Below are 56889 nucleotides of genomic sequence, written 5' to 3'. Positions count from 1 at the left end.
GGTAGCGACCGCCGCCGTAGGTTCCGCCGGGCTTGCCGGCCAGACCGTCGCGCACAGGCAGAAAGAGCCCGCCGCCGTAGTTGGAGAGCCGCCACAGGTCGATTGGTCCCAGGTAGGGCAAACGCACGGTGCCGACGAGGTCGAACTGCACCTTCCCGTCGGTGCCGGTGTCAACCGAGATGCGCATCGGATGTTCCGCGCGGTGCACTTCGGCCTCGAACCGCCAGTCGGGGTCGTAGGCGGCGACCGGCAGCCCGGTGAAGCCGGCCCGGTCGTCGGGCATCAACGGCGACGCCGAATGCCCGCCGAACAGGTCGTCCCTGCCGCTCCGCCACAGTTCGTGGCCGGCGGCCGGGTCGTGCGCGCTGAGCTGGCGCACGCCGCCGTACAGCCCGAACACGCGCCGACGCCAGTCGGCCACCTGCAGGGCGCCGAGGGTGGTGCTCACGAGCTTGCGCCGGACTCATCGACGCCGAGGTCGAGGCTCCAGTTCGGCGCGAGGCGCTTGAGCTGGTGCAGCCGCCACTGCCAGAGCGCCCAGAAAACGGGCCAGCTGGCCAGGGTGAGCGCGCCGGTGCGGAAGATCAGCTGGTCTCGAAAAAGCGTCTTGCCGGTGCCGGCCGGGTCGGGAGACACGGCCATCCGGTGGTCCCAGAGGGTGACCGAGGCGAGCGGCCCCGATACCCCGCGGCCGGTGTCACGCAGGATGCGCACGCCATCCTTCCGGGTGGTCGCCATGGTCAGGCGAATCACTTGGTCGCCCATCGGCACCAGGCCGAGCGCAGTCAAGCTGACCGGATGCTCACCCGGCTCCCAGATGGTGGGGAACCCATCCATCTCAAGCGATTCGACGCTCACCACGGGCGAACTTACCTCGCGGAACACGGCAGGACTCCGCAGGGCGCGCCAGGCGGCATCGGGGGAGCAGTCGAGGATCTCTTTCAGAAGAACACGCATGACCCCAGTCTGTGGTGCTGGGGCATGCAGTACAACTAAGAGGGTGGCAATTCGATACTGGCTGGGCGTTGCCTCACGCGAACACGTGCTGCGCGCCGTCGCGGTGGGGCTTGTGCAGGCCAGCCACGGGGCCCGGGTGGCGCTCGAGCAGATGGGCGAGTCCGACGGGGTGGTCTACTATTCCCCGAAGACGAACATCGACGGCGACACGCTGCGCGAGTTCACCGCGATCGGTCGCATCGCCCCCGGAATCGTGCATCAAGGCGAGTCCGCCGCCCCGAGCTCGTACCGCCCGTGGCGACGTCACATCGATTACGAAACGGATGTCGTGGCCGCCTCCATTCGCCCGCTCTTATCAGTGCTCGAGTTCACCCGCAGCAACCCCGACTGGGGCTACCAGCTGCGCCGGGGGCTGCTCGAGATCTCCCGGCACGACTTCGAGGTGATCCGGCGGCAGATGCGCCGGGAGTAGCGCTGGTACCAGCCGTTCTTTGCAGATGCTGCCGAGGCGACCCGTCTCCGCGGCGATTGTGGGTGGGATCGGCGATTTTCGAGGACGTGCCACCGGGTGCGGCGCCGGGGTGAGGCGCATCCTTTCGGTACACTGAAGGCATGACTGGCGAGTTCTGGTGGGTGCCCTCGGCCGTCGTTTTCGGTGGGGCGGCAGCGGTCGTCGTGGTGATCGTGATGATCATGCGGCGCCGGGTCCGGGCGCGCGCGCGCGTCGACCTCGCTCTGGCCGCGGAGCGCACCCGAGCCGCCGCAATCGCCCTCGTGCGTGCGGATGACCTGATCGAGGTCGCCACCGACGAGCTCGGTTTCGCGGTCGCCCAGTTCGGGGAGAACGCCACCAGCGACTTCGCCGCCGCGCTCGACGCCTCCCGGCGGCAGGTGCGTGACGCGTTCCTGCTGCAGCAGAAGCTCGACGACAGCGTGCCCGACTCCGAGGGTGAGCGTCGCCGCTGGACCGAGGAGATCATCGTGCTCGCCGACGAGGCCGTCAAGCGCCTCGGCGCGCAGACCCGCACTTTCGACTCCCGGCGCGGCGTCGAACGGGATGCCCCGCTGCTGCTTGAGAAGTTGCGTCGTCGCCTCGACCGGGTCGCCGACCGCGTCGCGGCCGGCACCGCCAGCCTCTCCCGGCTCAGCCGCACGTATGCCGCGCACGCCCTGGCCCCGATCAGCGGCAACGTCGCCCGCGCCGAAGAGGCCGTCGATGACGCCCGCCGGGCAGCGGATACCGCGGCCGCCCGTCTCTCCCGCGAAGCCACCGACCCCGTGGGTGACCAGTTGCTCGCGGCCGAGCAGGCCCTGCACCGCGCCGGCACCCTGCTCGACGCGATCGAACAGGGCGAAGACCAGTTGCACGTCGGATTCGCCTCCCTGGCTCGAGCGCTCGACGCGGCGGACGCCGAGCTGGCCGAGGTGCGCGCGCTGCGCGACACCCACGAGGAGACCACGGCCCGCGGCGAACTGAACCGCGTTATTGCGGAGGCCGACCGGGTGGTCGGCGAGCTGCGGCAGCCGTCGCGCTTGAGCGACCCTGCCGCTGACCAGTCCCGACTGCGCACGGCAATGGACGGTCTCGACCTGATCCGTTCCGAGGCCCGCAACCGCCAGTTGCGGCTCGACAACGCCCGCGGCGCGCTGACCGGCGCTCTGTTGGCCGCGCGCAGCCAGATCACCGTGACCCGCGACTTCATCACCGCGCATCCCGGCCGCGTGGGCGCTGTGGCGCGCACCCGCCTCGCGGAGGCCGAACGCAAGCTGAGCCTGGCGGCTTCGGAGGCCGACCCGGTGTCCGCACTGGACACCGCGCGCAGCTCGATGACCCATGCCACGGATGCCGACGCGCTCGCCCGCTTCGACGACCGGTAGCGCCGCCGCTACCCTTGGGGAGTGAACAAAGACGCGCCCCAACAGAAGTACCAGGTCCGTTTCGATGTCGGCCTGGCCGGGTTCCAGGCTCTGGCCGCCGAGGCCGACGTGGTCATCCTGGCCGACGCCTTGCCGTCGCCCGGCTCCGAGATCGTTCTCCCGACTGCCCTGCACGAGCACCAGGTCATCGCCGCGAACCTCGCCAATCGCGAGAGCGTGGCTGATTGGGTGCTCGCCCGCCAGGCGGAGAAGGGAGACCGGTTCTCCGTGGCCGTGATCGCCGTGGGCGAGCAACGCCAGGGCGGCACCCCCCGGTTCGCGGTGGAGGACTTCCTCGCCGCCGGCGCCGTGATCGACGCCCTCGCCGCCCGCGGCATCGACCACTGCTCGCCGGAGGCGGCCGCGGCCGCCGCGGGATTCGCGGGTCTCGCGCGGGCCGTGCGGCACCTGGTCACCGCGTCCGAAACCGCCCAGGCGCTCGTCGCCGAGGGGCGGTCGGCCGAGGTGCAGGCGACGGATGCCCCGGCGCGCTCCCCGGGAATCTCCCGATTGCGGGAATTCGCCTTTCCGGGCTGAGGTTGTTCCTGAAGCGGTCTCTGAGCCGAACCCCTCGTTTCACCCTCACCGTTTGAATCTCACTGAAGGAGCAACTCCCATGAAGGCAGTACTCAACGGCACCGTCATCGCCGAAGCACCGCAGGCAGATCTTCTCAAGATCGAGGGCAACTGGTACTTCCCACCGGCGAGCGTGAACTCCGAGTTCCTCGTCGAGAGCCCCACGCAGTACACCTGCTCCTGGAAGGGCGCGTGCCAGTACTTCAGCGTCAAGGACGGTGAGACTCTGCTGCAGGATCGCGCCTTCAGTTACCCGACTCCGCCCTCGGCCTCCTTCGACCGGGTCGGCCAGGACTACAGCAACTACGTCGCCTTCTGGAAAGAGGTCCAGGTCTCCGAGTAGACCGCTCCTGGCCGGACGGACGGCCCGAGTAATCGGTGGTCGAGCCTGTCGAGACCACAGGGCAGCGCTAGGGCTTCGCCGCCCCCGCAGCCTGTCGCCGGGCGGCGGCCGTGATCTCGCGCCGTGTCCACCGGATCAGGAACCGCTTGTCGAATCCGCGCACGCACAACCCGCAGGCGAACGCCCGGGTGGGTTGTCGGTAACGGTAGTGCGCGTGGCCGGCCGGGCAGGTGCCGACCCACGGCGCGAGCTCGTCGGCGATGTCGCCGTCGTGCGTGCTCTTGCCGTCATAGCCGAGGTTCCGCGCGATCACCTTCCACTTCGGCCCGTGGCCGGCGCGCGGTCCGGCCAGAGCGTGCGCGACCTCGTGCAGCAGGATCTGGTGCACGTCATCGTCTTCGTAGCGCGCCGCCAGGTAGCGGGATACGGTGATGCGCCGCACGGTGAAGTTGCAGAGCCCCGCTCGCTTCTTCGCGTTGTCGAAGGCGAAGGTCCAGCTGAGATCGAGGTGCAGCGTGATCAACGCGTCCGCCCAGTGCCGCACCCGGTCGAGGTCGGCCATCAGGGTGCGACCGCCACCTGGTAAAGCCGGTCGTCGCCAGCGGAAGGGGTGCCGCGGCCATCCGTATTATTGCTCACGAACCACAGTGTGCCATCGGGCCCCGACACTACATCGCGCAGCCGCCCGAAGCTGTTCCCGAACCAGTCATCGACCTCGCCTGTGGAGGGATCGATGCGCCACAGCCGCTCGCCGCGCAGGGTTGCCATGAAGATGGTGTCGTTCACGATGGCGAGCCCGCTCGGGCTGGCCTCACTGGTGGGCCACTGCTGCTCCGGGTCGAGGTAGCCGGAGTCCGCGCTCTGTCCCCGGCCCTCGACGATCGGCCAGCCATAGTTGCCGCCCGGGGTGATGAGGTTGAGCTCGTCCCAGGTGTTCTGTCCGAACTCGCTGGCCCAGAGTCGGCCGCTGGAGTCCCAGGCGATCCCCTGCGGGTTGCGGTGGCCGTAGGAGTAGACGAGCGTGCCGAACGGGTTGTCGTCCGGCACGGCGCCGGTCGGCGTCATCCGCAGGATCTTGCCGCCGAGGGAACCCAGGTCCTGGGCGTTCTCGGGGTTCCCGGCGTCGCCGACCGTGGCGTAGAGCAGGCCGTCCGGGCCGAAACCGAGCCGACCGCCGTTGTGGTTACCGGCCTTCGGGATGCCGCCCTGCACCGGTTCGGATGCGCCGAGGGTGTGGCTTCCGACCGTGCCGAGCAGCGGCATCCGTACGATCCTGTTGTCGTCGGCGGACGTGAAGTAGGCGTAGACCCACCCGGTTCCGCCCGGTGCGACCGGGTCGGCCAGTGCAGCGAGGCCGAGCAGCCCGCCTTCACCGCCCGGGCTCGCCTCGGCGACCCGGCCGGCGTCGCGCAGGCTGCCGTCGGGCAGGAGTTCGCGCATGAGGGTCGTGTCGCGTTCGCTGATCAGGGTGCCGTCGTTCGGCAGTCGCAGGATCGACCAGGGGGCATCCAGCCCGGATGCGATCACGACCGGGGCGTCGACCGGCCGCACCGATGGCCCGGCGGTGCCGGTCGGCCCGGGTGCAACGGTGTCGGACGGAACCGGCCGGGCGGGGGTCGAGGTTTCTGCCGCGGGCCCGGGCGCGGTCGCCGTGCACGCGCTGAGCAGCAGGAGCGCGCCCAGGGCCAGCACCCCGGCCGCGCCGCTGCGTGGTGGCATCCGCCCGCTCATCTTCCACCTCCTTCGCACCGGCACGCTCGCCGGCGCTGTGTCCAGCATGCCCCGAATTTCTGCTTCGTGGTGAGTGGCCCGTTCCGTGCGTAGCTCCTGCAAATCGATGTCTGGATGCAGCCGGCCGGTCAATCGCCGGCCGGCGCCCCGCGGTGCCGACGCGCTACTGCTGTAAGCGGGACTGTCGCCGCTCGGCAATGAATGACTCGACCACCGCAACGGCGACGAGCGCACTCTCGAGGAGGGCGGGTGTGGCGCCGGCCTGCTCCCGCAGCGTCACCGAGGCCGTGAAGTCTGCCAGGGCGGCGTCGAGGTCGCCCTGTTCGAAGTGAACCTTGCCGCGGCTTTCCCGGGCGAACGCCGCGACGGCGCCCCACTCGTGCGTCTCGGACTCGAGCACACAATGGGTCAGCTCGGTCACCGCCTCGTCGAGCTTGCCTCGGTACTGCTGTACCTGGGCGCGACGGATGCGACTGAACGCGAGTTCTTCCCGCGACCCGGTGAACCGGGACTGGCGCAGCGCAGTGTTCGCCATGTCCCAGGCCTCGTCGATCCGGCCGGTCAGCCGCAATAGCACGACCTTCTCGTTGAGGGCGGACAGGCTGCGAAGCTCGCCGAGTTCTTCGAGGCGCAGCTCAGCAGCAGAGAGGTCGACTTTCTCACGCAGGGTGACGGCGTCGTAGCCAATGATGATGGGCAGGGTGTGGTCCTGAGGCGAAGGCGGCACATGCCGCGGAGTAAACGTGGTCCCAACCAGCGTAGCCGGGCCGGGCCGGGCCGGTCCCCGATCCGGCCTGATCCACCGGCATCCGTCGCCGTCTGCCCCGAGCTGCCGGCATCCGTCGCCGTCTGCCCCGAGCTGCCGGCATCCGTCGCCCTCGTCCCCCCGCCGCGAGCCGCACACGTGGCCAACTCAGGAGATCCCAGCGCGTTAGCACATAAAGCCGCATGAACACGGATGCCCGCAGCACCTTGGCCCCGGATCTCCTGAGTTGGCCACACATCACCCGGCGCGCGACGCCCAACCCGTGACCCCCGGCGCGCGACGCCCAACCCGTGACCCCCGGCGCGTGACCCCCGGCGCGCGACGCCCAACCCGTGACCCCCGGCGCGCGACGCCCAACCCGTGACCCCCGGCGCGCGACGCCCAACCCGTGACCCCCGGCGTAACCGCGGCTCAGCTGCCGAGTTGGAACACCGTGCGGCCGGGCAGCGGGGACGGGGTGGCCGTCACATCCGTCGTCACCATCGCGGTCGCCATGAAGTGCGTGAGCTCAGCACCCTCGACCACTTTCGACGGATGCGGCCCGCCCGCCAGCAGCCGCGACACCCAGCTAATGTCGATGGGGGTGTGCGCGGCGACGAAGACGATATTGCCGAACCGGCGCCCCTTGAGCACCTGGGTCTCCGCGAGGGCGAGCACGTGTCCGAAGACGGCTGACAGCGTCGCGGCCTGTGAGCGGGCGAACGGCAGACCGGGCCCGTCGGCGACGTTCACGACGAGCACCCCGCGCGGCGACAGAAGGGGAGCGGCCAACTCGTAGAACTCGCGGCTGGTCACGTGGGCCGGGGTGCGGGCCCCGGAGAAGATGTCGACGACGACGAGGTCCACCGCGCCGTGCAGCCCGGCTGGCAGCTTGGCCAGAACCTCGCGGGCATCACCGTGCCGCACGCGCAGCTGCGCCCGCTTGTCCCAGGGCAGCTCGCCGCGAACGAAATCGATCAGGTCGCTCTCCAGCTCCACGACCTGCTGGCGGGAGCCCGGCCGGGTCGCCTCCACGTATCGGGGGAGGGTCAGCGCGCCGGCGCCGAGGTGCACGGCGGTGATCGGCTCGCCCACCTCGCCGATCAGGTCGATCACGTGACCGATCCGCTGCACGTATTCGAAGAACAGCTCGCCCGGATCGTCCAGGTTCACGTTCGACTGCGGCGTGCCGTCCACGATCAGGTTGAAGCTGCCCGGGGTGAATCGGTCGGGCTCGATGACGGCGTGGTGGCCGCTCAATTTCAAGGTGATCGACGGATGTTGCGCTACAGGCCTGCTCATCCCTCAAGTCTGCGCCCTCCGCAGTCTGCACCGGGGCGGCCCGAAACCGGGTTATACCTGAGAATTTATGGCACGTCAAGAATTGAGTGGACATGGTGAACTAACCGGCATATAGTTGTTCTTTGCGCTCCCAGACTAAACTCTGCCTTCATATTGCGGTCGGCTTTGCGTGCTCAAGCCACCTTGACGCATACCTCGTTCCAGGATTTCAGAACACCGGAATTTCAGAACGCGAGGGTCTGAGGAGTTCGTACTCGGTATTCCTTACTAACAGTGACTAGACCTGACGGGGTCCACGGAGGTTATTTCCTTGGCTGCTGCGCGCAACGCAACCACCAACTCACCCAAGAACGGACGCGCCGCCGGCCGTCTTTCGTTCGCGAAGATCACCGACAATCTGACTGTTCCGGATCTGCTTGCTTTGCAGACCGAGAGCTTCGATTGGCTCGTCGGTAACGACAACTGGAAACAGCGTGTCGCAGAAGGCCAGGCGGCCGGTCGACAGGACCTGCCGACTCGCACCGGGCTCGACGAGATCTTCGAAGAGATCTCACCCATCGAGGACCTCGGCGAAACGATGCAGCTGTCGTTCACCAACCCGGAACTCGAGCCGGAGAAGTACACCATTGACGAGTGCAAGGAAAAGGGTAAGACCTACTCCGCACCTCTCTATGTGAACGCTGAGTTCATGAACCACCTCACCGGTGAGATCAAGACCCAGACCGTGTTCATGGGTGACTTCCCGCTGATGACCCCCAAGGGCACCTTCGTGATCAACGGCACCGAGCGTGTCGTTGTCTCACAGCTGGTCCGCTCCCCGGGCGTCTACTTCGACCGCCAGCAGGAGAAGACGTCCGACAAGGACATCTACTCCGCTCGCGTCATCCCGAGCCGCGGTGCCTGGCTCGAATTCGAGATTGACAAGCGCGACCAGGTCGGCGTTCGCATCGACCGCAAGCGCAAGCAGTCCGTCACCGTCTTCCTCAAGGCCCTCGGCCTCACGAGCGAAGAGATCCTCGAGGAGTTCAAGGGCTTCGCGTCGATCGAACTCACCCTGGAGAAGGACAACATCCTCACCAAGGAAGAAGCCCTCAAGGACATCTACCGCAAGCTGCGTCCGGGCGAGCAGGTTGCCGCCGAGGCCGCGCGTGCGCTCCTCGACAACTTCTTCTTCAACTCCAAGCGCTACGACCTGGCCAAGGTCGGTCGTTACAAGATCAACCGCAAGCTCGGACTCGAAGCGCCGCTCAGCGACTCCGTGCTGACACTCAAGGACATCCTGGCCACGATCAAGTACCTGGTTGCGCTGCACGACAACCAGACCACGATCGCCGGCGTCCGCGACGGCAAGCAGACCGACATCCGCATCGACATCGACGACATCGACCACTTCGGCAACCGTCGCATCCGTGCCGTCGGCGAGCTCATCCAGAACCAGGTGCGCACCGGCCTGTCCCGCATGGAGCGCGTCGTTCGCGAGCGCATGACCACGCAGGACATCGAAGCGATCACCCCGCAGACCCTGATCAACGTGCGCCCCGTCGTCGCCGCGATCAAGGAGTTCTTCGGTACCAGCCAGCTGTCGCAGTTCATGGACCAGAACAACCCGCTCGCCGGACTGACGCACAAGCGTCGCCTGTCCGCGCTGGGTCCGGGTGGTCTGTCCCGTGACCGTGCCGGCGTCGAGGTGCGAGACGTTCACCCCTCGCACTACGGCCGCATGTGCCCCATCGAAACCCCGGAAGGCCCGAACATCGGCCTGATCGGTTCGCTCGCCTCGTTCGCGCGGATCAACGCCTTCGGTTTCATTGAGACCCCGTACCGCCGCGTCGTCGATGGCAAGGTCATGAACGACCAGATCGACTACCTCACCGCCAGCGAAGAAGACGAGTTCATCGTCGCCCAGGCGAACGCCCCGCTCACCAAGGACTGGCACTTCGCCGACGCCCGTGTTCTCGCCCGCAAGAAGGGTGGAGAGGTCGACCTCTTCCCCGCGGAAGACATTGGCTACATGGATGTTTCGCCTCGCCAGATGGTGTCCGTCGCCACCTCGCTCATCCCGTTCCTCGAGCACGACGATGCGAACCGCGCCCTCATGGGTGCCAACATGCAGCGTCAGGCCGTCCCGCTCCTGATGAGCGAGAGCCCGCTCGTCGGTACCGGCATGGAGGTTTTTGCGGCCATCGACGCCGGTGACGTGCTCACCGCCGACAAGGCCGGCGTGGTGATGGAGGTTTCGGCCGACGTCGTCACCATTCAGCTCGACGAGGGCGGCACGCAGGAGTACTACCTGCGCAAGTTCGCGCGCTCCAACCAGGGCACGAGCTACAACCACCGCGTCATCGTGCAGGCCGGCGAGCGGATCGAAGTCGGCGAAGTCATCGCCGATGGCCCCGCCACCGAAAACGGAGAACTCGCTCTCGGCAAGAACCTGCTCGTCGCGTTCATGCCATGGGAAGGCTACAACTTCGAGGACGCGATCATCCTGAGCCAGAACCTGGTCAAGGACGACACCCTCTCGTCGATTCACATCGAGGAATACGAGGTCGACGCTCGCGACACCAAGCTGGGCAAGGAAGAGATCACCCGCGACCTGCCCAACGTGTCGCCCGATCTGCTCGCCGACCTCGACGAACGCGGCATCATCCGGATCGGTGCCGAGGTTCGCCCCGGCGACATCCTTGTCGGCAAGGTCACGCCCAAGGGCGAGACCGAGCTGTCCGCCGAGGAGCGCCTGCTGCGTGCCATCTTCAACGAGAAGAGCCGCGAAGTTCGCGACACGAGCCTCAAGGTTCCCCACGGTGAGCGCGGCACCATCATCGGTGTCAAGGTCTTCGACTCGCAGGACGGCGACGACGAGCTCGGCTCGGGCGTCAACCAGCGCGTCGCGGTCTTCATCGCGCAGAAGCGCAAGATCACCGAGGGTGACAAGCTCGCCGGCCGTCACGGCAACAAGGGTGTCATCTCCCGCATCCTGCCGATCGAGGACATGCCGTTCCTCGCCGACGGAACCCCGGTCGACATCATCCTCAACCCGCTGGGCATCCCGGGCCGAATGAACTTCGGTCAGGTTCTGGAAACCCACCTGGGCTGGATCGCCAAGCAGGGCTGGCAGGTGGAAGGCAAGCCCAAGTGGGCCGGCCGTCTGCCCGAGGCCGCGCACAGCGCAGCTCCGAACACCAAGGTCGCGACCCCGGTATTCGACGGCGCGCTCGAGGTCGAGATCGAGGGTCTCCTCGACTCGACGACCCCGACTCGTGACGGCGACCGCCTGATCGACCGCACCGGTAAGACCCAGTTGTTCGACGGCCGCTCCGGCGAACCGTTCCCCAACCCGGTTTCCGTGGGCTACATGTACATCCTGAAGCTGCACCACCTTGTCGATGACAAGATCCACGCCCGTTCCACCGGCCCCTACTCCATGATCACGCAGCAGCCGCTGGGTGGTAAGGCGCAGTTCGGCGGACAGCGTTTCGGTGAGATGGAGGTGTGGGCGCTCGAAGCATACGGAGCCGCTTATGCCCTGCAGGAACTCCTGACCATCAAGAGCGATGACATCCTCGGCCGGGTGAAGGTCTACGAGGCCATCGTCAAGGGCGAGAACATTCAGGAGCCGGGTATCCCCGAGAGCTTCAAGGTTCTGATCAAGGAAATGCAGTCGCTGTGCCTGAACGTCGAGGTGCTGTCGAGCGACGGTACCGCCGTCAGCCTGCGCGACACGGATGACGAGGTGTTCCGCGCTGCGGAAGAACTCGGCATCAACATTTCCACCCGGTTTGAGTCGTCTTCGATCGACGACATCTAGGCCCGGCCGATGACGAACACTTCGAATACTTTCCAAGGAGAGAAATTGCTCGACGTAACCACATTTGACGAGCTTCGCATTGGCCTTGCGACCGCCGACGACATCCGTCGCTGGTCTCACGGTGAAGTCAAGAAGCCCGAAACAATCAACTACCGCACGCTCAAGCCGGAAAAAGACGGCCTGTTCGGCGAGCAGATCTTCGGCCCGTCCAGGGACTGGGAATGCTCATGCGGCAAGTACAAGCGAGTGCGCTTCAAAGGCATCGTCTGCGAGCGCTGCGGCGTCGAGGTCACGAAGTCGTCGGTGCGCCGTGAGCGCATGGGCCACATCGAGCTCGCCGCCCCGGTCACCCACATCTGGTACTTCAAGGGTGTCCCCTCGCGTCTCGGCTACCTGCTGGACATGGCTCCGAAGGACCTCGAAAAGGTCATCTACTTCGCCGCGTACATGGTCATCACGGTTGACGAAGACGGCCGCCACCAGGACATGCCCGGCCTTGAGAACGAGCTCCGCCTCGAGATCAAGACCATCGAGGGCCAGCGCGATTCCCGCATCGCTGACCGTCTGCAGCGCCTGGAAACCGACCTCGCAGCGCTGGAGGCCGAAGGTGCCAAGAGCGACCAGAAGAAGCGCACCAAGGACGCCGCCGAAAAGGAGATGAGCCAGGTCCGCAAGTCTCTCGACGAGCAGATCGCTCACCTCGAGCGCGTTTGGGAAGACTTCCGCACCCTCAAGGTCGGCGACCTGAAGCCCGAAGACTCCGTCTTCCACGAGCTGCAGGACCGTTTCGGCATGTATTTCGAGGCCTACATGGGCGCCGAAGCCATCAAGAAGCGCCTGCTGGCCTTCGACCTGGTCACCGAGAGCGAAAACCTGCACCTGCAGATCGCCGAGGGCAAGGGCCAGAAGAAGATCCGTGCGATCAAGCGCCTCCGCGTGGTCAACGCGTTCATCATCACCGGCAACTCGCCGGCCGCGATGGTGCTCGACGTCGTCCCCGTGATCCCGCCCGAACTGCGCCCGATGGTGCAGCTCGACGGTGGCCGCTTCGCGACCTCCGACCTCAACGACCTCTACCGTCGCGTGATCAACCGCAACAACCGCCTGCGTCGTCTGCTTGACCTCGGTGCCCCCGAGATCATTGTGAACAACGAGAAGCGGATGCTGCAGGAGGCCGTTGACGCGCTCTTCGACAACGGTCGTCGTGGCCGCCCCGTCACGGGTACCGGTAACCGCGCCCTCAAGTCACTGAGCGACATGCTCAAGGGCAAGCAGGGTCGTTTCCGTCAGAACCTGCTCGGCAAGCGCGTCGACTACTCCGGCCGTTCGGTCATCGTCGTCGGCCCGCAGCTTAAGCTGCACCAGTGTGGTCTGCCCAAGCAGATGGCACTCGAGCTGTTCAAGCCGTTCGTGATCAAGCGCCTGATCGACCTGAGCCACGCTCAGAACATCAAGGCCGCCAAGCGCATGGTCGAGCGTTCACGCCCGCAGGTCTGGGACGTGCTCGAGGAGATCATCCGCGAGCGCCCCGTGCTGCTGAACCGGGCGCCGACGCTCCACCGCCTCGGCATCCAGGCGTTCGAGCCTCAGCTCGTGGAGGGTAAGGCGATCCAGCTGCACCCTCTCGTCTGTGCCGCGTTCAACGCCGACTTCGACGGTGACCAGATGGCAGTCCACCTGCCGCTGTCGATGGAAGCCCAGGCCGAAGCGCGCATCCTGATGCTCGCCTCGAACAACATCCTGAAGCCGTCTGACGGTCGCCCGGTGACCCTGCCCACCCAGGACATGATCATCGGTCTGCACCACCTGACCACGCTCAAGGAAGGCGTCATCGGCGAGGGCCGGGCGTTCTCCTCGATCGCGGAAGCGATTCTCGCTTTCGACCAGAAGAAGGACGCGAACCAGGGCCTCGACCTGAACGCCAAGGTGCGCATCCGTTTGGCCGACAAGTACTTCGAGGAGGGCACGCAGCCCGAAGGCGTCGAACTCGTCAACGGCCAGGCCGTCGGAACCGTGTTGGTGACCACCACGCTCGGCCGCGCGATCTTCAACGAGGCCATGCCGGTTGACTACCCGTACTTCGAAAAGGTCGCCGACAAGGGCAGCCTCTCGGCGATCGTCAACGACCTCGCCGAACGGTACCCGAAGGTGGAAGTCGCCGCGACGCTTGACCGCGTCAAGGACGCCGGTTTCTACTGGGCCACCCGGTCCGGTGTGACCGTGGCGCTCAGCGACATCCTGACCCCGCCGAACAAGCCGCAGATCGTTGCCGGCTATGAGAAGCAGGCCGCCAAGGTGCAGTCGCAGTTCGAGAAGGGTCTCACGACCGACCTCGAGCGTCGCCAGGAGCTCATCCAGATCTGGACCAAGGCAACCGAAGACGTCGCCGCGGCCATGCAGGAGAACTTCCCGGCCGACAACACCATCAACCGCATGGTCACCTCCGGTGCCCGTGGTAACTGGCTGCAGGTGCGGAACATCGCTGGTATGCGAGGCCTGGTCAACAACCCGAAGGGTGAGATCATTCCTCGCCCGATCATCTCGAGCTACCGCGAAGGCCTGTCCGTCGCCGAGTACTTCATTGCTACTCACGGTGCTCGTAAGGGTCTGGCCGACACGGCTCTGCGTACCGCCGACTCCGGGTACCTCACGCGTCGTCTCGTGGACGTCTCGCAGGATGTCATCATCCGCGAAGACGACTGTGGCACGACCAAGGGTCTGGAACTGCCGATCGCCGAGGTCAACCCGATGGGCGATCTCGTCCGCCACCCCAACGTGGAGAACGCGGTCTACGCTCGCAGCCTGGCCACCCCGGCGGTCAACGCCAAGGGTGAGATCGTGGCTGACGCCGGCGACGACGTGGGTGACGTGCTCATCGACAAGCTGGTCGAGGCCGGTGTCGAGACCATCAAGGTGCGCTCCGTGCTGACCTGTGAGTCGGCCGTCGGAGTGTGTGCGGTCTGCTACGGCCGCTCGCTCGCCACCGGGCTGCTCGTCGACATCGGTGAGGCCGTCGGTATCATCGCCGCACAGTCCATCGGTGAACCGGGTACCCAGCTCACAATGCGTACTTTCCACACCGGTGGATCGGCATCCGCCGACGACATCACCCAGGGTCTGCCTCGTGTGCAGGAACTGTTTGAGGCGCGTACCCCCAAGGGTGCGTCGCCGATCGTCGACACCGCCGGTCGCATCACCATCGAGGACACCGACCGCAGCCGGAAGGTCATCCTGACCCCCGACAACGGCGATGAGCCGATTGCCTACCCGGTGCTCAAGCGCTCCACTCTCCTCGTCGAGGATGGCCAGCATGTCGAGCTCGGCACGCAGATCATCATCGGCGCCGTCGACCCGAAGGAAGTTCTTCGCGTCAAGGGTGTTCGCGCCGTGCAGAAGCACATCGTCGGTGGCGTGCAGGATGTCTACCGGTCGCAGGGTGTGCCGATTCACGACAAGCACATCGAGGTCATCGTTCGCCAGATGCTGCGCAAGGTGACCGTCGTCGAGCACGGCGACACCGGCCTGCTCCCCGGCGAGCTCGTTGACCGGTTGAAGTACAACGACCTCAACCGCACCGCGCTCACCGAGGGCAAGAAGACGGCGTCGGCTCGTCAAGAAGTCATGGGTATCACCAAGGCTTCGTTGGCGACCGAGTCCTGGCTGTCGGCCGCTTCCTTCCAGGAGACCACCCGGGTTCTGACCCAGGCGGCCATGGAAGGCAAGAGCGACCCGCTGATGGGCCTCAAGGAGAACGTGATCATCGGTAAGTTGATCCCGGCCGGCACCGGTCTTCCCCGCTACCGCGACGTCACCGTCGAGGCAACGGATGAAGCCAAGGCTGAGCGTTACCCGAACCGCATCTTCACCGATGATGCAGCGTTCAACGAGGGTGACCTGAGCTTCGTCGACTTCGACAGCTTTTCGTCGGATGACTTCACCCCCGGCACCTACAACTAGTCACTAGCGATAGGTTCCACGGACGGCCTCCTGCCTCGGCAGGGGGCCGTCCGTGGTTAAGCCCGTTCGCCCCCGCTGGTCGAGCCTGTCGAAACCCGAGCCTGTCGAGACCCGCGATAGGCTGGTCCAGAATCTTTCTGGGGGTATCGCATGGGTGCAGGTCCGGTGTCCGCTTCGGCAATGACGCGTCGACGGATGTGGGTGCTCCTCGGCGCCGTCGGCTCCATGCTGGTCATCGCCCTCATTGTCCTGCTCATTGTCTGGCGGGGCGGCGCGGGCGCGCCGGAGGGAGAGGCGGTCGGGCGGCCGCAGCCGCACTCGTCCCCTGCGCCCCTGGCCCTCGCCAGTGTGCCTGCTCCGACGGCCACGACGGATGGGCCGCATCCGTCGACCTGTGATGAGCTCTACAGCCCGGCGATCGTGGCCGCTTTCGATGACCTGGTGCTCAACCCGGCCTGGGTCGCTGAGGAGAACTCGGACGTCAACCGCGGGTCCGGGGACCCGGAGTTGATCGCCCTGATCGACGCTGCCGGGGAGCGCCTCACCTGCGTGTGGGCGAACGCCAACGGCGGGTCCGGCCTGGGACTGACCACGGAGCTGGTGTGGGTGACCCCGGAACAGTCGACCAAGATTCAAAGCCGGCTGACCGCCGCAGGTATGAACTGCTACGAGGAACTCGGCGGAATGCGTTGCCTCATCGAGACAACGAAGGATGGTGAACTCGTCGGTGAGTCGCACTTTCTGCGCGACGGCATCTGGCTGGCCACCAGATATGTCAATACCGGACCGGACGGCTACACGCACGACATCATCGCCAACGTGTGGGCCGACGAGTAGTCGCCGGGGAGATCCGCAATCCGCGCACAAAGTAGGGTAGAAGCAACGACCGGCAGACCTGCTTTTCGGAAGCAGAGGAACAGTATGCGGTTGGTCGGGCAGCTCGGTGGGGCGCTAGTCGGTGCCATGGGACTCCTGGTGCTGGTCAGTTGGTACGTCGGAGTCGACGCCCTGCCGCCCGTGCTCCGCGACCTGCTGGCGATGAAGCCGATGGCAGCCCTGGGGCTCGTGCTGGTGGCGGTTGCCGTGCTGGCCGTCGATCGTCGCAGGCTGACCGTGACCCTGGGTCTGCTGGCACTGATGATCGGCGCCCTCACGATCGCGGAGTTCGTCGTCGGCCGATCACTCGGCATCGATGTGCTCCTGCCGGGAATCGACTTCGGCGGGCGGTCGGAGCGGATGGCGCCGTCCACGTCGGTGGCGCTGGTCCTGCTCGGTGCGTCCGTCATCGCCAGCCGGGCCGCTCGATCCGCCGTGATGCTCGGCTTCGCATTCGCGGCTCTGGGCGTCAGCCTGGTCGCGATCCTGGGTTATGCCTATGGCGTCTCCTCGCTGTATTCGCTGGGCGGCTACACGAGTATGGCCTGGCAGACGGCCTTGGGCGTCGGAATCCTCGCCACGGCCCTGTTGATTCAGCGCCCCGATGCCGGTCTGATCGGCCTCTTCCGAGACGGTGGCAGTGCGGGTCGGCTCCTCCGCCAGGTCATTCCATTCCTAGTTCTGGGACCGTTCATCCTCGGTTGGCTGCGGCTGTGGGGACAGCGCCAGGGCTGGTACGACACGGCCTTCGGCGTCGCCATCCTGATCCTCGGCATGACAGTGCTCAGCTGCGTGCTGGCGTGGGTCGCTGCCCGCCGGCTGCGTGACCTCGATCGTCAGCGTGATGGCGCGATGCAGGCTCTCGCTGAGGCCAACCACACGTTGGAGGCGACGGTCGAGAACCGAACCCGCCAGCTCGCGGAGACGGCCGACACGCTGCACACCCTCATCAAGATCGCACCCGTTGGAATCGTGCAGATGGATGCCGCGGGCGGGCTCGTGTCCGCCAACGACCAGTGGCTGGCACTCAGCGGCCTCACGAAGAGTCAGTCGCGCCGCGACGGCTGGGCCACCGCGCTCCATCCGGATGACGCGGAACGGGTGCTCCTCGGTTGGGAAGCGAGCGCCGCAGCCGGCGAGCCCTTCGAAACCACCCTGCGGTTCCGCACCCCTGAGGGCCACATCAACTGGGTGCAGGTGAACACCGCTCCGATGCGTGATGAGAAGGGCATCATCGGGCACCTGGCCAGCGTCACCGATGTCACCGCGCAGCGTGAGGCCGAGAACGCGGCCACGGCCGCCGCGGCCCGGTTCGAGGCTGCCTTCGCTTCCTCGCCGTTGGGAACGGCCATCGTGACGCTCGACGGACAGGTAGTGGCCGCCAACAGGCGGCTCCTGGAACTGGCGGGTCACCAGAACCCGCTTGTCAGCGCCCATATCGAGACGATCTTCATGCCGGCTGAGGACGCTGACGATGAGGAGTCGGAGAGCGCTGGCCTGGAAGGTCCGTCGACCCGACAACGCATCGACCGGCGGATGCGCCACGAAGGCAATCAGGAAACCTGGGTCAAGGTCAGCATCGCCGAGATCTTCGAGGGCGACCAGGCCGGGGGACTGCTGTACCAGCTGGAGGACATCACCGCCCGACGCCTGGCCGAGGCGCGGGTTGAGCACCTGGCATTCCACGACCCGCTGACGAACCTGCCCAACCGTCTGCTCCTGCTCGACCGGTTGAAGCAGGCGCTTCTGCAGGCGTCGCGCCAGGGTCGCGGCGTTGCGGTGCTATTCATCGACCTCGACCGGTTCAAGTTCGTCAATGACAGCCTTGGGCACCACGCCGGTGACACAGTGCTGAACGAGGTTGCCATCCGCCTCCGGCAAAGCATCCGGGCCGGCGACACGGTGTCCCGGATCGGAGGCGACGAGTTCGTCGTGATCTGCCCGGATGTCGGTGGCAGCGAGGATGTGCACCGGATTGCCGATTCGATCCAGGCGGCCATCGCGCGGCCGATCACGATCGGCGACCAGTCGGCATCCGTCGACGCCAGCATCGGGATTGCTTTCGGCCTCGGGCACGACGATGCCGAACTGCTCCTGCGCAATGCGGATCAGGCCATGTACCTGGCGAAGGACCGCGGGCGCGCCCGCTACGAGGTCTTCGACGACGACCTGCGGTACCGCATCCATCAGCGGCTCGACAGCGAGTTGGCCCTGCGCGACGCGGTGGAACTGGGCCAGATCGAATCCTGGTATCAGCCGATCGTGGATCTGCAGGACCACAAGGTGGTGGCGACCGAGGCTTTGGCACGCTGGCGGAGGCCCGAGCGCGGGCTCGTGATGCCGGGTGACTTCATTGCTCTCGCCGAGGAAGTGGGTCTGATCAAGGGAATCGGATCGACGGTGCTCGGCCAGGCGTGCCGGGCGGCCAGGGGGCTGGCTCAGGGAGTGGCGGTCAGCGTCAACGTGTCCGCGCGGCAATTCGTGCAGGATGACTTCGGTGACGTCGTCAAGCGGGCCCTCGCCGAGTCGGGTCTGCCGCCGGAACAGCTCTGGCTGGAGCTGACCGAGAGCGCGGTGCTCGACGCCATCGATTCCGCGGCCCGGACCTTCCAGGAGCTGCGGAGCTTGGGCGTGCGGCTGGCCATCGACGACTTCGGCACGGGGTATTCATCTTTCACGCACCTGCGCGCGTTCACGGTTGACCTGCTCAAGATCGACCTGACGTTCATTCGCGACGTCGAGAGCTCCGATCACGATCGCGCGATCGTGGAGGGAATCCTGCGTCTGGCCGATTCCCTGAACCTGGATGTCGTCGCCGAGGGCATCGAGTCGACGAGCCAGCGGGACCTGCTGAGATCCATGGGCTGCCGCTTCGGCCAGGGCTATCTTTTCTCCAAGCCCACGCCGTCCGTGCATCCCGAAGTGCAGTTCGCCCACTAGCCCTGGCGCTCTGCGGTGCCCGGGGCGGAGGGTGATGTCGCAGCCGCCCTATGAGAGTGCCACTGCTCGGCCTTATCCCGTCGGGTTCGCCCGGTCGAATTGAAGGCCGGCCTCGTAGCCCACCCAGCGTCGTTTCACCCACCGCACCTCGGCCACCTCCGGTTGTGCCAGGCTTCCGGGGATCTCGACGATGACGAGCGCTCCCGGTTCCAGACGGTGGCGGAGCGATAGGCGGCACCCGCCGAAGCCGATGTCCTCGACCGCTGCCGTGAGCGCCCCGGGATCCCGATCCAGGGATTCCGCTTCCGGATGATCGACGACGTCGAGTGCCAGCCCTCCCGCCGCGGCGGTGGGCACGCGGTCGACGGCGAACGCGGCCTCACGTTCCCGGGCGAGTTCGAGAGCTGGGCCGCGCTCGAAGAGGGTGACGAGATGCAAAACAGCCGACGAGCTGGTAGCCATCCGAACCTGGGCGCGCCGCCAGGGAAGCGTGGGCGTTGTGGCCCCACGTACTGCACGCCAGCCGGCAGTGGCGAGGTAGGCCTTCTCCTCCTCGTCTCCCCGGACCCAGCTCGGTGATTCGGTGATCACCTGTACCAGGTCCACGGTCTGCTCTGGGGTGAGCGGATCGAAACGGAAGCCGATCGTCACACCGTCCGAGGAGTTCACGATCCAGCTGCCTATTCCGGGCAGTTCGCCGACCTCAGGGATCTGAAGAGCGGTGACCGACGATGCCTTGGAGGCGAAGCCCTTCGGGTCGAGCCGCTCCGACCAGGGAATGGATATGCGTGCCCCCACCAGGCTCAGGTCGACGAGTTCACCCGGGTGAGCGCCAAAATTCTGGAAGGCTGCGGTCACCGGTGTACTCATCGGCGTGCGCTCGGCTGACCGGAGGCGTGGACGCTCAACGCACAGAGTGACGGCCAGCACCAGGCCGACCACGAAGTACAGGCACCAGAAGACGTTGATGTACAGCGCGCTCGTGTTGGCGAGTTCCGGGCTGAGGAAGATTCCTCGCACCAGGCCGACGGCCGCCAGGGTCAGAAGCACCAGGTGGGGGAGCGCGATTCGCCAGTGGAAGACCTGTTCTTTCAGGCCAACGCCCTTGGGGGTGACGTTGAAGGCTTTGACTCGCAGGCCCAGCGTCTCAGCTGCCGCGGAGAGCGCGATGGCGGGGGTCAGAGCCAATTCGTAGATGTTGCTCCAGGAATGGCTCCGGCGACGTCCGACGATGATGGCAAAACACAGCATCACGCAGAGATAGGTGGGCAGCCAGAAGATAAGCAGGGCCTCCACGCTCGTGTCCAGGGCGACCACCCCGAAGAGGAGGAAGAGCAGCGGGGTAATGATGTAGATCAGCTTGAAAACCCCGAAGTACCAGTAGACGACCGCATCGGAATAGAGCCACCTCTGCATGAGTGTGAGTCCGGGCAGGGTCAGTGGGTTCCACTTGCGGGCCGTCTGGATGTTGCCGCGGCACCAGCGGTCACGCTGCTTGAGCATGTCGGCCAGGTTCTCCGGGGCCAGCCCGGCCGCAATGATGTCCGGCACGAATTCGGTCCGGTACTTGGCCCCCTGGATCAGGAGGCCCGTGGCGAGATCCTCCGTGATCACACCCACTGCAAATCCGCCCACGCTTTCCAAAGCCGAGCGGCGGAACATCGTGTTGCTCCCCACGTACATCACCGCATTGAAGCGTGATTTGCCTGCCTGCAGGGTACGCATGAAGAAGTCCTGCTCGTTCGGCAAAGCCTGACCGGAGAACAGGTTGTACTGGAACGGGTCCTCGTTGTAGAACGCCTGGGGCGCCTGGACGAAGCCCAGCTCGGGGTCCTGAAAACGACCGACGGTGCGCTCCAGGAAGTCCGGCCGGGGAACCATGTCCGCGTCCAGGGTCACGATCAGGTCCCCGTCACTCCGCCCAAGCGCATTGTTGAGGTTGCCGGCTTTGGCGTGAGCGTGGTCAGGCCGGATGAGATGGATGGCCCCGTACTCTTCGGCAAGTTGGCGCACTTCCTCACGCGCGCCGTCATCGCAGACGAAAACGCGAACGCCGTCGGTCGGATAGCGCATGCCCACGGCGCCGGCAATGGTCATCCGGAGCATTGACACGGGCTCGTTGTAGGTGGCAATGAACACGTCGACCCGCGGGAGCTCGTCTGCTGGCGGCAACGGCACAGTGCGCCCGGCGTATGGGGTCCAGAGGGTGACATACACCGCCAGCGATTGTGCGAATCCGAGTACTTCGACCGTTAACAGCAGAATGCCGGTCGCAGTGTTCCACCAGGCGTCGGACGGGATGGTGAACAACACGCGCCACGTGAGGTAGATGATTCGCACGACAATGGTGATCACGATGGCAGTCTTGTGCCCGAAGCCGGGGCGCCGGCGTGAACCGATCCAAAGCGTTTCCATCACGACCAGTATCAAGGCCGGATAGACAAGCATCCAGTACCAATTTTCAATCATCTTGCAGCCCCCTGGTCGTTCCTAGGGAAAACCTAGCAGTGCTGGTTCAGATTCGGTGAGCATCAGAATTTTCGGTTTCCCGGGGGTTTTGGTGATTGCAGGAGGGCGTTCTTGCCGGGCAGGGCCGCCGGCGTCCGCGAGCCATTGGTCGAGGTGGTGGGCTTCGGTCCGGGCGGGCGGGCGTTCGTAGCCGGGCCAGCGGCATCCGACGTAGCGGGCCACGATTCCCGCGCGTTGCTTCTCGGTGAATGAGGTGCTCCGCGAGGCCGATGTTGACGCATTGTCCGTCGTCGAGAAGTGTGACTGGACTACAGCCCCGACCTCTTACTCGGCAACGCCACCAGCGTCTGCTCTGGATCGACCTCGACCGGTGGCCTCAGCCAGCGCTGCGTTCCGGTGCGAATGATCGTCCAGTGCTGGTTGTGCAGTAGCAAATGGTGCGGATGGCACAGCAGCACTCCGTCGGCCAAATCGGTGTACCCGTTTTCCTTCAACCATTCGTTGACGTGATGGGCCTCAGTCCACGCCGGTGGCCTGTCACAGTCGATCCAGAGGCATCCGCCGTCGCGTACTGCCATTGCGGCGCGCTGGTGCTCGGTGAAGAGTCGTTCGTCGCGGCCGACGTTGATGATTTGGCCGTCCGCGTCGAATTTGATGCCGCGGGTTCCGGTGTCGCAGAGGAGTCGGTCGATGGTCTCCTGCGAGATGGGGACCGGGTTGCCCTCGATCTGCCCATGAGCGGCCCCTTCGGCGGGTTCGACGGGCCCAGATTCGCCCGTTTCAGTCTGGACGGTCGTCGGCGCCGGCCCGGTCTGGCCCTGCTGCCCGGCCGGGCCACCTTTCAGCGCCTTCTCGGTCACGATCACGCGCACCGAGGGGCGGCGTCCGCCGAAGACCCGGCCCGGGTCGACCTCGCCGGCGATCTTCAGCAGCTGCACGAGGGAGTCCGCGGCGATCTGCTCGGTGCTGCGCGGGCTCTGTTGCATCTTCTTTGCCCAGGCTGCCCGCTCTGCGTCCACGAATCGAACCCCGCCGCGGCGGGGGCCCGTGATCGAGTCGAAGGTGGAGAGCACAAACTCACCGTCTTCGGGGGCAAACAGCCCGTTCAGGCGCACGGTGCCGTTGCCCAGCCGGTAGACCCGCAGGTAGCGGTCGTCGTAGGCCTGCTTCTCGCGGGCGGCAATGCCGGCCTCGTCAAGCCGGTCGCGCATCCGTCTCGCCTGCTTGAACACCTGATCGGCATTCAGTGACGACGCCTCGGTGAGGAGCGCCGCCAGGGCCACCCCGAGCTTCTCCGCGGTAACTGCCGCGTCGATCTGGCCGAGCCCGGCCCGGATCGCCTCGGCCGCGTCAACCGAGAGCGTGCCGGCGGTGACGGCCCGGGCGATCGGCGCCTGCCACGGCACCTTCGCCTCGAACTCGGCGACCTCGGCGGCATCCCTGTCGGGCGAGAACAGCGCCGCCTCGACCAGCCTGTCGGCCGCCTCGGCATCGGCCATCATCGTGCCGACCGCGACCAGCTTGTAGGCGTCGCCCTTGGACGAGCCGGTCGAGTTCTGAATCAGGGCCTCCGGCGAGAGATACCCCTGCTGCGCCGCCAAACCCGAGTGCCCGAGCTCCGGTCGGGAACGCTCGGCGATGGTCGCCGCCATCCAGGCGGCATAGGTATCGACGAGACGGCGGATCGAAGCGATTCGCTTCTGACCGGCCAACACCTCGGCATCAGGAAGGGCCGAGAAGTCAGCGCATGACGAGCCCAGCAGGGCCACGGCATCGGCCGCCTGCCTGAGGTCTTCCGCGAGGTTGGTCATGTTACGAGAATACCTCAACTCGCACCCAGTGTCGAGAGTTACTCACATAATTTGAGAGAATAATCGAATTTATCTCTGAGCAACTCCGGCCGCTCCGAAGCCGTCCAAGACCGCCGGTTGCCTCAATGGAGACCCCGGGGCGGTGAAGGTTTCCCGGGCGCAGGCGAGACCACCGGAACCGCCACCGTGACGCCCGCCCCGACCAACGCACCCACCGCTACAGATTCTCCGACCACCACCACGCCCCCGGCAACCCTCAAGCCGACGCAATCCGCAAGCCGACGCAACCTGCACCCGGGCAGACCGCGGCGCCGGGCGTCCCACGTCCAACCGCGTGCACGCAGCTCTACAGCCCGGCCATGGTCGAGGCGCTCGGCGACCTGACCCTGAACCCCGTCTGGAGCCAGGACCCGGATGCCGACGTGTCCCACGGCACCGACGATGCCGAGCTGCGCGTCCAGATCGACGCTCTCGACCACCTGACCTGCGTCTGGGCGAGCCCATATGGGGGATCCGACACCGGGATTATCACCACCGTGGTCTGGGTGACCCCGGAACAGAGCGCCGCGGTGGAGGCCCGGCTCGTCGCAAACGGACTGGAGTGCTTCACCCAGTCGGAGGGCCGCCGCTGCGTCATCCAGACGAACACGGCAGACGGCGCTTTCGGTGAGTCCCACTTTCTGAGGGGCGGCATCCGGCTCACCACGAAGTACACGAATGCCGGCCCGCTGGGCTACACACAGAACATCATCGAAAACCTTTGGTGGGTGTCTAGACCGTTTCGAGCAGGCCGAGACCGGCCCGGGCATCGCCCAGCAGCGGCCGCATTCCGCCTGCCGCCCCGCGGGCCGCAACCGGGTCGAAGCCGGGTCGATGCCGTGTCTATGTCGGGTCGAAGCCCCGCCCCGTTAGGATCACTGAACAGAGGCATTTTTTCGAACCGTGTCCCCCTCATTGTGGGTCTGGCCGGATTCCCTGCCCCCGAGATAGCGTTGTCCGTTACTTACTTACCGAGCCTGTTCGAGAGGATCGCGTGGCCAGCCTCACCGAAATCTTGATCCTGCACGGTCTGCTGCCGATCGAGGAGCTCGACCACCTCATGGCCGGCGACCCCGCCGATGAGAGCGCCGTCCGCGCCCTCGTCGCCAAGGGCGTCATCACCGAGGTTCAATTCGCCAAGGCTCGGGCCCAGCAGGCCAACCTGCCCTTCGTCGAGCTAATCGACTACCCGGTCGATCGCCTCGCCGTGGCTCTCGTTCCGGTGGCCGTCTGCAAACGCCACGAAGTGCTCCCGATCGCCGTCGACAACGGCCGCCTCATCCTCGCCATGGTCGACCCTGGCAACGTCTTCGCCGTCGACGACGTGCGCGAAGCATCACGGATGCGCGTCACCCAGGTTGTCGCCGAGCGCAGCGATCTACTCGCCGCCATCACCCGCTACCACCGCGCCGACGACGAGCTCAGCGACCTCACCTCCACACTCGAGGAAGAGAACGCCGCCACCGAGAGCTCCTCTTTCGGAGTCTCGGACTCCATCGACGACGATGCCCCGATCGTACGGTTCGTGAACCTGTTGGTCAGCCAGGCCATCCAGGACCTGGCCTCGGACATCCATATCGAGCCCGGCGAGCACAGCCTGCGGGTGCGCTACCGCATCGACGGCGTGCTGCACGAGATGCAGACCGCACCCAAGAGCATCCAGAACGGTGTTATCTCCAGGCTCAAAATCATGAGCGATATCGACATCGCCGAGCGGCGCAAACCGCAGGACGGCCGCATGACCGTGCGCCATGCCGGCCGTCAGATCGACCTGCGCGTTGCGACTCTTCCCACCGTGTGGGGCGAGAAGGTCGTCATGCGAATTCTCGACAACTCGAACACGACTCTCGACGTGCGCGCGCTGGCCCTGCTCGAGCACAACTTCGAGGCTTACAAGACCTCCTACTCCAAGCCTTACGGCATGATCCTCATCACCGGTCCGACCGGCTCGGGCAAGTCCACCACGCTCTACACGACCCTGGGTGCGGTCGCTCGCCCCGAGATCAACGTGATCACGGTCGAAGACCCGGTCGAATACCGCATGGCCGGCATCAACCAGGTGCAGGTGAACCCGAAGGCAGGTCTCACCTTCGCGAGTGCGCTGCGTTCCATCCTGCGAAGCGACCCGGATGTCGTTCTGCTGGGTGAGATCCGCGACCACGAGACCGCACAGATCGCCATCGAGGCCTCGCTGACCGGCCACCTCGTGCTGTCCACCCTGCACACCAACGACGCGCCGAGCGCCATCACCCGGCTGACGGAAATGGGTATCGAGCCCTTCCTGGTGGGTTCCGCCCTGGACTGCGTGGTCGCCCAACGCCTGGCGCGGCGCCTCTGCGACAAGTGCAAGACGCCATCCGTGCTGACCGTCGACTACCTGACGCGCCTCCGCTTCGCGTTCGACCCGGAGCGCCCGCTGCCCACGATCTTCGAGGCGGTCGGCTGCACGCAGTGTTCGAAGACCGGTTACCGGGGGCGCATCGCCGTGCACGAGGTGATGACCGTGACCGAGGAGATCGAGCGGCTCGCCGTGGCCCGAGCATCGAGCGCCGAAATCGGCCGGGTGGCGCGCGAACAGGGCATGATCACCCTCCGCGAGGATGGCTGGGCGAAGGCCCAAATGGGTTTGACATCGATCGAAGAAATCTTGCGAGTGGTCGCATAGTGCAAAAGGGGATATCTGCATGAGCCAGCCCATCTATGAAATTCCGGTCACGTCTCCTGGGGCCGCCGGGGGCAGCTGGAGCCTCGGCGATCCCGAGCGTCGTGGTGCCGAACCGACGGAGCACGATGCCGCGCCGGCCGCTCCTGACTCGGTGGAGTTCGAGTTCGTCGATGTGACGGATGCCGCGCAGCCGGCGACAACGGTCCTCCCGGTGGACACCGGCGCGGTCGAGACGACCGGGCGCCGCGCCCGCGCTAACCGCACCGGCGACAACGAGGTCTCCGACCTTGACCTACTGAACGCCCTGGCCGAGGTTCTCGACCTGAACGCCTCCGACCTGCACATCACCGTCGGAGCGCCGCCGAGCATCCGTGTCGATGGCGGCTTGCGGCCGATTGAGGGCGCGAGCAAGTGGATGGGTGACAAGGTCACCTCTGCGCTCTACAGCATCCTCTCGGCGAAGCAGCGCGCGCAGTTCGAGGAGGAGCTCGAACTCGACTTCGCCTATACGGCCGGCGGCGCGCGCTTTCGCGTGAACTACTACTACCAGCGCAACTCGATCGGCGGGGCGTTCCGCCTGATCCCGCGCGAGATCAAGCCCCTGAAAGAGCTCGGCATCCCCGAAACCGTCGGCCAGTTCGCCAAGCTTCCTCGCGGCCTGGTTCTGGTGACCGGCCCCACCGGTTCGGGCAAGTCCACCACCCTGGCGGCACTGATCGACCTGGTCAACCGCACCCGTGCCGACCACATCGTCACGGTCGAAGACCCGATCGAGTTTCTGCACAAGCATCAGAAGTCGCTGGTCAACCAGCGCGAGGTCGGCCACGACACGAAAAGCTTCGCCTCCGCGCTCAAGCACGTGCTGCGCCAGGACCCCGACGTGATTCTGATCGGCGAGCTGCGCGACCTGGAGACCATCTCCGTGGCCCTGACTGCTGCCGAGACCGGCCACCTCGTCTTCGCCACCCTGCACACGCAGTCGGCGTCCCAGACCATCGACCGCGTGATCGACGTGTTCCCGCCGCATCAGCAGGGTCAGGTGCGCGCGCAGCTGGCCGCCACCCTGCAGGGTGTGGTCTGTCAGACCCTGGTCAAGAAGATCGGCGGCGGCCGGGTGGTCGCCACCGAGGTCCTGGTCACGACCTCCGCGGTCGCAAACCTGATCCGCGAGGGCAAGACCTACCAAATCGCATCCTCGATGCAGGCCGGGCGCGCTCTGGGAATGCATACCATGGACCAGCACCTTGCCGAGCTTGTGGACGCAGGTCTGATCACCCGTGCATCCGCCGAAGAGAAGGCTCAGGACCTCGAGGGGTTGAACCAGCTGATCCGACGGGTTGACCCGATGGAGGCGTCCGTCAACCCGATGTCCGCCGGCGGCATCGACTTCGGCGACTCTTACTCGCCCAGGGGGCGATAGTGCCAACGAGCCTTGCCTACGCCTATAAGGCGCGCGACGCTGCTGGCAAAGCAGTCAAGGGGCGTCTGGATGCCGCCTCGGAAAGCGCCGCAATGTCGCGCCTCCGCACAATGGGACTGTCGCCAATCTCCATGGTCGTCGTGCCGGAGGGAAGCGGGCTCAGCCGGGAAATAAACATTCCCGGTTTCAGCAAGGGCGTCACCCTGAAAGATCTGGCGATCATGAGCCGTCAGATGGCAACCATGATCGGAGCGGGGCTGTCCCTGCTTCGGACGCTCAACATCCTCGCCGAACAAACCGAGAGCAAGGCTCTCACCAAGATCTTGGTCGCAGTTAGGGACGACGTCGAGACTGGCGTCTCCATCTCGGAGGCGATGGCGAAACATTCCGAGTCGTTTCCGCCGCTGATGGTCAACATGGTTCGGGCCGGAGAAACGGGCGGGTTTCTAGAGGGTTCGCTGGACTCGATCGCCGAGAACTTCGAAAAGGAAGTCAAACTGCGGGGCACGATTAAGTCTGCGATGACCTATCCCGTGATCGTGCTCATCATGTCTCTGGTGTCTGTCGTCGCGATGCTGATCTTCATCGTTCCGGTATTCGAGAACATGTTTACGAATCTGGGTGGGCAACTCCCGCTCCCCACGATGATGCTCGTGTATCTGTCCCGGTCGATGATTTACGTCGCTCCGATTCTCGTCGTGATCGGGATCGCCTTTGCGATCTGGTGGCCGCGCAATAAGAACACGGAACGTGTGCGCAAGTTCCTTGATCCGCTCAAGTTGAAGCTGCCGGTCTTCGGGCAGCTGCTCAAGAAGATCGCGGTCGCTCGATTTAGTCGCAACTTCGCGAACATGATTGGCGCCGGCGTACCAATCCTTCAGGCCCTGCACATCGTAGGCGAGACCTCGGGCAACTGGGTGGTCGAGCAGGCACTGGTCAAGGTGGCTGACTCCGTTCGCCAAGGTCATTCCATCGGCGGTCCCCTTGCCCAGGAACCGGTTTTCCCAAATATGGTGACCCAGATGATCTCAGTGGGCGAGGACTCCGGCTCCCTCGAACAGATGCTGAACAAGATCGCCGACTTTTATGATCAAGAGGTCGAGTCTGCCACCGAGCAACTGACCGCCATGATCGAACCCTTGATGGTGGCCTTCCTCGGCGTCGTCGTCGGCGGCATGATCGTCGCCCTCTACCTGCCGATCTTTAACATCTCCACCTTGATCAAGTAGTCCCCAACATTGATCAAGTAGTCCCCGAACTGGGGGGTGATGATTGCCGCGTCCCTTCAACTGGGGGAAGAGAATTGCAAAATACCCCCCATTGGTGGGATTTTTCTGGGAAATTTCTCCCCGTACCATCAGAATCACTCTGGCTCGCCTGATCCGGAATTCCCGCCCACAGCAGCAGTAGATAGAACGGATATTCTCATGATTTCTTGCATCATGGGCGGGCTGAACCGCCGCCGCAATTCTCTCGAGCAGAACGAAAAGGGCTTCACCCTGATCGAGCTCCTCGTCGTCGTCATCATCATCGGCATCCTGGCCGCGATCGCCATCCCGGTGTACCTGGGCATCCAGAACAACGCCAAGGACAGCGCAGTGAAGTCGGACGTGGCCAACGCCAAGACCGCTATCGCGGCATACGCGACCGACAACAACGGTGCGCTTCCTGCCAGCCTCGGCGCCCTGCCGTCGAAATACGGCTACGTCGCGCCGGCAGGAACTGGCGGGAACTACACCTCCGCCACCGGGCTTCCCACGCTCACGTTTACCGGTAGCGCATTCTGCATCATCGCCACTGCGGTGACCGGCACCAAGATCGGCGCCAGCGACATCTCCGGCATCGTCTCCAGCGGGACGACCGCGTGCAGTGCAGGCGGAGTACTCACCCCGTAACAATCGGCCGCATCGACCTGGGGGTGCCGCACAGCGCCCCCAGGTCATCGCTCAGTAGTGGGCATGTTCACCTTTGCTCTTTCACTATTCAGGAACGGATAGAGATGATGACTTGCAGCGTCTCTCGCGCCGGAGCTGCTCGTCGCGGGCGCCTGTCGCAGGGTGGGCATGGCTTCACCCTGATGGAGCTCCTGGTCGACGTCATCATCATCGGCATCCTGGCCGCGGTCGCCATCCCAGTGAACTTGGGCATCCAAAACAACGCCCTGGACAGTGCCGTGAAGTCGGACGTGCGCAATGCCAAGACCGCCGTCGTAGCGTACGCGACGGATAACAAGGGTTTCCTTCCCGCCGACCTGGCCAGTTTGCCTGGCAAATACGGGTATTTTTCTCCGCTGGCGATAGGCGGCAACTATCTCTCTCCGGGTTCCATCCCCGTGCTCACTGAAGGCACTGGAACCTCAACGGCCTTCTGCGTTTATACAGTCACCACGACGGGCGCGAAGGTAGGTGCCAGTGGCGTCTCGGGCGTCCCGTCCAGCGCGTTCACCGCTTGTTCGGCAACCGGCGTTCTCACTCAGTGACCCCCACTTATGCGGGATCTACTGCCGCACGTCCAGGAATTACGAAACCCACGGATACCCGACATTCAAGCGAGGCCCGGATGAACGACCAGCCCGGTAGGCGCACGCAGGCGAACAACGACGAGCGCGGCTTCGGCATCATCGAAATCGTGGTGTCAATGTTTCTACTGGGCCTGCTCATCATCTCCTTCGCCCCCATCCTCATCACGAATCTGCAGTTCACGGCCAGAAACACGACCATTGCCACCGCGACTCAGATCGTCAATAAGCAGATCCAGGCGGCCCGCGCTGTGCGTTCGGTCACAGCCACGACACCGAGCTGCACCGACATCCAATCGTTTCTCGCTCTCACCCAGGCTCCGGTCGTCGATCCGCGCGGCGTCGTGCTGCAGCCTGTTTGGGACACCGTCAGCGGCTGCACAGCGAGCCTGACGGCGGGGTACGTTCGGGTGAGAGTGTCAGTCACCCAGGTCGGATATTCCAGTTCCACTGCGTCCGCCAGCACGCTCATTTTCGTCGCTTCGGGTGGGTACTAGCCATGGAGCAGCACGCAGTACCGGGCCGCGAACGGGGATTCTCGCTGGCTGAACTTTTGATCTACATGGCGTTGCTCGTTCTGGTGCTGTTCGTCGCCGGCGGACTGTTGGTCAACGGCCTGCGAACGCAGGAGACAACGCAATCCGTCACGAACGCCTCAACCACCGCCCAACAGATTGCGCGCTCGGTGCAGGCCGGCGTGCGAAACGCATCAGCCGTCACGGTCGTGACTGATGCCGTAGCCGGTACCCAGTTGCTGGTCGTTCGTGCCATCGGAACCGATCCCAGTTCGACGGCGGCATCGTGCCAGGCCTGGTTTTACACCCCTCACAACGGCGGTTCCATCTACACGAAAAGGACCTCGTCTCCGGCCTCCCTCATTACGGTGCCCGCCGGTGGGCCTCAGGGCGTGTGGTCCTTATTGGGCAGCGGGGTGAGCCCGGCAGACCCTGTGACCGCGCGAGTCTTCAACGCCCCCAGCGGTTCCCGCGTAGACCTGAAGTTCAATGTTGCGGCCGGGGCCCACCCGTACGTTTTGATTAATACGACGACCTATACCCCACAGATATCGATGGTGAGCGCACCGTGCTTCTAGTAATCGCCAAACTCTCAGGTCGTCTGCGTCACGAACGTGGAAGCGCCATGCTTGTCGCCCTCGGCCTGACGGCCGTGGCTTCCATAATCGCAATCACGATCACCTCGAGCTCGCTGTACGCCGTCGGCTACACCACTTCGACGCGCTCCGGCGTGCAGGCGCAGGCCGCAGGCGAAGCGGGAATCGATTACGCCGCGGCGAAGCTCGCGACCTCGGTGTGCCAGTCGCAGTATGGGCCAACCGCCACGGAACCGGTGTTCACCGTCACGGTGTCGTCGTCACTGTTGTCAGCATCTGCAACGGGCGATGTTGATACGTCCTGGGTAGCCGGGTGTCCTACATCGGCAGCATTCAAGAGGGTCAAACTCGTCTCCCAGGGATCGGCGAATACGCTGGGGATACTCGGTAATGCGTCCGGGGACAAACGCAAAGTCGAGGCGATCTACCCCTACACGCCGACACCCCCTACCTGGATTACGGCGTCGGGCGCGGCCATTTACTCGTTCTCACAGACTGACAGCACCATCAACAACCTGGACATCAACTCCTCAAGCGCGACGCCGGCCACGATCCAGTATCTGTCGGGCAGCGCAAGCTGCACCTCAGGCTCGACAATCCACGGCAGCGTGATTCTCGGCCAAGGCGGGGCATCGTTGGCCAGTGGATGCCTCATCGACGGGGACCTGTACGCTGCGGGGTCGGTGTCTCTGAACAGTGCCATCGTTACCGGAAATGTGAGCGCCGACAGCGGAACCTACCCGTCTGTGTCGCTGGCCCCTTCCGCGACCGTCCAGGGAAATGTCTCGGCTGGAGGTCCGGTTCTTGTCCAGGGAGCGGTCGGCGGGAACATCGTGGCAGGCCCCGCCGGTGGAGTCACGAAGATATCCGGATCCGTGGGGGGGTCGGTGATTGTCGCCGGCACTTTGAACACGTCGGGAGGAACAATCATCGGGTCAACCGTCACGGGTAAGACCGGCATCGTCGCTCCGGTCATTCCTTTCGTGCCGGGCTGGGTGGACTACCCCTACAGCCTGTCCGACTGGTCTCCAGGCGGGTTCACCGAATTCGTGATATCCGATTGCAGCGATACCGGGTTCGTGACCGCGATGACCGCCATGCTGGCGTCGTCCACCCCTAAGGTGCTCAACGGGCTCGCCTGCGGAGCCTCTGGGCTGGATTTCACCAAGCTCAGTTCTACGCAGACGCTGACCAGCGACCTGGTGGTCATCGCCAACTCGTTCAACCTGGGCAACAACAACTTCGTGTCGTCGAACGTTGCCAACACCCGGAATATGTGGCTCATCACCCCGGACCGGGGTGTTGGCGGAAACCTCATAGCGAACCAGTTTCCGAACTGCCCGACCGGTGGGACGTTCAAGATGGCAAGCCACACAACGGTCAGCCCGCAGGTCAACGCCCTGATCTACTCGCCGTGCACGATCACCAACTCCGCCGATGTCTGGCAGGGGCAGATCTACGCGGCGGGCACCAAGACCGCGAATGCGTTCGTTTTGAATTACGTGCCCATCGGCATCCCCGGTGTCAACCTGAGCGACGGCACGTCGACGAGCATCACCATTCCAGGCACGGGCGTGCTGGGAATCCGTACCGCCCTTCGTAACATCAACGCGGGCTAGCGTGGCCGTTCTCATCGGGATTTTCGGCTCCGTGATCGGTTCGTTCCTCAATGTCGTCGTCTACCGGGTGCCGCTCAAACGGTCCATCGTCTCGCCGCCGAGCGCCTGCGGCGGATGCGGCGGGCTGATCCGACCTCGCGACAACGTTCCCGTGCTGTCCTGGCTACTGTTGCGCGGCCGCTGCAGGGACTGTGGGATCAGGATCTCGGCGCGGTACCCGCTCGTCGAGCTGGGCACCGCTGTGTTCTTCGGCGTCGTGGCCTGGTGGGTACTGGCGGGTCGCTCGGTGCAGGTCCCGACGACGACAAGGGTGACCCTCGCACTGGTTCTCACCCTCGTTGCCTTGCTGTACCTGGCCGCGGTGAGCGTCGCCTTGGCGATGATCGATGTCGATACGCACACCTTACCCAACCGGATTGTGCTGCCGGCATACCCGGTGGCCGCGGTGTTGCTCACCGGGGCAGTCATGGCGGCGGGTGAGCCCGGGCGGCTCCTCGGGGCCCTCATCGGCGCTGGCGCGCTATTCGGGCTGTACTTTCTCCTGGCGCTGGCCTATCCGGCCGGCATGGGCATGGGAGATGTGAAGCTCGCTGGGCTGCTCGGCCTCTACTTGGGATGGTTCGGCTGGGGGCAGCTCGCTGTCGGGGCGTTCAGTGCGTTTCTACTGGGTGGCCTGTTCGCGCTCTTGCTCCTCATCACCCGTCGTGCCAACCGCAAGAGCGGCATCCCGTTTGGCCCTTGGATGTTGGCTGGAGCATGGCTAGGCATCTTCTATGGTGAACAGATAGCCACTGGTTATCTGTCGCTTTTTGGTTTGGCATGACCGCAGCAGTCGCGAGGGAGAAGCAATGACGACAAGTGTCGTAGGAATCGACATCGGAACGTCCGGTGTGCGTGCCGCTGAGGTGAGTGACGCAGACAAGGGGAAGCCGACCTTGCTTCGCTACCACTCGGTGGAATTGCCTGAAGGTGCGGTCAACCGTGGGGAGGTTGTTGAGCCCAATACTGTCGCGGCCGCGATCAAGACCTTGTGGTCATCAGGCGGTTTCAAGAGCAAGAAGGTAGTGCTGGGTATGGGCAACCATCGCGTACTTGCGCGCGATCTCACGGTGCCCAAAATGCCTATCAAACGCATCCGGGAGTCTCTTCCCTTCCAAGTGCAGGATCTGCTCGCGGTCCCGGTGGCCGACGCCCTGCTCGACTTTTATCCTATTTCCGAGAGCGAAGGAGAATCCGGGCCAGAGGTAAACGGGCTACTGATTGCAGCCGTCAAGGATGCGGTTCAGGGAAATGTCAAGGCGGTTCAGTTGGCTGGACTCACGCCCGTTGAAGTAGATCTGATCCCGTTCGCACTGACTCGGGTAATCCACAGAGGTGTGAAATCGGATGGCGGGGTGGTGCAGATCGACGTCGGTTTGGCAACCACCACTGTTGTTGTCACACTGCAGGGTGTCCCTCAATTCGTGCGGCTCATCCCCGCGGGAGGTGGAGACCTCACCCAAGCGATGGTCCTCCGTCTGGGTTTGACCGTCGAGGAGGCTGAGCTACTTAAACGTAAGAACGGTCTGGACCCAGCGACGGAGCATCCGCAGGCGACTTCGATCATCCACGAGGTGACGACCGAACTGCTCAACAGTCTGAGGAACACAGTCAACTATTTCGTGAACACGAGAAACCACATTCCAGTAACGCGGATTGTCCTTACTGGCGGTGGAGCTCACTTGCGTGGCTTCGCTGCCGCGCTAGGCGAGTTGACACGACTTCCAGTTTTTGAGGCCGATCCCGCTGCTTCAGTATTGCTTGGGCGTGGCGTCAACGTCGATGCGCTGCAGAACACTCGTGGTGCGTTTACCGTCGCACTGGGACTCGCCCTTGGGAGCCACGCATGAGCCGCTCCAAGGTCGGCGAGGAGCTTGTCTTTGGTGGAGAGCCGCGCGTTGACTTGTTGCCGCCGGAGGTCAAGGCAGGCAAGAAGGCTAACGCAACGCGTCGGCGTCTTGGTGCTACTCTCGTCGCCGTGGTACTGCTGATGATCACTGGCGTCGGCGCAGCCACATGGCATGCGCAGCAGAGCCGGGATGAGCTTGCCTCCGCCCAGGCGCGCACGGCAGAGTTGCTCGCCAGTCAGGCAAAGTATGCCGAAGTAAATCAGGTCCAAAATGAAGTCGACATCACCCTTGCAGCACGGCAATTCGGTGCGTCCACCGAAGTCGACTGGAAGGCCTACCTGTCTCAGGTTAGGGCCGCGCTGCCAGCAGACGTTTCCATCGATACGGTCGGCGTAGATGCCGCGTCGCCACTCGGCGCATACATCCAACCCACGGCACCCCTGCAAGCTGCGCGTGTTGCGACTCTCACGCTCACCGTGACCAGTCCGAACCTGCCGTCCGTACCGCAGTGGCTCGACGCGATCAAGGGGCTGCCTGGCTACGCGGATGCCACCCCCGGGTCGATCAAACGATCCGAGACGGGCGCGTATACCGTCAACCTGGTCATGCACATCAACGGCGGAGCGTATTCGAATCGCTTTGCCGACCCGGAAGGAAAGTAAGCATGGACCTGAACAGGCTCTGGGTTTTTGGCACCGTTGTGTTGATCGCGGCCACCGCCCTCCTCGGCTGGGTCCTCGGGATTTCCCCGAAACTCAGTGAAGCGAGCCTCGCCGACGCAGATCGTGTCGTGGTCGAGACCCAAAATTCAGCATCTGAGCTCAAAGTCGCTGCCCTAAAGGAGAAATTCGCCAGCATTGGAGAACTCAAGGGCGAATTGTCGGCGCTCAGATCGGCTGTCCCAGATGCGGCTGAGATCCCCGCATTCCTCACTCAGCTGGACTCCATCGCGCAGCAGCATCAAGTGACGCTGACCGACATTTCGGTGAACGACGCCCAGGCGTACGCACCCCTCGTTGTCGCTCCCCCCGCACTGGCAGCTGAGGCGGCGCCGACAGAGGGTGCTGCGTCACCAACACCCACTCCCATCCCAACCACGGCACCGACGGCGGCTGAGGAGGCCGCAGCCCTCGCTCCCGTGCCCAATGAGCTCATCACTGCCTCGAACTTCGTGTCCGTGCCCGTCTCCCTCACCGTTTCCGGCAGCTATGGGAACGTGCTCGACTTTATCGAGGGTCTTCAGAAGGGCACCCGGTTGGTCATGGTGACGACCTTTGCAACATCCATGGTTGAGTCTCCCCCCGTTGCAGCGCCAGCGGCCACCGACAAGACCGCCATCGACACCCTCGGGGGTTCAGATCAGGTGACTACCACGATCTCGGCGCTCATCTACGTTCTTCTCGATCCCAATACGGCCGCCGCAACAACCCCCGCAGGCTAGCCCGACTTGACCAGCGCCGCGTCCGGTCACGCCTCCCTCGACCGGGGGAGTCGCATTGCTAAGATTGTTGCTGATCGTCCCGGCCAACCACAAGGAGCGCACCATGAGCGACACAACGTCCCCTGAGGGCAACCGCAACCGTAACAACGACTCGAATCCTGAACCGGTCGACTACGCCGGCCATGAAGAGCGCACGGATGCCCCCGACTACACCGGCACCGGCTCCCACTCCGCTCCGGCCGAGTCCGGCGACACGACCGATGCTGCCGCTGAGACACCGGCGCACTACCCGGCCACCCCCGTCGGCGAGCCGATCTCCTATGACACCCCCGCGACCTCCCGCGAGCCCACGACGCCCACCTACGTACCCGCCGCCTCCGTGAACATCGCCCCGGTGAACACCACCGCCGAGACCCGGCGCATCGAGCCCGGCGAGAACCCGGCTGCGACCCCATCAGAGGCCCCACCCGCCGAGGCCTATGCCCCCACGAACACCACGGCGCAGCCCCCCGTCTACATCCAGGCGCCGACCGCGCCCCGCTACAAGAGCAACCGCGGCCCCGGCGTGCTGATCGCCCTGCTCTCCACCGTCATCTTCGCCGTGATCTATGCCATCGTCGCCTTTGTCTTGTCCGGCATCGGCAGCCTCTCGATCATCGACACGGCCTCGAAGTTCACCGACTTCATCGTGCTGCCCATCTTCTACGTGCCGGTCATCTTCTTCTTCGTCGCGTTCGCCCTTCTGGTGCTGATCGTGAACCGCGGCGGCTGGTGGGCCTACGTGCTCTTCGGCTTCCTGGTGGCCGTGGTCGTCTACTTCTCCTACATCGGGGCGGCGCTGCTGAGCGTGCAGGCCTGGAACTTCACGCCCGACCAGGCGGCGCGCTTCATCAGCCAGCAGTGGCTGAACCCGGGGGCCATCGCCGCTGCGGTCGTCGCCCGCGAGGTGCCGATCTGGGCCGGCGCCTGGATCGCCCGCAACGGCCGTGCCGTCACCGAACGCAACGCTGCAGCGAAGGCCGAATACGACCGCGTCCTCGCCGCCGGACCGCAGGGCATCCGCAGCAACTAGTCGGTCGACGCCCGGCGCTCAGCGTGCCGGGCCCCAGCAGGTACGCCATCAAGGGGGAGCGATGCGAAATTACCAGAAGTACGCGACGGTCGTCGCCGTCTTCGCGGCAGTGCTCCTTGCCGCGCTCCTCGTCGCCGCCTTCGGAATGATCAGCCTGCTGACCGACACAGATGTCATCAGTGACCCCAACGCCGGACCTCTCGTCGGCCCGATCATGACCGCCGCCGCCGTGGTGCTGGTGTTCACCCTGATGCTGCTGCTCGGGCTGCGCACCAGACCGGAGAACCAGCGGATCGCCGTCGGGTACTCCCTCGGCACCGGGGTCGCCGCACTTGTCGTCTTCGTTCTGGTGGGCGGGGTGCTCTACGCGCTCGGCACCGGGGTGCCGGCCGACACCGCCGGGCTCCCGGGCGATAGCGTCGGGTTCGCAGCCTCCGTGCTGCTGGGCCCGTTCGCGGTGACCACCGGCATCCTCTCCTTCATCGTCACCCTGCTCTACTCGCTGGTCCTCGCCTCACGGATGCCCGAACGCGGCCCCCCGAAGTGGCCGTGGGAGCAAGGCGAAGACTGAAACCCCGCCGGCCTGAAAGTCGCTGACTGCGGAGCACTCCGATCGGGTACCCTTGACTCTCATGGGCGGTTCCATCGAGTTGCGGGTCAGCCAACAGGTTGACGATTGGCTCAACTGGCTGCCTCGCTGGCGCCCGGGCACGCATCGCGGCCGCTCACGCCTGTGCCGCACCTGCTTCGGGTCGCCGGTCATCGCCGCCGCCGGCCTCGCCATGGATGTCCCGCACGCCGTGCAGCACGCCCTCGCCATGCGCCTGAAGCACCTGATCGACGCCGAGGTCGACGAGTTCACCGAGACGCACCTCCCCCTGCTGCTCCGGGAGATCCGCCTGAACGAGGAGCGCAAGCAGGCCGCGTTGACCTACCGCCCCGCTGAGGGCCTCGACCCGGCCTACACCGGCCTCGACCTCGACCCGCCGGCCATGCCCGACGCCCCCTACCTCTTCACCTTCGCCGAACTCGCCCGGCCCGAGGCATCCGTGGCCCTGCCCGTTGACCCGCCTCCCTTGACCGACGAGGAGAAGGCGGCCATCCGCGCCGAGGTCACACGCGCCGACGAACACGCGGCGCTGGTCGGCGGTCGGGTCTGCGCCGAACTGTCCCGGCACCGTGAACGGATGCGCAGCGCCGTCACCGAATTCGCCGAACCCTGGGTGCTCGCTCTCCTCGCCGACCTCGACACCGCGCTCGATTCCCCGCTCTGGCCGCGCGGCCCGTGAACAGCACCTGAACGAACCCCTGGGGCCGCGTGATCCATTTGACCCAGCGGTCACCTCCGGGATATCCTTTGTACGTGTGCGCTTTGTCGTGCGCTTGAGTCATGCCACCGCGATCTTGTCGTGCCGCACCTTAGGCGCCTTGATGTGGCACTCACACAGGGTGTGCTCTCCGAGCAGCCCCCACGGCATACCCACTACGGCCCGCGTAACTCATTCCGCGTGTTTCGGTGGGTCCAGATGAACTCGATCGGGCCGGAAACGGAGCGATTCGAATGCTAACCATCAATGAGCTGTCACCGTGCAGCAAAAACAAGGAGTAATTAGTGCCCACCATTCAGCAGTTGGTACGAAAGGGCCGCAGCCCCAAGGTCACCAAGACCAAGGCGCCCGCCCTGAAGTCCAACCCCCAGCAGCGCGGCGTGTGCACCCGTGTTTACACGACCACGCCGAAGAAGCCGAACTCGGCCCTCCGCAAGGTCGCCCGCGTCAAGCTGTCGAACGGTACCGAGGTCACCGCCTACATTCCCGGCGAGGGTCACAACCTGCAGGAGCACTCGATGGTGCTCGTCCGCGGTGGTCGTGTGAAGGACCTCCCCGGTGTTCGATACAAGATCGTTCGCGGCGCACTGGACACCCAGGCCGTCAAGAACCGCAAGCAGGCTCGTAGCCGCTACGGCGCCAAGATGGAGAAGAAGTAATGCCTCGTAAAGGCCCAGCGCCCAAGCGTCCCGTTATCGCTGACCCGGTATACGGCGCCCCCATCGTCTCCCAGCTCGTCAACAAGATCCTCCTCGACGGCAAAAAGGGCCTCGCCGAGCGTATCGTTTACGATGCACTCGAAGGCGTCGTTGCCAAGAACGGTGCGGATGCCGTCGTCACCTTGAAAAAGGCACTCGACAACGTGCGCCCGACCCTTGAGGTGCGTTCGCGCCGCGTCGGTGGTTCCACCTACCAGGTGCCCGTCGAAGTCAAGCCGCACCGCGCCAACACCCTGGCTCTGCGCTGGTTGACCAGCTACGCCAAGGCTCGTCGCGAGAAGACGATGACCGAGCGTCTCACCAACGAAATTCTCGACGCATCCAACGGCCTCGGCGCCGCTGTGAAGCGCCGCGAGGACACGCACAAGATGGCCGAGGCGAACAAGGCCTTCGCTCACTACCGCTGGTAGTCGCGCTCCGGAATCCGGGCTTGTCGAGAGCAGATCTCGATGGGCCCGGCGACCGGATGCCCTGTTTCGCCCCAAGATCCACAAGCAAACTTCCGGAGGACCCCCGTGGCACTTGACGTGCTCACCGACCTGAGTAAGGTCCGCAACATCGGCATCATGGCTCACATTGATGCTGGCAAGACCACCGTCACTGAGCGCATCCTGTACTACACGGGTGTCAATCACAAGATCGGCGAGACGCACGACGGCGCCTCGACCATGGACTGGATGGCGCAGGAGCAGGAACGTGGCATCACCATCACGTCTGCCGCGACGACCTGTTTCTGGGCCTCAAACCAGATCAACATCATCGACACCCCCGGCCACGTCGACTTCACCGTCGAGGTGGAGCGTTCGCTCCGCGTCCTCGACGGCGCCGTCGCAGTGTTCGACGGCAAGGAGGGCGTTGAGCCCCAGTCGGAGACCGTCTGGCGCCAGGCCGACAAGTACGACGTGCCCCGCATTTGCTTCGTCAACAAGATGGACAAGCTCGGCGCCGACTTCTTCTACACGGTCGACACCATTGTCAAGCGCCTCGGTGCGAAGCCGCTCGTCATCCAGCTGCCCATCGGCGCCGAGAACACCTTCGAAGGTGTTGTCGACCTCGTCGAAATGCGTGCACTGACTTGGCGCGGCGACTCCAAGGGTGACGTCGAGATGGGCTCCAAATACGCCATCGAAGAGATCCCGGCCGACCTTGCCGAGCAGGCCGCGGAATACCGCAAGCTGCTCCTTGAAACCGTCGCCGAGACCGACGACGACCTCATGGAGAAGTACTTCTCCGGCGAAGAGCTCACCGTCTCCGAGATCAAGCACGCGATTCGGGGGCTCACGGTCTCCAGCGAGATCTATCCGGTCCTCTGCGGTTCCGCGTTCAAGAACCGCGGCGTTCAGCCGATGCTTGACGCAGTCGTCGACTACCTCCCCACCCCGCTCGACGTGCCGGCCATCGAAGCCCACGACGCGCGCGACGAGGAAAAGGTCATCATGCGTCACCCCGACGCGACGGAGCCGTTCACGGCCCTCGCGTTCAAGGTCGCCGTTCACCCGTTCTTCGGTCGTCTGACCTACGTTCGCGTGTACTCCGGTCACCTTGACTCCGGCGCCCAGGTCGTCAACTCGACCAAGGGCAAGAAGGAGCGCATCGGCAAGATCTTCCAGATGCACGCCAACAAGGAGAACCCGGTGGCCTTCGTGACCGCCGGTCACATCTACGCGGTCATCGGCCTCAAGGACACCACCACAGGTGACACCCTGTGCGACCCGAACGCGCAGGTCGTGCTCGAGTCGATGACGTTCCCTGACCCGGTCATCGAGGTTGCGATCGAGCCGAAGACGAAGCAGGACCAGGAAAAACTGGGTCTTGCGATCCAGAAATTGGCCGAAGAAGACCCGACCTTCCGCACCGAGCAGAACCAGGAAACTGGTCAGACGGTCATCAAGGGGATGGGTGAACTTCACCTGGACATCCTGGTCGACCGGATGCGACGTGAATTCAACGTCGAAGCCAACGTCGGCAAGCCTCAGGTCGCCTACCGCGAGACCATCCGCAGGGCGGTCGAGCGTCACGACTACACGCACAAGAAGCAGACCGGTGGATCCGGGCAGTTCGCGAAGATTCAGATCGCGATCGAGCCGCTCGAGATCACTGCCGAGAAGAGCTACGAGTTCGTCAACAAGGTCACGGGTGGCCGCATCCCCCGGGAGTACATCCCCTCGGTGGACGCAGGAATCCAGGATGCGCTGCACGTTGGCGTCCTGGCCGGCTACCCGATGGTGGGCGTCAAGGCAAGCCTGCTTGACGGCGCCGCGCACGACGTCGACTCCTCGGAGATGGCGTTCAAGATTGCCGGTTCGATGGGCTTCAAGGAAGCCGTTCGTAAGGCTGACCCTGTTCTGCTCGAGCCGCTGATGGCCGTCGAGGTTCGTACGCCCGAGGAGTACATGGGCGACGTCATCGGCGACCTCAACTCGCGTCGTGGACAGATCCAGACCATGGAGGACGCTCAGGGCGTGAAGGTAATTCGCGCCAACGTGCCGCTGTCGGAGATGTTCGGATATATCGGTGACCTGAGGTCGAAGACCTCGGGCCGCGCGGTGTACTCGATGACCTTCGAGAGTTACGCGGAGGTCCCCCGGGCCGTGGCCGAAGAGATCATCCAGAAGAACAAGGGCGAATAGCCTGAGGCTTCCGGTCTCTCCGGGCCTTCGGGCCGAAATCGCTTCGGCCTCCCGGCCCGAGTAGCATAAGTACACAAATCCAGCAGTTTCACCGGCCGCAAACCAGCGGTCGATGGAGCCATGAGTCCTGAGGAGGACCCACAGTGGCCAAGGCCAAGTTCGAGCGGACCAAGCCGCACGTAAACATCGGAACGATCGGTCACGTTGACCACGGAAAGACCACGCTGACTGCAGCGATCTCCAAGGTCCTTGCCGACACGTATCCGTCCAAGACGAACGTTCAGCGCGACTTTGCGTCGATCGACTCTGCTCCGGAAGAACGCCAGCGCGGTATCACGATCAACATCTCGCACGTTGAGTACGAGACCGAAAAGCGTCACTATGCGCACGTAGACGCACCGGGCCACGCTGACTACATCAAGAACATGATCACCGGTGCTGCCCAGATGGACGGGGCGATCCTTGTGGTTGCCGCTACTGACGGCCCGATGGCTCAGACCCGTGAGCACGTCCTGCTCGCGAAGCAGGTCGGCGTGCCGTCCCTGCTCGTGGCACTGAACAAGTCCGACATGGTTGACGACGAAGAGATCCTCGAGCTCGTTGAGCTCGAGGTTCGCGAACTCCTCTCCGCCCAGGGCTTCGACGGCGACAACGCTCCCGTCGTGCGCGTTTCCGCACTCAAGGCGCTTGAAGGCGACGAGAAGTGGGTCGGCAACATCCTTGAGCTCATGAAGGCTGTCGACGACTACTTCCCGGAGCCCGTCCGCGACAAGGACAAGCCCTTCCTGATGCCGATCGAGGACGTCTTCACGATCACCGGTCGTGGAACCGTCGTCACCGGCCGCGCCGAGCGTGGAACCCTCAAGATCAACTCCGAGGTCGAGGTTGTCGGCATCCGCCCGACCATCAAGACCACGGTCACGGGTATCGAGATGTTCCACAAGCAGCTCGACGAGGCATGGGCCGGCGAGAACTGTGGCCTTCTTCTTCGTGGCACCAAGCGCGAAGACGTCGAGCGCGGCCAGGTTGTCGTCAAGCCGGGTTCGGTCACTCCGCACACCGACTTCGAGGGCACCGCGTACATCCTGTCCAAGGATGAGGGTGGGCGTCACAACCCGTTCTACGCGAACTACCGCCCGCAGTTCTACTTCCGCACCACGGACGTCACCGGCGTCATCACGCTGCCTGAGGGCACCGAGATGGTCATGCCCGGCGACACCACCGACATGAACGTCGCGCTGATCCAGCCGATCGCCATGGAAGAGGGCCTCGGCTTCGCCATTCGTGAAGGTGGCCGCACCGTTGGCGCCGGAACGGTGACCAAGATCGTCAAGTAGTCCCCTTCAGAAAATGGGGTCGGTCCTTCGGGGCCGGCCCTTTTTTCGTGCCCGACTTGCGGGGCCAGTTGATCCCGAATCGCCCAGGAACTAGCCTTGACATGAACCTCAACAGCCCCAGATCGGAGCACCCCGTGAATTTCAACGACATCAGCCGCAAAGCGCAGGAGTTCCTCAAAACAGAGAAGGGCGAGAAGATCGCCGACAAGATTCTCGACGGGGGCGCCGCCGCCGCGAACAAGGTCACCGGCAACAAGCACGCCGACAAGATCAAGGATGCCCGAGCGGCGGCGGACAAACACCTCGGTCGCGGGGACGGTCCGACCGACCGCGACGCTCGAGGCACTGGCCCCGACGGCAGGTAACCGCTGGTCGAGCTCACTTCGGTGACCGAGCGCACCGTGGCGCGGGTCGTGCGCCGGTTCGCGCGTGGCATGCCACCTGCGAACGGGTCCGCGGCTGTCCTGTGGGGACTCCCCACTCTCGCCGGCTGGCCGCCCGAGGTCCAGTCCCTCCCCGAACGCACCCGCGGCGGACGCTCGACGCCGGGTATCCGCAAGCATGCATTGGGACTCGACACGCGGGATATCGCCGTGGTGAACGGACTCCTGGTCACCAGCGTCGAACGCACGGTCGTCGACCTCGCCGCCACTCTGGATCTGAAGTCCGCGGTCGCCATGGCCGACCGCTCCATTGCGGTGGATCGCAGGGGGCGCATTCTGCCTCTGACCACCAGAGCCAGGCTGCTTGAGACCTGGGAAGGGTTGCTTCCCTTCCGCGGGTCCGTGCGGGCGCGGGCCGTGATCGACTTCTCTTCGACGCTGTCCGGTTCCCCCAACGTGTCCGGAAGCCGCGTCAACGTGGCGCTGAACGGATTTCCGGAGCCGGTGCTGCAGCATCCGTTCGTCGTCGAAGGCAAGACCGTCTTCACGGACTTCTACTGGATCGACGAGAACTCGGTGGGGGAGGCCGACGGCAAGGGCAAATACTTCGACCCCGTGTTGCGAGGCGATCGCACCACCGCCGAGGTGTTCTGCGACGAGAAACGCCGTGACGGTGGCGTGCGGCACCAGGTGCACGCGTTCACCCGGTGGGACTTCCCGGTCGGGATGAGTCAGAGTCGGCTGCGCACTCGGCTGCTGCAGTTGGGGCTGCCGTTCGGGCGCCCGCGACTCCAGTTTCGGTGAGGTGCCGGTGGTGCGCGGGTGTTGCGCCGCTGCGCTGGTGGCGTGCCCCGCGCGGAGCGGCGCAGCACTCGCGCGAGGCGTGAATGGCGGCGGCGACGCGCCCGGGGCGAGAGCCGGCCGAGCCGCGGAACGACGCGGATGTGGCGACACGCCGCCCGCGACACGCCCGGGTTGCACAATGACCCAACCCTGTGGCAGACTCTTCTAGTTCAACACTTTCGACTGCCGCGCTGCACGCGGTGTCGGGATCACTGCCAGGCAGTGCATAGCTTGTGCCGTTCGCCGTAAAAGGCGCCAGGTGCACAGTTAGGCCGCGGGTAGCAGAACATAGCTCAAACCAACAGCCGGGACAGCTGGGTAAATCCATGCCTTCCCCCACGCGCGAGTGTGGAGAAGCGGGTTGGCTCGGCATGACCGCTCCGCGGCCCTGCCGAAATTGACAGATGAACAGTGGTGCGACAGCAGCAGTGCTACTACGGCGTCCAATGCAGCCCCTCGGGATGTACGAAGCCTTGACAAGAAAGCGAGTTCGACATGGCGGGACAGAAAATCCGCATTCGACTTAAGTCGTATGACCACGAGGTCATCGACATCTCGGCGCGCAAGATCGTCGACACAGTGACCCGCGCGGGTGCGACTGTCGTCGGCCCCGTGCCGCTTCCGACCGAGAAGAACGTGGTGTGTGTCATCCGTTCCCCTCACAAGTACAAGGACAGCCGGGAGCACTTTGAAATGCGCACCCACAAGCGTCTGATCGACATCATTGACCCGACCCCGAAGGCTGTCGACTCGCTCATGCGTCTCGACCTGCCGGCCGACGTCAACATCGAGATCAAGCTCTAGGGCCCGCGATGTCTTACTCAGATACCAAGACCACCAAGGGTCTCCTCGGCAAGAAGCTCGGCATGACGCAGGTGTGGGATGAGAACAACAAGCTCGTTCCCGTCACCGTCATCGAAATCTCGCCCAACGTTGTCACCCAGATCCGCAGCAAGGACATCGACGGTTACGCCGGCGTCCAGATCGCTGCCGGGGCCATCGATCCGCGCAAGGTCAACAAGCCTTCCGCCGGACACTTCGAAAAGGCAGGCGTCACGCCTCGCCGCCACCTCACCGAGCTCCGCACTGCGGATGCCGCTGACTACACCCTGGGTCAGGAGCTCACCGTTGACGGTGTGTTCGCTGCCGGTACCAAGGTCGACGTCATGGGCACCAGCAAGGGCAAGGGTTTCGCCGGTGTTATGAAGCGTCACAACTTCAAGGGTGTTTCCTCCTCTCACGGTTCGCACCGCAACCACCGCAAGCCCGGTTCCATCGGTGCTTCCTCGACCCCGAGCCGTGTCTTCAAGGGCATGCGCATGGCCGGTCGTATGGGTGGCGAGCGCGTCACCGTGCTGAACCTCAAGGTTCACGCCGTGGATGCCGAGAAGGGCCTTCTGCTGGTCAAGGGTGCCGTTCCCGGCGCCAAGGGCCGCCTCGTATTCGTCCGCAATGCAGTGAAGGGAGCCTAGTCGTATGACTACCTCACTCGATCTCATCGACGCCAAGGGTAAGAAGGCCGGCTCCGTCGAGTTGCCCGCCGAAATCTTTGACGTTCAGACCAACGTCCCGTTGATCCACCAGGTCGTCGTCGCGCAGCTCGCTGCCGCACGTCAGGGAACTCACAAGACCAAGCGTCGTGGCGAGGTTTCCGGTTCCGGCCGCAAGCCGTTCAAGCAGAAGGGAACCGGTCGCGCTCGTCAGGGCTCGATCCGCGCCCCTCAGATGACCGGTGGTGGAATCGTCCACGGACCGACCCCGCGTAACTACGAACAGCGCACCCCCAAGAAGATGATCGCGGCAGCACTGCGTGGATCCCTTTCCGACCGCGCCCGTGGCGACCGCCTGCACGTCGTGACCGCACTCTTCAGCGCCGAGACGCCCAGCACCAAGGGCGCCATCGAGCTGCTCAGCCAGATCGCCAGCAGCAAGCATGTGCTGGTCGTCCTGGAGCGCACCGACGAACTGACGCTGCGCAGCATCCGCAACCTGCCGACGGTGCACGTTCTGCCGTGGGACCAGCTGAATGCCTATGACGTTCTCGTCAGCGACGACATCGTCTTCACCAAGGGCGCGTTCGACGCGTTCGTGGCGAGCAAGACCAAGAAGGAAGAGGTGTCCGCATAATGGCTACCCCGATCAACAAGGATCCCCGCGACGTCATCATCGCTCCGGTCGTCTCTGAGAAGAGCTATGGCCTGATCGACGAAGGCAAGTACACCTTCATCGTGGACCCGCGCTCGAACAAGACCGAAATCAAGCTCGCGATCGAAAAGATCTTCAAGGTGGAGGTCGCTTCGATCAACACCATGAACCGCATCGGCAAGACGCGTCGCACGAAGTTCGGTCAGGGCAAGCGCAAGGACACCAAGCGTGCCATCGTCACGCTCAAGTCCGGTTCCATTGACATCTTCACGGCCGTCGGCTAAGCGGCGCGGACTAGAGGAATAAGAAATGGCTATTCGTAAGTTCAAGCCCACGACTCCCGGTCGTCGCGGTTCATCTGTTGCAGACTTCGCAGAGATCACCCGCTCCACGCCGGAGAAGTCCCTGCTTCGCCCCCTGTCCAAGACCGGTGGCCGTAACAACCAGGGTCGCATCACCACCCGTCACATCGGTGGTGGACACAAGCGCCAGTACCGTCTGATCGACTTCCGTCGTAACGACAAGGACGGCGTCAACGCCAAGGTTGCTCACATCGAGTACGACCCCAACCGCACGGCGCGCATCGCGCTCCTGCACTTCATGGACGGCTCCAAGCGCTACATCATCGCCCCGAACAAGCTGAACCAGGGCGACATCGTAGAGTCGGGCGCCGGCGCTGACATCAAGCCCGGCAACAACCTGCCGCTGAAGAACATCCCGACCGGTACCATCATCCACGCGGTCGAACTGCGTCCGGGCGGTGGCGCCAAGATGGCCCGCTCCGCCGGATCATCCGTTCGCCTCGTTGCGAAGGATGGCATCTACGCCCAGCTGCGCCTGCCGTCCGGAGAAATCCGCAACGTCGACGCCCGCTGCCGCGCCACGATCGGCGAGGTCGGCAACGCCGAGCAGTCGAACATCAACTGGGGTAAGGCCGGCCGGATGCGCTGGAAAGGCGTTCGCCCGACCGTTCGTGGTGTCGCCATGAACCCGGTTGACCACCCGCACGGTGGTGGTGAGGGTAAGACGTCCGGTGGACGTCACCCCGTCAGCCCTTGGGGCCAGAAAGAAGGGCGTACCCGCCACCCGAACAAGGAAAGCGACAAGCTCATCGTTCGTCGCCGTACCGTCGGCAAGAAGCGTAAGTAGGAGTAGACGATGCCACGCAGTCTCAAGAAAGGCCCGTTCGTTGACGACCACCTGCTTCGCAAGGTTGTCAAGGCGAACGAAGCCAGCAGCAAGAACGTAATCAAGACCTGGTCGCGCCGTTCGATGATCATCCCCGGCATGCTCGGGCACACCATCGCCGTGCACGACGGACGCAAGCACATCCCGGTGTTCGTCACCGAGAGCATGGTCGGGCATAAGCTCGGCGAGTTTGCGCCCACCCGCACCTTCCGTGGACACGTGAAGGACGACAAGAAGGGCCGTCGCCGCTAACGCGGGGACGTGAAGGAGGATAAGAAATGGTGGAGTCGATCGCACGCGTGCGTCACATCCGCGTTACCCCCCAGAAGGCTCGTCGCGTTGTCAACCTGATCCGCGGCAAGCAGGCCTTCGAGGCCCTGGGAATTCTGAAGTTTGCGCCGCAGGGCGCGAGCGACCCGGTGTACAAGCTGGTTGCCTCGGCAATCGCCAACGCGCGAGTCAAGGCTGATGCAGCCAACACCTTCCTCGACGAGCAGGACCTGTTCGTCAGCCAGGCGTTCGTTGACGAGGGTACGACCCTCAAGCGTTTCCAGGCCCGTGCACAGGGTCGCGCATTCCAGATCAAGAAGCGCACGAGCCACATCACGGTTGTGCTCGCCACTCCTGAGGAGGGTACGAAGTAATGGGTCAGAAAGTAAACCCCTATGGCTTCCGTCTGGGAATCACGACCGACCACGTGTCGCGTTGGTTCTCTGACAGCACGAAGCCGGGCCAGCGTTACAGCGACTTCGTCGCTGAAGACGTCAAGATCCGCCGCCTGTTGAGCACCAGTCTCGACCGCGCCGGCGTGTCCCGCATCGAGATCGAGCGCACTCGTGACCGCGTTCGCGTCGACATCCACACCGCCCGTCCGGGCATTGTGATCGGTCGCCGCGGCGCGGAGGCTGAGCGCATTCGCTCCGACCTCGAGAAGCTCACCGCCAAGCAGATCCAGCTGAACATCCTCGAGGTGAAGAACCCCGAGGTCGACGCTCAGCTGGTCGCTCAGGGCATCGCCGAGCAGCTCTCCGCTCGCGTGGCATTCCGCCGCGCGATGCGTAAGGGCCTGCAGGGTGCCCAGCGCGCCGGTGCCAAGGGTGTTCGCATCCAGGTCTCCGGTCGCCTGGGTGGCGCCGAAATGAGCCGTTCGGAGTTCTACCGCGAAGGCCGTGTGCCCCTGCACACTCTGCGCGCGAACATCGACTACGGGTTCTACGAAGCCAAGACCACCTTCGGCCGCATCGGCGTGAAGGTTTGGATCTACAAGGGCGACATCACCAACAAGGAACTCGCTCGCGAGCAGGCCAACGCTAAGTCGACCCGCCCCGAGCGTCGTGACGACCGACCGCGTCGTGCGCCCCGCGCAGAGGCAGCGGCACCGGTTGCAGCAGGAGTTGAGGCATAACCATGTTGATTCCACGCAGAGTCAAGCACCGCAAGCAGCACCACCCGGGCCGTACCGGCCACGCAACCGGTGGTACCGAGCTGTCGTTCGGTGAGTACGGCATCCAGGCCCTCACGCCCGCCTATGTGACCAACCGTCAGATCGAGTCCGCTCGTATCGCGATCACCCGTCACATGAAGCGCGGCGGCAAGGTCTGGATCAACATCTACCCGGACCGCCCGCTCACCAAGAAGCCGGCCGAAACCCGCATGGGTTCCGGTAAGGGTTCCGTCGAGTGGTGGGTTGCCAACGTCAAGCCCGGTCGCGTGCTTTTCGAACTCAGCGGTGTCACTGACATCGTCGCAAAGGAAGCGCTGACCCGCGCTATCCATAAACTGCCCTTGAAGGCACGCATCATCAAGCGCGAGGAGGGCGACGCATAATGGCGATCGGATCCAAGGAGCTCGCCTCAGTCGAGCTCGACACTTTTGAAAACGAGCGGTTGTTCGATGAGCTGAAGAAAGCGAAGGAAGAACTCTTCAACCTTCGCTTCCAGTCGGCCACCGGCCAGCTCGAGAGCCACGGCCGCCTCCGCGCGGTCAAGCGCGACATCGCTCGCATCTACACGGTTCTCCGTGAGCGCGAGTTGGGCATTCGTCCGACTCCCGCACCAGTCGAGGCTCCGGCCAAGGCTGAGAAGAAGACCAAGAAGGCCAAGCCTGCAGTGGAGTCCGTTGACGACTCCGCTGCGGCCGACGCCGCCCAGACGAAGGAGGCCTAGTCATGGCGAAGACTGACGAAAAGGTCGTCGCTGCCGAGGCTGAGGCTCTCGTTCGCGGCTACCGCAAGACGCTGCGTGGTTACGTGACCAGCGACAAGATGGACAAGACCATCGTTGTCGAGGTCGAAGACCGCGTGAAGCACCCCCTGTACGGCAAGGTCATCCGCCGTACGTCCAAGCTGAAGGCTCACGACGAGGCGAACATCGCCGGCGTCGGCGACCTGGTCCTGATCAGTGAGACCCGTCCGCTCAGCGCTTCCAAGCGCTGGCGCCTGGTCGAGATCCTCGAGAAGGCCAAGTAAGCCTCGCGCTTACTTGATAGAAGGGTATAAAAAGTGCTTCAGCAAGAATCACGACTCAAGGTTGCCGACAACACGGGTGCCAAGGAGCTGTTGACCATTCGCGTGCTCGGCGGCTCCGGCCGTCGCTACGCAGGCCTCGGCGACACCATCGTCGCCACGGTCAAGGACGCGATCCCGGGCGGCAACGTCAAGAAGGGCGACGTCGTCAAGGCCGTCGTCGTTCGCGTCAAAAAGCAGACCCGTCGTTCAGACGGTTCGTACATCAAGTTCGATGAGAACGCCGCAGTGATTTTGAAGAACGAAGGTGACCCCCGCGGCACCCGAATCTTCGGACCGGTCGGTCGCGAGCTTCGCGACAAGAAGTTCATGAAGATCATCTCGCTGGCACCGGAGGTTATCTAAATCATGGCCAGACTCAAAAAGGGTGACCTCGTAGAGGTCATCACCGGCCGCACCCAGGCCCGCGGCGGAGACCGTGGCAAGCAGGGCAAGGTCATTGCCATCCTGGTGGAGAAGAACAGGGTCCTCGTTGAGGGCATCAACTTCGTCACCAAGCACGTTCGCGTGGGCCAGACCCAGCGCGGCACCAAGACCGGCGGCATCGAGACCATGGAGGCGCCGATTCACGTGTCCAACGTGGCCCTCGTCGACCCGGAGACCAAGAAGCCGACTCGCGTCGGATTCCGCCTCGAAGAAGTAACGAAGGACGGCGTCACCAAGACGGTCCGCATCCGTTACGCCAAGAAGTCAGGGAAGGACCTCTGATGACCGACACTTCAGTTGCAGCAGCAGAAGCGCCCGTTGAGGCCGCCCTGCCGCGTCTCAAGCAGAAGTACCGCGATGAGATCATGGCCCAGCTCAGCAAGGACCTCGGCTTCACCAACGTTCACCAGATTCCGAACCTGGTCAAGATCGTTGTGAACATGGGTGTCGGCGAGGCAGCACGCGACGGCAAGATCATGGATGGCGCCGTCTCCGACCTCACCAAGATCACCGGTCAGAAGCCGCAGGTCACCAAGGCCCGTAAGTCGATCGCGCAGTTCAAACTGCGTGAAGGACAGCCCATCGGCACGCACGTCACACTTCGTGGCGACCGCATGTGGGAGTTCCTCGACCGGCTCCTGAGCCTGGCGCTTCCGCGCATCCGCGACTTCCGTGGTCTGAGCGACAAGCAGTTCGATGGCAGCGGTAACTACACCTTCGGTCTCACCGAGCAGGTCATGTTCCACGAGATCGACCAGGACCGGATCGACCGTATCCGCGGTATGGATATCACGGTTGTGACGACGGCCAAGAACAACGAAGAAGGCCGCGCGCTGCTCAAGGCGCTGGGCTTCCCGTTCAAGACGGCCGAAAACACCAAGTAAAGTAGCTCTTTGGCTCTTGTAGTACAAATCCGGGGCTGGACAACCGTCCAGCCCCACCACGACCAAGGTCGTCACCCGTGTAACGGATGAACGAAACCAGGCGAGAAAGGCACCACAAATGACAATGACAGATCCGGTCGCAGACATGCTGACCAGACTGCGCAACGCTAACTCGGCGTTCCACGACACCGTGTCCATGCCGCACAGCAAGCTCAAAGCGAACATCGCAGACATTCTCAAGGCCCAGGGTTACATCTCGGCGTGGGATGTCAAGGATGCAGTGGTCGGCAAGACCCTCACGCTCAACCTCAAGTTCGGTCCGAACCGCGAGCGTTCCATCGTCGGCATCAAGCGGGTTTCCAAGCCCGGCCTGCGCGTGTACGCGAAGTCGACCGAAATCCCCACCGTTCTCGGTGGTCTCGGCGTTGCCATCCTGTCCACCTCCAGCGGTCTGCTCACCGACCGCCAGGCTGAGAAGAAGGGCGTAGGCGGAGAAGTTCTCGCCTACGTGTGGTAGCCGACAATGTCACGTATTGGAAGACTTCCCATCCCGATTCCCGCGGATGTCACGGTCGCCACTGAAGGCCAGCGCGTCAACGTCAAGGGTCCGAAGGGCGAGCTCGCGCTCACCGTCGCGAACCCCATCGAGGTCAAGATCGAGGACGGCCACGTCGTCGTCACACGCCCGAACGACGAGCGCAACTCGCGTTCGCTGCACGGACTGACTCGCACGCTGATCGCAAACCAGATCATCGGGGTGACGGTGGGTTACACCAAGTCTCTCGAGATCGTCGGTACCGGTTACCGCGTCGCCCAGAAGGGCAGCTCGATCGAGTTCGCCCTCGGCTTCTCGCACCCGGTCCTCGTCGAGGCACCTGCCGGCATCACCCTCACCGTGGAGAGCGTCAACCGCCTCACGGTCGGTGGCATCGACAAGCAGGCTGTCGGCGAGGTCGCCGCCAACATCCGTAAGATTCGCAAGCCGGAGCCCTATAAGGGCAAGGGTGTGCGTTACGCCGGCGAGATTGTTCGCCGCAAGGCCGGAAAGAGTGGTAAATAACCATGGGTCTCGGAACTAGAGGTAAGAGCAAGGCCGCTGCCCGCGGACGCAGGCATGCACGTCTTCGCAAAAAGATCGAGGGGACCGCGCTTCGTCCGCGTCTCGTCGTGACCCGTTCGGCTCGCCACGTGTTCGTGCAGGTCGTCGATGACAGCAAGGGTTTCACCCTTGCTTCGGCGTCCACGCTCGAAGACGGTCTGCGCACCTTCGATGGTGACAAGACCGCCAAGGCCCGCAAGGTCGGCGAACTCGTCGCCGAGCGTGCGAAGGCCGCCGGCATCGACGCTGTCGTATTTGACCGTGGCGGAAGCAAGTACGCAGGACGCGTCGCTGCGATCGCCGATGGAGCTCGAGAGGGTGGATTGAACCTGTGAGCACTGAAACCGCTAGCACAGCAACCAAGGAGACCGTGGTGGCCGCAGAGGCACCCGTCGAAACCGCTGCCTCAACGGCACCTGCCCAGAACGAGCCTCGTGAGGCTCGTCGTGGCGGTCGTGAGCGCAACCCGAACAAGGACCGCGGAAGCCGCGATGCCGACAAGAGCCAGTTCCTGGAGCGCGTCGTCACCATCAACCGCGTTTCCAAGGTGGTGAAGGGTGGTCGTCGCTTCAGCTTCACCGCTCTCGTCGTCGTCGGTGACGGAAACGGCCTCGTCGGCGTTGGATATGGCAAGGCCCGCGAGGTGCCGACCGCCATTTCCAAGGGCGTCGAAGAAGCGAAGAAGAACTTCTTCCGCGTTCCCCGCGTCGGTCTGACGATCCCGCACCCCGTGCAGGGTGAAGCCGCAGCCGGCGTCGTCCTGCTGCGTCCCGCCGCCGCCGGCACCGGCGTTATCGCCGGTGGTCCGGTGCGCGCCGTTCTCGAGTGCGCGGGCATCCACGATGTCCTCAGCAAGTCGCTCGGTTCGTCGAACACCATCAACATCGTTCACGCCACGGTCGAGGCCCTGCACCAGCTCGAAGAGCCGCGTGCAGTTGCGGCTCGTCGTGGCCTCGCGTACGAAGACGTCGCTCCGGCGCGCTTCCTGCGTGCCGACGCCGCCGCAGCAGCAGCTGCAGCTGCAGCAAAGGCAGGTGCCTGATGGCTCGCCTCAAAGTGACACAGATCAAGTCCAAAATTAGTGAGAAGCAGAACCAGCGCGACACGCTTCGCAGCCTGGGTCTCAAGCGCATTGGCGCAGTCACGATTCGCGAGGACAACTCGCAGAACCGTGGCTACGTCAACACCGTTGCTCACCTTGTAAAGGTCGAGGAGATTGACTAATGGCTGACGAGAAGGAAGCTGCCACGGCAGCCGCCAAGCCCGCCACTGCACAGAAGGCAGCCCCCAAAAAGGCTGCCTCCGCCAAGGTCGGAGTGAAGGCTGCTCCGACAGAGAAGCGCGAGCAGGTTCTGAAGGTTCACCACCTTCGCCCCGCCCCCGGAGCCAAGAAGTCGCGCATGCGTGTCGGTCGTGGTGAAGGATCCAAGGGTAAGACCGCCGGCCGTGGAACCAAGGGTACGAAGGCGCGCTACAACGTGCGCATCGGGTTTGAGGGTGGCCAGATGCCGCTGCACATGCGTACTCCGAAGCTGCGCGGGTTCAAGAACCCGTTCCGCGTCGAGTACCAGGTCGTCAACCTCGAGAAGCTCGCCGAGCTTTACCCGAACGGCGGCGATGTAACCATCGCCGACCTGGTCGCCAAGGGTGCCGTTCGCGACAACGAGAAGGTCAAGGTTCTCGGCAATGGTGACATTGCGGTTAAGCTGAACATTGCAGTGGATAAGGTCTCCGGCTCAGCAGAGCAGAAGATCGTCGCTGCGGGTGGCTCAATCAAGTAAGTCCGCAGACGCTGAGCGAGCTTGTCGAGGCCACCAATCGAAATCTTTCGATGCTGGTCTCGACAAGCTCGTTTTTCACGTTATTAACTGGAGGCATTGTGTTCAGCGCCATCGCGCGGATATTCCGCACACCCGACCTGCGCAGGAAAATCGGGTTCAGCTTGGGTATCGTTGCCCTGTTCCGACTGGGCTCGTTCATCCCTGCCCCCTTCGTCGACTTCGGAAACGTTCAATCGTGTCTGGCGGCGAACCAGGACGCCAGCGGCCTCTATGAGCTCGTCAACCTCTTCAGCGGCGGCGCGCTGCTGCAACTGTCGGTCTTCGCGCTCGGCATCATGCCGTACATCACGGCCTCGATCATCGTGCAGCTCCTGCGCGTGGTCATCCCACATTTTGAGACACTGCACAAGGAAGGCGCGTCCGGACAGGGCACGCTCACCCAGTACACTCGGTACCTCACCATCGCCCTCGCGATCCTTCAGTCGACGACGCTGATCACGGTGGCCCGCAGCGGAGCGCTCTACGGCACGTCCGCCAGCGCCGAGTGCTCGCAGCTGCTCACCAACGACGCCTGGTACGCCATCATGCTCATGGTCATCACCATGACCGCCGGTACTGGCCTGATCATGTGGATGGGTGAGCTCATCACCGAGCGCGGCATCGGCAACGGCATGTCACTGTTGATCTTCACCTCGATCGCAGCCCTCTTTCCGGGATCGCTGGCCTCCATCGGGCAGCAGAAGGGCCTCGACATCCTCATGATTGTGATCGCGGTCGGTCTGGTCGTGGTCGCCGCGGTGGTCTTCGTCGAGCAGTCCCAGCGTCGCATCCCGGTGCAGTACGCCAAACGGATGGTCGGACGCCGCACCTACGGCGGGAACAACACGTACATCCCGATCAAGGTGAACATGGCCGGCGTCGTGCCCGTCATTTTCGCGTCGTCACTGCTGTACCTTCCGGCCCTGATCGCGCAGTTCAACCAGCCGGCGGCCGGACAGGCGCCGGCAGCGTGGGTCACCTGGGTCACCAACAACCTCACGCAGGGCAACGATCCGCTCTACATGGCGCTGTACTTCCTCCTCATCGTCGGATTCACCTACTTCTATGTCGCGATCACCTTCAACCCCGAAGAGGTCGCCGACAACATGAAGAAGTACGGCGGATTCATCCCGGGCATCCGTGCCGGTCGTCCGACCGCCGAGTACCTGGACTTCGTTCTCACCCGGGTGACGCTGCCCGGTGCCCTGTACCTGGGCCTGATCGCCCTGCTGCCGCTGATCGCGTTCTCCGCGATCGGAGCCGACCAGAACTTCCCGTTCGGTGGCGCCAGCATCCTGATCGTGGTCGGTGTCGGACTCGAGACGGTCAAACAGATCGACGCGCAACTCCAGCAGCGCCACTACGAAGGGCTTCTCCGATGACCCGTTTGCTGCTGATCGGCCCGCCCGGCGCGGGCAAGGGAACTCAGGCCGAGCGCCTGTCCGAGGCCTTCGACGTTCCGGCCATCTCCACCGGTGACATCTTCCGCTTCAACGTGAAGAACGACACCGAGCTGGGTCTTCAAGTCAAGGCGTTCATGGATGCCGGCGCGTACGTGCCCGATTCCCTCACCAACGCGATCGTGTCCGATCGGTTGCAGCAGCCCGACGCCACCGGGGGATTCCTGCTGGACGGCTACCCGCGCACGCAGGAGCAGGTTCTGGAACTGGACCGGTTGCTGGAGGCCGACGGTGACGGACTCGACGCCGTCGTGCTGATCGTCGCCGACACCGAAGAGGTCGTCGCCCGACTCCTCAAGCGTGCCGCCGAGCAGGGGCGTGCGGACGACACCGCTGACGTCATCCGGCACCGCCTCTCCGTCTACGAGGAGCAGACATCTCCTCTGATCGACGTTTACTCCTCCCGCGGTCTCGTGGTCACGGTCGACGGCCTCGGCGCCGTCGACGAAGTGACCGGGCGCATCCTTGCGGCGCTGACCGGGCGCGGACTCTCCGTGCCCGTCACCAGCGTGCCCGTCACCAGCGTGCCCGTCACTAGCGTGCCCGTCACTAGCGTGCCCGTCACTAGCGTGCCCGTCACTAGCGTGCCCGTCACCAGCGTGCCCGTCACCAGCGGAGACGCAGCCAGCGCCTCCTAACCCGGTCGTGCACGCCCAGCGTGCGCGTCCTCAGCAGTTTGCAGAGATCTTCACCATGAGCCTTCGACGATCCATCTACAAGTCGCCGGCGCAGATGCGGTTGATGATCGCGCCCGGACTGGCCACGGCCGCATCCCTGGATGCGGCCCGGGCGGCCATCCGGGTCGGTGCGACCACCCTCGAGCTCGACGCGGCCGCCGAGGCGGCCATCGTGGCTCGAGGCGGCCTGCCGAACTTCAAGCTGGAGCAGGGCTACCACCAC

At 64.4% G+C, this 56889-nt stretch carries 60 protein-coding genes and 1 pseudogene (2 of these 61 only partly in view); 53 read left to right on the top strand and 8 right to left on the bottom strand.

Annotated features, from left to right (window positions below):
* Positions 1–448 carry the 5' portion of a DUF1684 domain-containing protein gene (locus tag E3N94_RS16210; protein WP_198411477.1) on the bottom strand. It extends 233 nt beyond the left edge of the window, so only the first 448 of its 681 coding nucleotides appear in the window; the start codon lies at positions 446–448; the stop codon falls past the left edge of the window.
* The gene (locus E3N94_RS16205) at positions 445–957 is read right to left on the bottom strand and encodes a hypothetical protein (protein WP_104101001.1); all 513 of its coding nucleotides are present in this window, start codon (positions 955–957) and stop codon (positions 445–447) included. The genes E3N94_RS16210 and E3N94_RS16205 overlap by 4 nt, the downstream gene beginning before the upstream one ends.
* Before the next feature lie 43 nt (positions 958–1000).
* Here E3N94_RS16205 and E3N94_RS16200 point away from each other — a divergent pair, with 43 nt between their 5' ends.
* The 4 genes from E3N94_RS16200 (at position 1001) to E3N94_RS16185 (ending at position 3793) form a co-directional block, all read left to right on the top strand.
* Positions 1001–1429: an EVE domain-containing protein gene (locus tag E3N94_RS16200; RefSeq protein ID WP_233191404.1), complete on the top strand. Its 429-nt coding sequence runs from the start codon at positions 1001–1003 to the stop codon at positions 1427–1429.
* Positions 1430–1569: 140 nt separating this feature from the next.
* Entirely contained in the window at positions 1570–2835 is a 1266-nt protein-coding gene (locus E3N94_RS16195; RefSeq protein WP_134511871.1) for a hypothetical protein, read from the top strand.
* 21 nt (positions 2836–2856) lie between these two features.
* Positions 2857–3411: a 2-phosphosulfolactate phosphatase gene (locus E3N94_RS16190; RefSeq protein ID WP_104100998.1), complete on the top strand. Its 555-nt coding sequence runs from the start codon at positions 2857–2859 to the stop codon at positions 3409–3411.
* Between the two features lie 79 nt (positions 3412–3490).
* Positions 3491–3793, top strand: a complete 303-nt coding sequence (locus E3N94_RS16185) for a DUF427 domain-containing protein (RefSeq protein ID WP_104100997.1) — start codon at positions 3491–3493, stop codon at positions 3791–3793.
* Positions 3794–3860: 67 nt separating this feature from the next.
* On the opposite strand, the gene E3N94_RS16180 is transcribed toward E3N94_RS16185, so the two are convergent.
* The 4 genes from E3N94_RS16180 to E3N94_RS16165 all read right to left on the bottom strand — a co-directional run bounded on the left by E3N94_RS16180 (position 3861) and on the right by E3N94_RS16165 (position 7571).
* Positions 3861–4355: a SprT-like domain-containing protein gene (locus E3N94_RS16180; protein ID WP_134570588.1), complete on the bottom strand. Its 495-nt coding sequence runs from the start codon at positions 4353–4355 to the stop codon at positions 3861–3863.
* Positions 4355–5524, bottom strand: coding sequence for a PQQ-dependent sugar dehydrogenase (locus E3N94_RS16175; protein WP_241987158.1), 1170 nt, complete (start codon positions 5522–5524; stop codon positions 4355–4357). Before E3N94_RS16175 ends, E3N94_RS16180 begins: the two co-directional genes overlap by 1 nt.
* A 163-nt stretch (positions 5525–5687) precedes the next feature.
* A complete protein-coding gene (locus E3N94_RS16170; protein WP_233191403.1) occupies positions 5688–6251 on the bottom strand; it encodes a hypothetical protein in 564 nt (187 codons plus the stop codon).
* 450 nt (positions 6252–6701) lie between these two features.
* Positions 6702–7571 carry a fused MFS/spermidine synthase gene (locus tag E3N94_RS16165; RefSeq protein ID WP_134570586.1) on the bottom strand — a complete coding sequence of 290 codons (870 nt, stop codon included), beginning with the start codon at positions 7569–7571 and terminating at the stop codon, positions 6702–6704.
* A 310-nt stretch (positions 7572–7881) separates the two neighbouring features.
* Between E3N94_RS16165 and rpoB the strand changes: the two genes are divergently transcribed.
* The 4 genes from rpoB (at position 7882) to E3N94_RS16145 (ending at position 19149) form a co-directional block, all read left to right on the top strand.
* Complete coding sequence (gene rpoB / locus E3N94_RS16160; protein WP_104100993.1) at positions 7882–11376, top strand: DNA-directed RNA polymerase subunit beta; 3495 nt, start codon at positions 7882–7884, stop codon at positions 11374–11376.
* 45 nt (positions 11377–11421) lie between these two features.
* Positions 11422–15333, top strand: a complete 3912-nt coding sequence (locus E3N94_RS16155) for a DNA-directed RNA polymerase subunit beta' (RefSeq protein WP_104100992.1) — start codon at positions 11422–11424, stop codon at positions 15331–15333.
* 180 nt (positions 15334–15513) lie between these two features.
* A complete protein-coding gene (locus tag E3N94_RS16150) occupies positions 15514–16170 on the top strand; it encodes a hypothetical protein (protein WP_134420319.1) in 657 nt (218 codons plus the stop codon).
* Between the two features lie 84 nt (positions 16171–16254).
* Complete coding sequence (locus tag E3N94_RS16145) at positions 16255–19149, top strand: bifunctional diguanylate cyclase/phosphodiesterase (RefSeq protein WP_134570585.1); 2895 nt, start codon at positions 16255–16257, stop codon at positions 19147–19149.
* A gap of 72 nt (positions 19150–19221) precedes the next feature.
* On the opposite strand, the gene E3N94_RS16140 is transcribed toward E3N94_RS16145, so the two are convergent.
* Both E3N94_RS16140 and E3N94_RS16135 read right to left on the bottom strand, forming a co-directional pair.
* A complete protein-coding gene (locus tag E3N94_RS16140; RefSeq protein WP_134570583.1) occupies positions 19222–21618 on the bottom strand; it encodes a glycosyltransferase family 2 protein in 2397 nt (798 codons plus the stop codon).
* 308 nt (positions 21619–21926) lie between these two features.
* Positions 21927–23429, bottom strand: a complete 1503-nt coding sequence (locus E3N94_RS16135) for a DUF222 domain-containing protein (protein ID WP_134570581.1) — start codon at positions 23427–23429, stop codon at positions 21927–21929.
* Between the two features lie 359 nt (positions 23430–23788).
* On the opposite strand from E3N94_RS16135, the gene E3N94_RS16700 reads away from it, so the two are divergent.
* The 45 genes and pseudogenes from E3N94_RS16700 to map form a co-directional block, all read left to right on the top strand.
* Positions 23789–24487: a hypothetical protein gene (locus tag E3N94_RS16700; protein ID WP_166785364.1), complete on the top strand. Its 699-nt coding sequence runs from the start codon at positions 23789–23791 to the stop codon at positions 24485–24487.
* Positions 24463–26133 carry an ATPase, T2SS/T4P/T4SS family gene (locus E3N94_RS16125; protein WP_104100986.1) on the top strand — a complete coding sequence of 557 codons (1671 nt, stop codon included), beginning with the start codon at positions 24463–24465 and terminating at the stop codon, positions 26131–26133. Before E3N94_RS16700 ends, E3N94_RS16125 begins: the two co-directional genes overlap by 25 nt.
* Before the next feature lie 19 nt (positions 26134–26152).
* Complete coding sequence (locus E3N94_RS16120; protein ID WP_134570579.1) at positions 26153–27553, top strand: type IV pilus twitching motility protein PilT; 1401 nt, start codon at positions 26153–26155, stop codon at positions 27551–27553.
* Positions 27553–28782 (top strand): type II secretion system F family protein, encoded by a 1230-nt coding sequence (locus tag E3N94_RS16115; RefSeq protein WP_241976857.1) that lies wholly within the window; start codon positions 27553–27555, stop codon positions 28780–28782. The genes E3N94_RS16120 and E3N94_RS16115 overlap by 1 nt, the downstream gene beginning before the upstream one ends.
* A gap of 198 nt (positions 28783–28980) precedes the next feature.
* Positions 28981–29448, top strand: a complete 468-nt coding sequence (locus E3N94_RS16110; protein ID WP_134401549.1) for a prepilin-type N-terminal cleavage/methylation domain-containing protein — start codon at positions 28981–28983, stop codon at positions 29446–29448.
* A gap of 182 nt (positions 29449–29630) precedes the next feature.
* Positions 29631–30032: a type II secretion system protein gene (locus E3N94_RS16105; protein WP_241976858.1), complete on the top strand. Its 402-nt coding sequence runs from the start codon at positions 29631–29633 to the stop codon at positions 30030–30032.
* Positions 30033–30112: 80 nt separating this feature from the next.
* Entirely contained in the window at positions 30113–30568 is a 456-nt protein-coding gene (locus E3N94_RS16100) for a hypothetical protein (RefSeq protein WP_134401551.1), read from the top strand.
* 2 nt (positions 30569–30570) lie between these two features.
* The gene (locus tag E3N94_RS16095; protein ID WP_134570577.1) at positions 30571–31164 is read left to right on the top strand and encodes a prepilin-type N-terminal cleavage/methylation domain-containing protein; all 594 of its coding nucleotides are present in this window, start codon (positions 30571–30573) and stop codon (positions 31162–31164) included.
* A gap of 47 nt (positions 31165–31211) precedes the next feature.
* Positions 31212–32801, top strand: a complete 1590-nt coding sequence (locus E3N94_RS16090; RefSeq protein WP_134401553.1) for a hypothetical protein — start codon at positions 31212–31214, stop codon at positions 32799–32801.
* A gap of 1 nt (position 32802) precedes the next feature.
* Positions 32803–33624 (top strand): A24 family peptidase, encoded by an 822-nt coding sequence (locus E3N94_RS16085; protein ID WP_134401554.1) that lies wholly within the window; start codon positions 32803–32805, stop codon positions 33622–33624.
* Positions 33625–33649: 25 nt separating this feature from the next.
* Complete coding sequence (gene pilM / locus E3N94_RS16080) at positions 33650–34690, top strand: type IV pilus assembly protein PilM (protein ID WP_134570575.1); 1041 nt, start codon at positions 33650–33652, stop codon at positions 34688–34690.
* The gene (locus tag E3N94_RS16075; RefSeq protein ID WP_134570573.1) at positions 34687–35352 is read left to right on the top strand and encodes a hypothetical protein; all 666 of its coding nucleotides are present in this window, start codon (positions 34687–34689) and stop codon (positions 35350–35352) included. The genes pilM and E3N94_RS16075 overlap by 4 nt, the downstream gene beginning before the upstream one ends.
* 2 nt (positions 35353–35354) lie before the next feature.
* Positions 35355–36131, top strand: coding sequence for a hypothetical protein (locus tag E3N94_RS16070; RefSeq protein ID WP_134570572.1), 777 nt, complete (start codon positions 35355–35357; stop codon positions 36129–36131).
* 103 nt (positions 36132–36234) lie between these two features.
* Positions 36235–37203, top strand: a complete 969-nt coding sequence (locus E3N94_RS16065; RefSeq protein ID WP_134570570.1) for a hypothetical protein — start codon at positions 36235–36237, stop codon at positions 37201–37203.
* 61 nt (positions 37204–37264) lie between these two features.
* Positions 37265–37774, top strand: coding sequence for a DUF6121 family protein (locus E3N94_RS16060; protein ID WP_134401558.1), 510 nt, complete (start codon positions 37265–37267; stop codon positions 37772–37774).
* Between the two features lie 61 nt (positions 37775–37835).
* Entirely contained in the window at positions 37836–38492 is a 657-nt protein-coding gene (locus E3N94_RS16055; protein WP_134401559.1) for a spermidine/putrescine ABC transporter substrate-binding protein, read from the top strand.
* A gap of 323 nt (positions 38493–38815) precedes the next feature.
* Positions 38816–39190: a 30S ribosomal protein S12 gene (gene rpsL / locus E3N94_RS16050; RefSeq protein WP_055811472.1), complete on the top strand. Its 375-nt coding sequence runs from the start codon at positions 38816–38818 to the stop codon at positions 39188–39190.
* Positions 39190–39660: a 30S ribosomal protein S7 gene (rpsG, locus tag E3N94_RS16045; protein WP_066597688.1), complete on the top strand. Its 471-nt coding sequence runs from the start codon at positions 39190–39192 to the stop codon at positions 39658–39660. The genes rpsL and rpsG overlap by 1 nt, the downstream gene beginning before the upstream one ends.
* A 105-nt stretch (positions 39661–39765) precedes the next feature.
* Positions 39766–41880, top strand: coding sequence for an elongation factor G (gene fusA / locus E3N94_RS16040; RefSeq protein ID WP_104100974.1), 2115 nt, complete (start codon positions 39766–39768; stop codon positions 41878–41880).
* 143 nt (positions 41881–42023) lie between these two features.
* Positions 42024–43217, top strand: coding sequence for an elongation factor Tu (gene tuf / locus E3N94_RS16035; protein WP_104100973.1), 1194 nt, complete (start codon positions 42024–42026; stop codon positions 43215–43217).
* Positions 43218–43351: 134 nt separating this feature from the next.
* Positions 43352–43582, top strand: a complete 231-nt coding sequence (locus E3N94_RS16030) for an Rv0909 family putative TA system antitoxin (RefSeq protein WP_134511889.1) — start codon at positions 43352–43354, stop codon at positions 43580–43582.
* A 21-nt stretch (positions 43583–43603) separates the two neighbouring features.
* Entirely contained in the window at positions 43604–44404 is an 801-nt protein-coding gene (locus E3N94_RS16025) for a hypothetical protein (protein ID WP_134401560.1), read from the top strand.
* 534 nt (positions 44405–44938) lie between these two features.
* Positions 44939–45247 (top strand): 30S ribosomal protein S10, encoded by a 309-nt coding sequence (gene rpsJ / locus E3N94_RS16020; protein WP_035834607.1) that lies wholly within the window; start codon positions 44939–44941, stop codon positions 45245–45247.
* Between the two features lie 8 nt (positions 45248–45255).
* The gene (rplC, locus tag E3N94_RS16015) at positions 45256–45915 is read left to right on the top strand and encodes a 50S ribosomal protein L3 (RefSeq protein ID WP_104100970.1); all 660 of its coding nucleotides are present in this window, start codon (positions 45256–45258) and stop codon (positions 45913–45915) included.
* 4 nt (positions 45916–45919) lie between these two features.
* The gene (gene rplD / locus E3N94_RS16010) at positions 45920–46570 is read left to right on the top strand and encodes a 50S ribosomal protein L4 (RefSeq protein ID WP_104100969.1); all 651 of its coding nucleotides are present in this window, start codon (positions 45920–45922) and stop codon (positions 46568–46570) included.
* Positions 46570–46872 carry a 50S ribosomal protein L23 gene (gene rplW, locus E3N94_RS16005; protein WP_104100968.1) on the top strand — a complete coding sequence of 101 codons (303 nt, stop codon included), beginning with the start codon at positions 46570–46572 and terminating at the stop codon, positions 46870–46872. Before rplD ends, rplW begins: the two co-directional genes overlap by 1 nt.
* A gap of 25 nt (positions 46873–46897) precedes the next feature.
* Positions 46898–47737, top strand: a complete 840-nt coding sequence (rplB, locus tag E3N94_RS16000) for a 50S ribosomal protein L2 (protein ID WP_104100967.1) — start codon at positions 46898–46900, stop codon at positions 47735–47737.
* Between the two features lie 9 nt (positions 47738–47746).
* Complete coding sequence (gene rpsS, locus E3N94_RS15995; RefSeq protein ID WP_104100966.1) at positions 47747–48028, top strand: 30S ribosomal protein S19; 282 nt, start codon at positions 47747–47749, stop codon at positions 48026–48028.
* 26 nt (positions 48029–48054) lie between these two features.
* Positions 48055–48420: a 50S ribosomal protein L22 gene (gene rplV / locus E3N94_RS15990; protein WP_104100965.1), complete on the top strand. Its 366-nt coding sequence runs from the start codon at positions 48055–48057 to the stop codon at positions 48418–48420.
* Positions 48420–49181: a 30S ribosomal protein S3 gene (gene rpsC, locus E3N94_RS15985; protein WP_104100964.1), complete on the top strand. Its 762-nt coding sequence runs from the start codon at positions 48420–48422 to the stop codon at positions 49179–49181. Before rplV ends, rpsC begins: the two co-directional genes overlap by 1 nt.
* A gap of 2 nt (positions 49182–49183) precedes the next feature.
* On the top strand, positions 49184–49603 hold the full coding sequence (gene rplP / locus E3N94_RS15980) for a 50S ribosomal protein L16 (protein WP_104100963.1): 420 nt from the start codon (positions 49184–49186) through the stop codon (positions 49601–49603).
* Positions 49603–49941 carry a 50S ribosomal protein L29 gene (gene rpmC, locus E3N94_RS17535; RefSeq protein WP_134342141.1) on the top strand — a complete coding sequence of 113 codons (339 nt, stop codon included), beginning with the start codon at positions 49603–49605 and terminating at the stop codon, positions 49939–49941. Before rplP ends, rpmC begins: the two co-directional genes overlap by 1 nt.
* Positions 49942–49943: 2 nt before the next feature.
* The gene (gene rpsQ / locus E3N94_RS15970; protein WP_104100961.1) at positions 49944–50243 is read left to right on the top strand and encodes a 30S ribosomal protein S17; all 300 of its coding nucleotides are present in this window, start codon (positions 49944–49946) and stop codon (positions 50241–50243) included.
* Between the two features lie 33 nt (positions 50244–50276).
* On the top strand, positions 50277–50645 hold the full coding sequence (gene rplN / locus E3N94_RS15965; RefSeq protein WP_104100960.1) for a 50S ribosomal protein L14: 369 nt from the start codon (positions 50277–50279) through the stop codon (positions 50643–50645).
* A 3-nt stretch (positions 50646–50648) separates the two neighbouring features.
* On the top strand, positions 50649–51008 hold the full coding sequence (gene rplX / locus E3N94_RS15960) for a 50S ribosomal protein L24 (RefSeq protein ID WP_104171759.1): 360 nt from the start codon (positions 50649–50651) through the stop codon (positions 51006–51008).
* Complete coding sequence (gene rplE, locus E3N94_RS15955) at positions 51008–51610, top strand: 50S ribosomal protein L5 (protein WP_104100958.1); 603 nt, start codon at positions 51008–51010, stop codon at positions 51608–51610. The genes rplX and rplE overlap by 1 nt, the downstream gene beginning before the upstream one ends.
* Positions 51611–51728: 118 nt before the next feature.
* The gene (gene rpsH / locus E3N94_RS15950) at positions 51729–52127 is read left to right on the top strand and encodes a 30S ribosomal protein S8 (RefSeq protein WP_104100957.1); all 399 of its coding nucleotides are present in this window, start codon (positions 51729–51731) and stop codon (positions 52125–52127) included.
* A 6-nt stretch (positions 52128–52133) separates the two neighbouring features.
* Positions 52134–52670, top strand: coding sequence for a 50S ribosomal protein L6 (gene rplF, locus E3N94_RS15945; protein WP_104100956.1), 537 nt, complete (start codon positions 52134–52136; stop codon positions 52668–52670).
* A gap of 2 nt (positions 52671–52672) precedes the next feature.
* Complete coding sequence (gene rplR, locus E3N94_RS15940) at positions 52673–53044, top strand: 50S ribosomal protein L18 (RefSeq protein WP_134342143.1); 372 nt, start codon at positions 52673–52675, stop codon at positions 53042–53044.
* Positions 53045–53079: 35 nt separating this feature from the next.
* Positions 53080–53751, top strand: a complete 672-nt coding sequence (rpsE, locus tag E3N94_RS15935; RefSeq protein ID WP_104101028.1) for a 30S ribosomal protein S5 — start codon at positions 53080–53082, stop codon at positions 53749–53751.
* The gene (rpmD, locus tag E3N94_RS15930) at positions 53751–53933 is read left to right on the top strand and encodes a 50S ribosomal protein L30 (protein WP_174235710.1); all 183 of its coding nucleotides are present in this window, start codon (positions 53751–53753) and stop codon (positions 53931–53933) included. Before rpsE ends, rpmD begins: the two co-directional genes overlap by 1 nt.
* A complete protein-coding gene (gene rplO, locus E3N94_RS15925; protein WP_134401561.1) occupies positions 53933–54490 on the top strand; it encodes a 50S ribosomal protein L15 in 558 nt (185 codons plus the stop codon). Before rpmD ends, rplO begins: the two co-directional genes overlap by 1 nt.
* 98 nt (positions 54491–54588) lie before the next feature.
* Positions 54589–55911 (top strand): preprotein translocase subunit SecY, encoded by a 1323-nt coding sequence (secY, locus tag E3N94_RS15920; protein WP_104171762.1) that lies wholly within the window; start codon positions 54589–54591, stop codon positions 55909–55911.
* Positions 55908–56480 (top strand): annotated as a pseudogene (locus tag E3N94_RS15915) (adenylate kinase); the annotation flags it as partial. The gene secY and the pseudogene E3N94_RS15915, both read left to right, overlap by 4 nt.
* A gap of 202 nt (positions 56481–56682) precedes the next feature.
* On the top strand, positions 56683–56889 hold the beginning of the coding sequence (gene map / locus E3N94_RS15910; RefSeq protein ID WP_134342146.1) for a type I methionyl aminopeptidase. Its footprint extends 624 nt past the window's final position; 207 of the gene's 831 nt are visible here — the first part of the coding sequence; the start codon lies at positions 56683–56685; its stop codon lies beyond the right edge, outside the window.

The organism is Cryobacterium sp. Sr3 (assembly GCF_004402835.1).
GTDB classification, from domain to species: domain Bacteria; phylum Actinomycetota; class Actinomycetes; order Actinomycetales; family Microbacteriaceae; genus Cryobacterium; species Cryobacterium sandaracinum.
This window is presented reverse-complemented; position numbering and strand designations above follow the sequence as displayed.

Excerpts from the sequence above, each read along its gene's own strand:
- E3N94_RS16175 (WP_241987158.1), bottom strand. The coding sequence starts at position 5,524 with ATGAGCGGGCGGATGCCACCACGCAGCGGCGCGGCCGGGGTGCTGGCC.
- rplP (WP_104100963.1), top strand. The coding sequence starts at position 49,184 with ATGTTGATTCCACGCAGAGTCAAGCACCGCAAGCAGCACCACCCGGGC.
- rplD (WP_104100969.1), top strand. The coding sequence starts at position 45,920 with ATGACTACCTCACTCGATCTCATCGACGCCAAGGGTAAGAAGGCCGGC.
- rplX (WP_104171759.1), top strand. The coding sequence starts at position 50,649 with ATGGCCAGACTCAAAAAGGGTGACCTCGTAGAGGTCATCACCGGCCGC.
- rplC (WP_104100970.1), top strand. The coding sequence starts at position 45,256 with ATGTCTTACTCAGATACCAAGACCACCAAGGGTCTCCTCGGCAAGAAG.
- E3N94_RS16195 (WP_134511871.1), top strand. The coding sequence starts at position 1,570 with ATGACTGGCGAGTTCTGGTGGGTGCCCTCGGCCGTCGTTTTCGGTGGG.
- E3N94_RS16140 (WP_134570583.1), bottom strand. The coding sequence starts at position 21,618 with ATGATTGAAAATTGGTACTGGATGCTTGTCTATCCGGCCTTGATACTG.
- E3N94_RS16075 (WP_134570573.1), top strand. The coding sequence starts at position 34,687 with ATGAGCCGCTCCAAGGTCGGCGAGGAGCTTGTCTTTGGTGGAGAGCCG.
- pilM (WP_134570575.1), top strand. The coding sequence starts at position 33,650 with ATGACGACAAGTGTCGTAGGAATCGACATCGGAACGTCCGGTGTGCGT.
- rplB (WP_104100967.1), top strand. The coding sequence starts at position 46,898 with ATGGCTATTCGTAAGTTCAAGCCCACGACTCCCGGTCGTCGCGGTTCA.
- E3N94_RS16180 (WP_134570588.1), bottom strand. The coding sequence starts at position 4,355 with ATGGCCGACCTCGACCGGGTGCGGCACTGGGCGGACGCGTTGATCACG.
- E3N94_RS16105 (WP_241976858.1), top strand. The coding sequence starts at position 29,631 with ATGGAGCTCCTGGTCGACGTCATCATCATCGGCATCCTGGCCGCGGTC.
- E3N94_RS16700 (WP_166785364.1), top strand. The coding sequence starts at position 23,789 with ATGGTCGAGGCGCTCGGCGACCTGACCCTGAACCCCGTCTGGAGCCAG.
- rpsQ (WP_104100961.1), top strand. The coding sequence starts at position 49,944 with ATGGCGAAGACTGACGAAAAGGTCGTCGCTGCCGAGGCTGAGGCTCTC.
- E3N94_RS16065 (WP_134570570.1), top strand. The coding sequence starts at position 36,235 with ATGAGCGACACAACGTCCCCTGAGGGCAACCGCAACCGTAACAACGAC.
- rpmC (WP_134342141.1), top strand. The coding sequence starts at position 49,603 with ATGGCGATCGGATCCAAGGAGCTCGCCTCAGTCGAGCTCGACACTTTT.
- E3N94_RS16145 (WP_134570585.1), top strand. The coding sequence starts at position 16,255 with ATGCGGTTGGTCGGGCAGCTCGGTGGGGCGCTAGTCGGTGCCATGGGA.
- rplF (WP_104100956.1), top strand. The coding sequence starts at position 52,134 with ATGTCACGTATTGGAAGACTTCCCATCCCGATTCCCGCGGATGTCACG.
- rpsJ (WP_035834607.1), top strand. The coding sequence starts at position 44,939 with ATGGCGGGACAGAAAATCCGCATTCGACTTAAGTCGTATGACCACGAG.
- E3N94_RS16150 (WP_134420319.1), top strand. The coding sequence starts at position 15,514 with ATGACGCGTCGACGGATGTGGGTGCTCCTCGGCGCCGTCGGCTCCATG.
- rplE (WP_104100958.1), top strand. The coding sequence starts at position 51,008 with ATGACCGACACTTCAGTTGCAGCAGCAGAAGCGCCCGTTGAGGCCGCC.
- E3N94_RS16205 (WP_104101001.1), bottom strand. The coding sequence starts at position 957 with ATGCGTGTTCTTCTGAAAGAGATCCTCGACTGCTCCCCCGATGCCGCC.
- E3N94_RS16135 (WP_134570581.1), bottom strand. The coding sequence starts at position 23,429 with ATGACCAACCTCGCGGAAGACCTCAGGCAGGCGGCCGATGCCGTGGCC.
- E3N94_RS16120 (WP_134570579.1), top strand. The coding sequence starts at position 26,153 with ATGAGCCAGCCCATCTATGAAATTCCGGTCACGTCTCCTGGGGCCGCC.
- rplO (WP_134401561.1), top strand. The coding sequence starts at position 53,933 with ATGGCTGACGAGAAGGAAGCTGCCACGGCAGCCGCCAAGCCCGCCACT.
- E3N94_RS16185 (WP_104100997.1), top strand. The coding sequence starts at position 3,491 with ATGAAGGCAGTACTCAACGGCACCGTCATCGCCGAAGCACCGCAGGCA.
- rpsC (WP_104100964.1), top strand. The coding sequence starts at position 48,420 with ATGGGTCAGAAAGTAAACCCCTATGGCTTCCGTCTGGGAATCACGACC.
- E3N94_RS16060 (WP_134401558.1), top strand. The coding sequence starts at position 37,265 with ATGCGAAATTACCAGAAGTACGCGACGGTCGTCGCCGTCTTCGCGGCA.
- E3N94_RS16110 (WP_134401549.1), top strand. The coding sequence starts at position 28,981 with ATGATTTCTTGCATCATGGGCGGGCTGAACCGCCGCCGCAATTCTCTC.
- E3N94_RS16090 (WP_134401553.1), top strand. The coding sequence starts at position 31,212 with ATGCTTGTCGCCCTCGGCCTGACGGCCGTGGCTTCCATAATCGCAATC.
- rplV (WP_104100965.1), top strand. The coding sequence starts at position 48,055 with ATGGTGGAGTCGATCGCACGCGTGCGTCACATCCGCGTTACCCCCCAG.
- rpsH (WP_104100957.1), top strand. The coding sequence starts at position 51,729 with ATGACAATGACAGATCCGGTCGCAGACATGCTGACCAGACTGCGCAAC.
- rplW (WP_104100968.1), top strand. The coding sequence starts at position 46,570 with ATGGCTACCCCGATCAACAAGGATCCCCGCGACGTCATCATCGCTCCG.
- E3N94_RS16055 (WP_134401559.1), top strand. The coding sequence starts at position 37,836 with ATGGGCGGTTCCATCGAGTTGCGGGTCAGCCAACAGGTTGACGATTGG.
- rpsG (WP_066597688.1), top strand. The coding sequence starts at position 39,190 with ATGCCTCGTAAAGGCCCAGCGCCCAAGCGTCCCGTTATCGCTGACCCG.
- E3N94_RS16095 (WP_134570577.1), top strand. The coding sequence starts at position 30,571 with ATGGAGCAGCACGCAGTACCGGGCCGCGAACGGGGATTCTCGCTGGCT.
- E3N94_RS16100 (WP_134401551.1), top strand. The coding sequence starts at position 30,113 with ATGAACGACCAGCCCGGTAGGCGCACGCAGGCGAACAACGACGAGCGC.
- rpsS (WP_104100966.1), top strand. The coding sequence starts at position 47,747 with ATGCCACGCAGTCTCAAGAAAGGCCCGTTCGTTGACGACCACCTGCTT.
- rpmD (WP_174235710.1), top strand. The coding sequence starts at position 53,751 with ATGGCTCGCCTCAAAGTGACACAGATCAAGTCCAAAATTAGTGAGAAG.
- rplR (WP_134342143.1), top strand. The coding sequence starts at position 52,673 with ATGGGTCTCGGAACTAGAGGTAAGAGCAAGGCCGCTGCCCGCGGACGC.
- E3N94_RS16165 (WP_134570586.1), bottom strand. The coding sequence starts at position 7,571 with ATGAGCAGGCCTGTAGCGCAACATCCGTCGATCACCTTGAAATTGAGC.
- E3N94_RS16070 (WP_134570572.1), top strand. The coding sequence starts at position 35,355 with ATGGACCTGAACAGGCTCTGGGTTTTTGGCACCGTTGTGTTGATCGCG.